This is a genomic window from Microbacterium sp. I2 (genome assembly GCF_051364985.1).
GTDB lineage: Bacteria > Actinomycetota > Actinomycetes > Actinomycetales > Microbacteriaceae > Microbacterium.
This window is the reverse complement of the sequence record NZ_JBLWIH010000022.1, coordinates 57,134-114,804: the sequence shown is the minus strand read 5'-3', so window position 1 is coordinate 114,804 and position 57,671 is coordinate 57,134. Positions and strand designations below refer to the sequence as shown.

Here is a 57,671-nt window from a genome sequence, read left to right as displayed (position 1 = left end):
GGACGATCTCCTGGTCGTTCGTGCCGATCGACAGAGCCTGCCCCGAAGCGAACTTCTGGATCGCCTGGTCGTCGTCCTGCGTCACCGCCTCGGGGTCGAGCAGCCCTTCCTCGACGAGCGAGGCGTAGAACTCGATCAGGTCGCGGTACTCGTCGGTCGCACCGGTGTACTCGAACTCACCGTCCTTATGGGTGAGCCCCTCGCCGAAGCCCCATCCGGCCTGCGTCCCGAAGTTGGGAGCCACGAAGGTGAGTGTGCCCTCGAGCGGGCCGTTGGCCGACCAGCGGTCCGTCATGGGGTAGAGGTCGGGGTAGGCCTCCTTGACCGTGCGCAGCTGCTCGCGGAACTCATCGAACGTCTCGGGCTCGAGGCTGAGGCCGAGCTCTTCCCAGATGTCGCTGCGCACCGCGAACGAGTACTCGGCGCGAGGCTCTTCGCGGAAACCGGGGAACAGGTAGAACTTGCCGTCTTCCTGGCGGAGCTGGTCGAGGTCGGCCTCCATGTCCCACTTCTCGACCTTGTCCATGAAGTTGGGCATGTATTGCACGAAGTCGCTCGCCGGCAGGATCGCGCCGCCCGAGACGAACGACACCTCCTGGCCCGGGTAGGTGACCGAGATGATGTCGGGCGCGTCGCCGGCGCCGATGACGAGCGACTTGCGCTGGTCCCACTCCGACAGCGGAGCGCTGACGAAGTCGAAGGTCACCTTCTGGTTCGCCTCCAGCTCCTGCAGCATCAGCCAGTCCTCGTCGAGGGGATAGTTCGGGTGATCGCGGTAGAAGAGTCCGAACTCGACGGGCTCCGTGGCGGTGAACGTGTCGCCGACCCCGTAGTCCTCCATCGCGCCGACGTCCTTGCCGGTGAAGTCGAACTCCGTCGCCTCGCCTTCGGTCTCTCCGCTCGGAGAGTCGCAGCCGCTGAGGACGAGGGCGCCCGCCGCGAGCAGCGCACCGGCGAGCATCACGCCGCGTCGCGTGCGGCCGATCGCTCGGATCTGCTGTGCCATCAGATTTCCTTTCTTAGGGGGGTCGAGAGGGTGCGTCCCGGGGGCCGGCCGGTCACTGCTTGACCGAGCCGAGCATCACGCCGGAGACGAAGTACTTCTGGATGAAGGGGTAGAGGCAGATGATCGGCAGCACCGTGAGGAGCATCGTGACCGCCTTGACGTTCGAGGCGACCTGCGCCGAGTCGCCCGATCCGCTCCCGGCGCCGAGCGCCTCTGTGCCGGTGGCTGCCGCCAGCAGATTCCTCAGATACACCGTCACCGGGTACAGCTGCGCGTCGTCCATATAGAGGAACGCCGCGAACCAGGAGTTCCAGAACGAGACCGCGTAGAAGAGCACCATCGTCGCGATCACCGCCTTGCTCAGCGGCAGCACGATCTTCCACAGGATGCCGTACGTGGTCAGACCGTCGATCGCGGCCGCCTCTTCGAGGTCCGTCGGGAAGTTCTCGAAGAACGCCTTCATCACCAGCAGGTTGAACACGCTGATCGCGTTCGGGATGACGATCGCCCAGATGGTGTTCTTGAAGCCGAGCGTGTTGATCAGGATGTAGTTGGGGATCAGCCCGCCGTTGAAGAACATCGTGAAGACCGCGACCCCGATGAAGAAGGCCCGCCCCTTGAGGTGCCGCTTCGACAGCGCGTAGGCGAAGGTCGTGGTCAGCACCATCGCGATCGCGGTCGCCACGACCGTGTAGACGACGGTGTTGCCGTAGTTGCGCCAGAACAGCGGGTCGCCCATCACGTAGCTGAACGTCGTGACGTTGAAGCCCTGCGGGATCAGGTTGACCTGGCCCGAGCGGATGTACGCCTCGGAGCTGAACGCCTGCGCGACCACGTTGAGGAACGGATAGAGCGTGACGAAGCAGATCACCACGATGAGCGCCGCATTGATCGCGCGGAACACCGTGTAGCTGCGGGAGTCTCGGATGCCGCCCTGCATCGCGGGCCGGAAGATGCGGTCCGCAGCCTTCCGGGGAACGGTGCGCATGCTCTCGGTCACCACAGGCTCGTCCCCACGACTCGGCGCGAGATCGCGTTCGCGCTCAGGATCAGGGTCAGGCCGATGACCGCCTCGAAGAGGCCGATCGCGGTCGCGTAGGAGAAGTTGCTGGAGATGATGCCCACCCGGTAGAGGTATGTCGAGATGACGTCGGCGGTCGGATACAGGAGCGGGTTGTACAGCAGCAGGATCTTCTCGAACCCGACCGCCATGAACGTCCCGATGTTGAGGATCAGCAGCACGACCATCGTGGGACGGATGCCGGGAAGCGTGACGTGCCAGATCTGCCGCCATCTGCTGGCGCCGTCGATGCGCGCCGCCTCGTAGAGCTGCGGGTCGATCGTGGTGAGCGCGGCGAGATAGAGGATCGTGCCCCAGCCGACGGTCTGCCAGATCTCGGAGCTCACGTAGATCGTGGGGAACCACTGCGGCAGCTGCATGAACGGGATGGCCTCGCCGCCGAAGGACTCGATCCCCTGATTGATCGAGCCGCGCAGAGCGGTCAGCTGCAGGACCATGCCCGCGACGATCACGATCGACATGAAGTGCGGCAGGTACGAGATCGACTGCACGAGGCGCTTGAAGCGGTACGAGCGCAGCTCGTTGAACATCAGCGCCAGGATGATCGGCAGCGGGAAGACGATCACGAGCGCGAGACCGCCCAGCACCAGGGTGTTGGTGAACGCCCGCCAGAACGTCGGGTCGTTGATGAAGAGCTCCACGTACCGCAGGCCGACCCACTCGTCGCCGAACATGCTGCCGCCCGGCCGGAACCGGCGGAACGCGATCACGTTGCCGGCCATCGGGACGTAGCGGAAGATCAGGAGGAAGACCAGCGGCAGGATGAGCAGGGTGTAGAGCCGCCAGTCACGGCGAAGCGCCTTACGCCAGGTCAGCTTGGTCGTCGACCGCTCTCTGAGCGGGCGCCGCGGCCGGCGGCCGCCGGGCCCCGCCCGCCGCTCCTCGTCCTTTTCCGTGCGCAGTTCCACCGCCTCTGCGGTGACGACGCTGTTGTCGATGGACATGCGCTCCCTTGCGTTCTGATGCCTCTGATCCGGCTCGATTTTGGCGCCGAAACTTTCGCCTCGGCCCTCGATACGGGTTGACGCTAACTCGCCGTTGCGCGAATGTCAACGTTTTCATTGTATCGTTTGAGGCGGTGCGACGCCCACCCATGACGGCGGCGGGCATGACGGCATCGAACGGATGGTGAACTGCGTGGCCCGCTTCGACCTCGCCCCCGCGGCGCTCGAGACGTACCGCCCCGACGTCGACGAGCCCTCGGATTTCGACGCGTTCTGGCAGTCGACGATCGCCGGCGCGCGTGAGGTCGACAGCGCCGTCGGGCGCGTCCCCGAGCGTTCCCCGCTTGCGCTCGTCGACGTGGACGACGTCACGTTCCCGGGCTTCGCCGGCGACCCGGTCCGCGCCTGGCTGGTCCTGCCGCGGCACGTGCCGCGGCCGCTGCCCGCGGTGGTCGAATTCGTCGGATACGGCCGTGGCCGCGGGCTCGCGCTGGAGCGCCTGCACTGGCCTGCCGCGGGCTTCGCACAGCTCATCGTCGACACGCGAGGTCAGGGCGGTCAGTGGGGAACCGGTGGCGACACCCCCGACCCGCACGGTGCCGGGCCGGCGGCATCCGGATTCCTCACCCGCGGCATCGAGGACCCCGCCGCGTACTACTACCGTCGGGTGTTCACCGATGCCGTCCGCGCCGTGGACGCGATCCGCTCGTTCCCCGAGGTGGACCCCGACCGGGTGGCCGTCACCGGCAACAGTCAGGGCGGGGCGATCGCGATCGCCGCTGCAGGGCTGTCGCAGGGGCTCATCGGCGCCCTGCCCTCCGCCCCGATCCTGTGTCACGTGCGCCGCGGAATCGGCCTGACCGACGCCGATCCCCACTCCGAAGTGACGCGGTACCTCTCCGTGCATCGCGGCGCGGAGCGGCAGGTCTTCGAGACCCTGTCGTACTTCGACGGGGTCAACTTCGCCAAGCGCGCGACCGTACCCGCCCTGTTCGGCGCCGGGCACATGGACACGATCTCGCCGCCGTCGACCGTGTACGCCGCGGCCAACCACTGGGCGGGCGGCGCCGAGACGGCCGCCTATCCGTGGAACGGTCACGAAGGCGGCGAAGGCCGCCACCAGCTGCGGCAGCTGGAGTGGCTCACCGATCGCGCACAGGGAACGGTGCCGTCGTGAGCCTGCAGACCCTTCCTCGCCTGACACGCGCCGAGCTGACCCGCGCCGGACACGCGGCTGCTGCACCGCCGGTACGCATCGTGCACCTCGGGGCCGGCGCCTTCCACCGGTCCCACCAGGCCTGGTTCACCGCCCACGCGACGGATGCCGCGGACTGGGGCATCGCGGCGTTCACCGGCCGGCGCGACACGGTCGCGCGGCAGCTCGGCCCCCAGGACGGTCTGTTCACCCTCGTCGAACGGGGTCCCGGCACCGACCGCTTCGAGGTGATCCCGGCGATCGCCGAGGTGCGGCCGGCCTCGGACGCCGCCCGGTTCACGGCTCTCATGACCGCCGCCGCGACGGCGGTGGTCACACTCACCGTCACCGAGGCCGGCTACCACCAGCGCGCCGACGGAGCGCTGGATCTGCAGCATCCGGCCGTCCTCGACGACATCCGCGCCCTGCGCGGCGACCACCTCGCCGACACGCGCACGCCGACGGGCCGGCTGCTGGCGGGCCTGTCCGCACGAGCACGCGCCGGGGCGCCGCCGCTGACCGTCGTGCCGTGCGACAACGTGCCGGCCAACGGCGAGCGCCTGCGGGGCGCGATCCTCGCCCTTGCGCAGCACACCGGTCACGAAGGAGCGGTCGCGGGCACGGCGTTCGTCACGACGAGCGTCGACCGCATCACGCCCCACACGACCGACGAGGATCGTCGCGCCGTCGCCGACGCGACCGGCTGGCGCGACGAGGGCGTCGTCGTCGCCGAGCCCTTCGCCGACTGGACGCTGTGCGGAGACTTCGCCGGCGAGCGGCCGGCATGGGAGAGCGCCGGCGCGCGGTTCGTCCCCGACATCGAGCCGTACGAGCGACGCAAGCTGCTGCTGCTCAACGGCGGACACCTCGTCCTGGCGTTCGGGGGGCTGCTGCGGGGGCACGCGACCGTCGCCCAGGCGATGGCCGACGACCGGTGCCGCCGCGACCTCGACACGTTCTGGGACGAAGCCGCCCGCGCCGCCGGGTCGGTCGACACGCGCGACTATCGCGCTGCCCTCGTGCGCCGCTTCGAGAACGGCCGAATCGAGCACCGCCTGACGCAGATCGCCGTCGACACCGTGACGAAGATCCGCATGCGCATCCTGCCGGTCCTCGCCCACGAGCGCGCTGAGGGCAGGCCGGGTTCCGGGGCGATGGCGGTCGTGCGCGCGTGGGGCGACAGCATCCGTTCCGCCCGCATCGACGGCGAGACGGATGCCGCAGCCGCGCTGGCACGGCTGCTCGACGGCGCCGACCCCGCCCTCGCAGCCGACATCGGCACGGCGGCCTTCCACCCCTGACAGCGACGAGCCGGCGACCGATCCGCCGGCGCCCGACAACCGAGGAGAGCGATGCACATCGACAAGGCGGAAGTGATCGTCACGAGCCCGGACCGCAACTTCGTGACGCTCAGACTGACGACCGACGACGGAGTGACGGGGCTGGGCGATGCGACGCTCAACGGCCGCGAGCTCGCGGTCGTGTCGTACCTGCGCGACCACGTGGTGCCCCTGCTGATCGGGCGCGATGCCCACCGCATCGAGGACACCTGGCAGTTCCTCTACCGCAGCGCCTACTGGCGGCGCGGGCCGGTCACGATGGCCGCGATCGCCGCGGTCGACATGGCGCTGTGGGACATCAAGGGCAAGGCGGCCGGCATGCCGGTGTACCAGCTGCTCGGCGGCGCGTCCCGCAACGGCCTGCTCGCCTACGGGCATGCGTCGGGCCGTGATCTTCCCGAGTTGTTCGACAGCATCCGGTCGCACCAGGAGCAGGGCTACCGCGCCATCCGGGTGCAGACCGGGGTGCCGGGTCTGGCCTCGATCTACGGCATCGCGTCGAACGCGACCTACGAGGCCAACGCCGGCGTGCGGTACGACCACGAGCCCGCCCAGCGCGGCGCGCGTCCGGCCGAGGAGGACTGGGACACCCGGTCGTACCTGCGCCACGTCCCGACGGTGTTCGAGGCGGTGCGCGGCGAGTTCGGCCCCGAGATCCCGCTGCTGCACGACGCCCATCACCGGCTGACGCCGATCCAGGCCGCGCAGCTGGGCAAGTCGCTCGAGCCGTTCGACCTGTTCTGGCTCGAAGACGTCACACCGGCCGAGAACCAGGAAGCCCTGCGGCTGGTACGCCAGCACACCACCACGCCGCTGGCCATCGGCGAGATCTTCAACACGGTGTGGGACTACCAGCAGATCATCCGCGAGCAGCTCATCGACTACGTCCGCTCCGCCGTCACCCACACCGGCGGAATCTCGCACCTCAAGAAGGTGCTCGATTACGCGTCGCAGTATCAGATCAAGTCCGGTATGCACGGGCCGACCGACATCTCACCGGTGGGGATGGCCGCCGCCATGCACCTGGGGCTGTCGATCCACAACTTCGGCATCCAGGAGTACATGAAGCACGGCGCCAAGACGGATCAGGTGTTCCAGCAGTCCTTCACCTGGCAGGACGGATTCCTCCACCCCGGCCACCAGCCGGGCCTGGGGGTCGAGCTGAACACGGACGAAGCCGATCGGTACCCCTACGTGCAGGCGTATCTGCCGTACAACCGGCTCGCTGACGGCACGGTGCACGATTGGTGATCACGCGCTACGACCTCCGATAGTTTCGAGGATCTAGGATCGGCTCCATGGCAGACGGACAGCGGATCACGCTCGCCGAGATCGCGGCAGAGGCGGGCGTCTCGCTCGCGACGATGTCGAAGGTGCTCAACGGCCGCACCGACGTCGCCCCCGCGACGCGCGCACGTCTCGAGGAGCACCTCGCGCGCCACGGGTACAAGCGGCGCAACGTGGCGCAGCGCAGCGATTTCGTCGAGCTCGTCTTCCACGAGCTCGAGCCGAGCTGGTCGATGGAGGTCATCGAGGGCGTCGAAGAGGTCGCGCACGCCGCGGGACTGTCGGTCGTGCTCACGGTGAGCGGCGACCGCCACGCGCCCTCGGCGGACTGGATCGACGGCGTCCTGCGCCGGCGGCCGGTCGGCGTCGTGCTGGTGTTCTCCGACATCGAGCCGCGCTATCGCGAGAAGCTGCGTTCGCGCGGAATCCCCTTCGTCATCGTGGACCCGGCCGGCGACCCGTCGCCGGATGTGCCCTCGGTCGGGTCGGCGAACTGGTCGGGCGGGCTGATGGCCACACGCCACCTCATCGAGCTCGGCCACCGGCGGATCGCGGCCATCACCGGCCCCGAAGACATGATGTGCTCGCTCGCCCGCGTCGACGGTTACCGCTCGGCGATGAACGCCGCGGGGCTGCCGATCGATCCCGCGCTCATCCGCTTCGGCGACTTCCACCCGGGCGGCGGCGAGCATCGCGCGCGCGAGCTGCTGGCGCTCGCGGACCCGCCGACGGCGATCTTCGCCGGCAGTGACCTGCAGGCGCTCGGCGCCATCGCGGCCGGCGCCGCGGCGGGCCTGCGCGTACCCGACGACCTCTCGGTGGTCGGGTACGACGACATCGCTCTCTCTCGCTGGATGAGCCCGCAGCTGACGACGATCCATCAGCCGCTTCGGCGTATGGGCGAAGAAGCCACGCGGCTCGCGCTGCGCCTCGCCGACGGTGCGACCGTCGACACGCTGCGCATGGACCTCGCGACGCATCTGGTGGTGCGCGGCAGCACCGCTCCGCTCGCCTGAGACCTCGGCACTCCGTGGGGACCCGCGGTCGCAGCATCCGTCGCCGGATCAGGTGATCTCGCCGACGTAGGACGGTTTCGCCGCGAACCACCTACGCACGCGAAATCACCTGATCCCAGGTCACCGACAGAACCCGCGCCGCCGCAGCAGCATCGCCTCGAAAGTTGCGGCTGAGTTTTCGTAACATTTCCGCAACCGAGCGCTCCACGCGGGCGCTAGCGGGATTAGTTGCGAGCACCACAAATGGAGCGCAAGGAGCGCGTTGTGACTCGAGGCCGTACCCGTCTGTCTCTGACCGTTGTAGCCGCCACGGCCGCCCTGCTGGCCGGACCCCTTCTTCCTGCCGCCGCGATCGCGGCCGAGCCGATCGTCGTCCTCTCGAGCGACTTCGAGACGTCGGCAGATCCCTGGACGGGCCGTGGAGCGACCATCGCGACGACGGATGCCGCAGCTCACAGTGGCACTCAGAGTCTCGCGATCACGGGCCGCACCAGCAACTGGAACGGCGCGGCGGACGGCGGACTGTTCCAGCCCGGGTCGAGTACACGGTGTCGGCGCGGGTGCGCCTGCTCGACCCGGCGGGGGCCGCGACGGGAGTGAACCGCGGCATCAACCAGCCGGGCGCGGCGAACGAGTACCCGTGGGTGGGGTCGCGGCCCCCGGGACGAAGGGCCGGGCGGCGCTCTCCATGAGAGTGCGCGGACACCGGCCCTTCGTCGGTGCGGCGATTCAGGGCTCGGGGGTGACGATGACCTCGGCGTGCAGCGCCCGGTCGAACCCGACGTGGCGGGGCTCTCCGGTGATCCGCACCGAACGGGTCGCGACGATGTCGGCGCTGGAACGTCCGAAGCCGAGCACGATCTCGCCCGGCTCCACCACGCGGCGCCCGTCGGGTCCGGTGAAGGCGGCGAGATCCGCCGGAACCCGGAACGACACGCGCACCCGTTCGCCGGCCTCGAGCGGCACGCGCGCGTACGCGACGAGCCGCTGCACCGGGCGCACGACCGACGCGACGGGGTCGTGCAGGTACAGCTGCACGACTTCGACACCGGCCCGGTCGCTCGCGTTGCCGACATGGATCGACACCGTGACCGAGCCGTCGGTGGGCAGCTCCGTGACCGATGCGACGGGATCGGACCACACCGACAGTGCATAGCCGAGACCGTGGCCGAACGCGTACGCCGGCGACGGATCGATGTTCGATACCCCATTCGGCCGCGCCAGGGTCGAGGCGAGGTACGTCGAGGGCTGTGCGCCCGGGTCTCGGGGCACGCTCACCGGCAGCCGGCCGCTCGGGTTGACGCGGCCGCTCAGCACACCGGCGATCGCGCCGGTGCCCTCCTCCCCCGCGAAGAACGTCTGCACGATGGCGGCGGCGCGCTCGGGTGCCGAGCCGAGCGCGTACGGGCGGCCGGCCAGCAGGGTCACCACCGTCGACGTGCCCGTGGCCAGTGCACTGTCGAGCACGGCGTCGAGCAGGGCCTGCTGCGCGCCGGGCAGCGTGAGGTCGGCTGCATCGCAGCCCTCGCCACTCGTGCCGCGGCCGAACAGTCCCGCACGGTCGCCGAGGGCCAGCACCACGACATCCGCGTCGCGGACCGCGGCGAGCGCCTCGTCGAAGCCGTCCGTCTCGCCGCCGTCGATCGTCGTCCCGGCGGCGTGCACGATCTCGGCGTGCGGGAACTCGGCCGCGAGCGCCTCGCGCAGGGTGGGCAGCGAGATGCCGATGGGGAACTCCGGATGCCGCACGCCCACGTGCGACGGGAACGAATAGCATCCCAGCACGGCGTACGGGTCGTCGGCGACGGGGCCGACGACGGCGATGCGGGCGGCGGGAGCGAGCGGCAGCACGCCGTCGTTGCGGAGCAGGACGACCGCTTCTTCGGCGATGCGGCGTGCCAGCACGCGGTTGGCCGGCGGATCGAGGTCCACGCGCCCGCGGACCCCGTCGGCTGACGGGTCGGGAATGTCCGCGAGCGCGTCGGGCACCGGCGACCAGTCGGGATCGAGCAGGCCGAGCTCGGCCTTCTGGCGCAGCACGCGGCGCAGCGCCCGGTCCACGAGCGTCTCGTCGACCTCGCCGGCCTCGACCGCGCGCACGAACTCGGAGCCGAAGGTCTTCACCGTGGGCAGTTCGACGTCGATGCCCGCCGCGAGGGCTGCGGCCGCGGCATCCGTCCACGTCTCGGCGACGCCGTGCAGCTGCCGCAGGAAGGCGATCGCGAAGTAGTCGGCGACGACCGTGCCCTCGAAGCCCCACTCGTCGCGGAGCAGCGCGGTCAGCAGACGGGCGTCGGCGGCGGTCGGGATGCCGTCCAGGTCGGTGTACGAGTTCATCACCGATCGCACGCCGCTCTCGCGGATCGCCATCTCGAACGGCGGCAGCAGCACGTCGGCGAGCTCTCGCGGACCGACCGACACCGGCGCGAGATTGCGCCCGCCCTTGGAGGCGGAGTAGCCGACGAAGTGCTTGAGCGTCGCCACGACGCCCGTCGACTCGACACCCTGGATGTACGCGGTGGCGACGGTGCCCACGAGGTACGGGTCCTCGCCGATCGTCTCTTCCACCCGGCCCCACCGCGCGTCGCGCACGACGTCGAGCACCGGGGCGAGCCCCTGATGCACCCCGACCGAGCGCATGTCGGAACCGATCCGCTCGCCCATCTCGCGCACCAGCGCGGGGTCGAATGTGGCACCCCAGCTGAGCGGCACCGGGTAGGCCGTGGCGCTCCACGTCGCGAAGCCCGCGAGGCACTCCTCGTGCGCGAGGGCCGGGATGCCGAATCGGTTCGCGGCCACGATCCGCTGCTGCGCACGCTGCAGCGACAGCGCGCCCGTCGCCGGATCGACCGGCGCCGTGCCGAACGGACGGGTCAGCTGGCCGAGGCCCGACGGCAGGATCGCGTCGAGGTCGATGTGGTCGTCCATGTCGTGCTGATGCGGCGCGACGTCCTCGCCATCGTCGGATGCCCCGACCCACACGCCGTACAGCTGCGCGACCTTCTCGGCCACCGTCATCTCGGCCACGAGCGCGTCGACGCGCTCGTCGACGGGCAGCGCCGTGTCGTTCCACGGACCGCTCATGCCTGGGCCCCCGCGCCGGGAGGCTCCGGGCGACGCGCCAGCGGCGCCTGGAGGGGGCGTGGGGATCGTCGTGGCCTGATCGTTCAGGGTCATCCCTTCACCGCTCCTGTCAGTCCGCCCACGATGCGCTTCTCTGCAAGGAGGAAGAACGCCAGCGCAGGGATCATCGCCAATGAGGTGTAGGCCAGGATCGCACCGGTGTTTTGCGAGTACTGGCTGGAGAACTGCGTCACCCCGAGCGGCAGCGGCCACAGCTCCTGCGGGAGGCTGCCGGTGCTGATCACGAGCAGCGGGAGAAGGTAGCCGTTCCAGCTGGCGACGAACGCCAGGATGCCGACGGTGATGAGACCGGGCTTGGACAGCGGCAGCATGATGCGCCAGAAGAACCCGATGCGCGTGGCACCGTCGATCATCGCCGCCTCCTCGAGCTCGGCGGGGATCGCACGCAGGAATGGCACCAGGATGATGATCGTGGTGGGCAGCGCGAACGCGATGCCCGGGATGACCACGCCCAGATACGTTCCGTGCAGGCCGAGCGTACGCAGCAGCAGGGTCAGCGGCAGCGCGGCGACGGTCAGCGGGAACATGAGGCCCGCCGCGAAGAGGGTGTACAGCCCCTGACGCCCGCGGAAGTCGTAGCGTGCCAGCACGAAGGCGGCCATGAGCCCCGCCACGACGACACCGACGGTCGTGGCGACCGCCAGCACGGTACTGGCGAAGACGTTGCCCCAGAAGCGCGGAGCGCCGAGCACCTCGGTCCAGTTCTGCAGCGTCCACGGGTCGGGGAAGCCCGCCGGGTTGGCGTTGAGGTCGGCGGTGGTGCGCAGACCGCCCATGAAGACGTAGAGGACGGGTCCGACGGCGATCGCCGCGACGACGAGCGCCACGAGGTAAACGAACGGCTGGCCCCAGTCGAACCCGCGTCGAACGGGCTGGACGTCGCGCGACTCGGTGCCGCCGGTGACGATGGTGGTGGTGGCCGACATGTCAACGCACCTCTCTCTTGCGGCGGACGCCCGGCTCGCGCCCGCGGCGGGCACCGGCTCCCGTGATCGAACCCGCGAGGTCGCGGCGCAGCGCGAATCGCTGATACACGAGGGCGATGACCAGCGAGATGACGAACAGGATCACGGCGATGGCGCTGCCGTAGCCCGGCTGCCCGGCGAACTGGCCCTGCTGCACCATGTAGGTCGCCATGGACTCGGTGCCGATCCGTCTCACCGCCGGCGAGACGGTGACCCAGATCATGTCGAAGACCTGCAGCGACCCGATGATCGACAGGAAGGCCCAGATGCGGATCGTGGGGCCGAGGAGCGGCAGCGTGATGTACCGCTGGATCTGCCACCAGCTGGCACCGTCGATCGCCGCGGCCTCGGCCAGCTCGTCGGGGACGCCCTGGAGCCCGGCGAGCATGAGCAGGATCGCGAATCCGATGTACTTCCACGTCAGGATGAAGAAGATGGTCCACAGCGCGAGCGTGGGGTCGGCGAGCCAGTTCTGGGCCAGAGCACCGAGGCCGATCGACTCGAGGGTCGCATTGAGCGCGCCGGAGGGCTGCAGGATGAGGCGCCACGACAGACCCGCGATGACCTCGGCGAGCACGTACGGCACGAAGATCAGCAGCCGGAAGACGCTGCGACCGCGCAGGCGCCTGTTCAGCAGCAGCGCGATGGCGATCGCGATGGGGCCCTGCACGAGCAGCGACATGAACAGGATGAAGAACGTGTTGCCGATGGCGCGCTGGAACTCGGGTGTCGTCAGCGCGCGCACGTAATTGTCGAGGCCGATGAACCGGTCAGAGTCGGCGAGATGCGACCACTGGAACGCCGGCGGCAGGTTGTAGAGGCTGTAGACCGCCGCGAGGATCACCGGCAGGATGACGAAGCCGAGGAACAGCACGAGGGCGGGAGTGACGAAGAAGAAGATCTCGAGGCGCTTGCGCCCCTCGCCGCGCCGCTTCGGGCGCACGGGTGCAGGGCCCGGGCCCGCGGTGACCGCGGGCCCGGGGGTGGTGAGAGTGGTCATGGCCTACAGAGTCGCTGCCGCGTCCTGCATGCGCTTGACGACGTCTTCGGGCGAACCGTTGCCGGCGAACAGGTTGACGATTCCCTCGTTCATGGCGTTGCCGACGGTGGTGCCGAACGCGGTGTCGAACCAGAGCTGGACGAAGGATGCCTCGGCAAGGCCCGCCGCGACGGCCTGGAGGTTCTCGTCCTCGATCGCGTCCTGTGCCGCGGGCACCGTCGGGATGCCGGAGCCGCTCTCGGCGAAGCGTCGCTGCACGTCTTCGCTCATGATGTACGCGAGCAGGTCGGCGCACTCCGGCGGGGCCTCGGCCGCGCAGCCGAAGCCGTCGCCGCCGCCCAGCGCGGCCGTCGGGTCGCCGGCCGCCCCCTCGATGCCGGGCATCGGGAACCAACCGAGGAACGGCGGAACCTGCTCGTCGGGAGTGAGCCCGCCGATCGTGCCGACGTTCCAGTGACCCATGAGCTCCATGGCCGCCTGGCCGTTGGCGATCATCCCCGCCGAGCTGCCTGCGCCCTCCTGCGGGACCGTGCCCAGGAAGCCGTCCTGGAACGGCTCGAGGCCGATGAACTCCTGCAGCTGCTCGCCGGCCTCGACCCAGCACGGGTCGCTGAAGTCGAACTCGGTCTCTGCCGCCGCGAGCGTCTCGGGGGAGCAGGACTTGAGCGCGAACTGGTACCACCAGTGCGCGGCGGGCCAGCCAGCACCGGCGCCGACTGCGATCGGCACCACGCCGGACTCGCGGAGCGCGCCGACGGCGTCGACGAGCTCATCGAAGGTCTCGGGCACCTCGACGCCGGCCTCGTCGAACATGTCGGTGTTGTACCAGAAGCCCTCGATGCCGAACGTGAAGGGGATGGCGTAGGTCTCGCCGCCGACCTGCCACGGGCCGACGGTGGCGCCGACGCTCTCGATGGTCTCGGGGATGGCATCGTCGAGCGGCATGAGGTAGCCGTTCTCGACCTGGTCGCGCAGTTCGCCGCCCGGCCACACCTGGAAGAGGTCCGGCGGGTCGCCGGCCGCGAGCGCGTTGGGGATGAGGGTGCGCTGCAGCTCCTCGTTCTGGTAGCCGGTCTGCTCGACATTGACGCCCGGGTTGGCCTCCTCGAACTCGGTCGCCACTTCCTCCCAGACATCGGGCAGGGGGCCGTTGGTGGCGTTGTGCCACCACGTGATCGTGACGTCGCCGCCATCGCCGCCGTCGCCGCCGTCGCCTGCGGCGCATCCGGCGAGCGCTCCGGCCGCGATACCTGTGGCGGCGACTGCGGCGAAGACGCGCATCTTGCTGCGTGTGTTCATCTTCGAACCTCTCGAAAGTTTCGACGTCAACGTCGAAAGTGATGTGGACTCGGCAAGAGTACGACGGAACCAGATTTGAGGTCAAGGCCAACAAATACCGATTCGGCAACGGCCCAGCCCCTACAGTGAGGATCGTGAGTGATCCGACACCGGCGGAGGGCGTCCGACAGCGCAATCTCGCTCGCCTCCTGCGCCTGGTCCACCTGGAAGGACCGCTCTCGCGCGCAGCGCTCACGGAGTCGACCGGATTGAACCGCTCGACCATCGCCGACCTCGTCGCCGAGCTCGCCCGCGAAGGGCTCGTGGTCGAGCGCGCGCCCGACCCGTCGCGCCGTGTCGGCCGCCCCTCCCCGGTCGTCGCCGCCGATCCGCGCGTCGTCGCCGTCGCGGCCAACCCCGAGGTCGACGCGCTCACGATCTCGGCCGTAGGCCTTGACCGCGGCATCCGTCTGCGCGAACGCATCGAGGTCGACCACCTGCTCACCCCCGACGAGACGGCGCAGCTCATCGCCGACCGCATCGCTCTCTGGCGCGACGGTGCGCTGGCCGCGTCACGCGTGGTCGCCGTGGGCGTCGCTGTTCCGGGTCTCGTGCGCGCCGCGGACGGGCTCGTGCGCAACGCTCCGCACCTGCGCTGGACCGAAGCGCCCGTGCGCGACCTCGTCGCGGACGCGACGGGGCTGCCGACCGCGGTCGACAACGACGCGACGCTCGGAGCACTGGCCGAGCATCTTTTCGGCGCCGCGCGCGGCATCGACCACGTGGTCTACCTCAACGGCGGCGCGAGCGGCATCGGCGGCGGGCTCATCGTGCACGGGATGCCGGTGGCAGGAGCCGGCGGTTACGCGGGCGAGTTCGGCCAGAACCGGCCGGGCATCGCCTCCGACGCCGACCGCCGCGCCGATCACGGCGTGCTGGAGGACGAGGTGAGCCGCGCGCGCCTGCTCGCCGCGGTGGGCCTGCCGTCCGCCGACGAGCCGACGCTGGCCAGTGCGGTCGCCGGGGCCGGTGCCACCGCGGCCGACGAGGTCGCGCGGCAGCGCCGCATCCTGTCCACCGCCCTGTCGAACGCCGTCAACGTGCTCAATCCGTCGGTGGTCGTGCTGGGCGGCTTCCTCGCGACGATCGCCGAGGTCGACATCCCCGGGCTCACCGCGCTGGTGCGCGAGCAGGCGATGGCTGCCAACGGCGACGACCTCGAGATCCGCGTCGCCTCGCTCGCGGAGGACCGTCTGTTGATCGGCGCGGCGGAAGCCGCCTTCGCCGAGCTGCTGCGCGACCCCACCTCCTGACGACAGGCCACGGGCCGACTTCTGGAAACGGTCGCTTCGACAGGCACTGAACCCCGCGCGCGGGCTGCCGCCGACCCGGCGATGCGGTCGCCTCGACAGGTCAACCGGTCTTCAGCCGGAGGTGTGCAGGTTCACATGTCCTGTGCACCGCCGGTTGACCTGTCGGCGAGCACGCATCCCACGGCGGGGACGCGCCCTCGGTTCAGCCCCGCCAGTCCGCGGCAGGGGTGAGCGGCACGAGATCCGGGCGCGGAACGGTGGTCGTGAGCGTCTCGCGCACGCCCGATGCCGCCGAGGCCTGCAGCAGCGTCATGATCTCGAGCACGTGCAGCGCCATGTCGCCGCTCGCGCGCCCGTCGCCCGCGACGAAGTCGATCAGCCCGACGCCGCGGCCGGCGTCGACGTAACCGGCCGACGGCTCAAGGGTCTGCCACTCGCCGCTGCCGCGCGCTGCGGCAGGATGCAGGCGCACGTCACCGGCGAACTGGTTGGGGTCGGGGACGATCAGCGATCCCTCCACGCCGTGGACCTCGATCGGCGCGGTCGTGGAGGCGACCCCGTCGAAGCTCATGGTCACCGTGGAGAGGGCGCCGGATTCGTGATGCAGGATGCCGGTGAGATGCGTGTCGACCTCGACGACGATGCTCTCCCCCGCGCGCGGTCCCGACGCGATCACGCGCGTGGCACGCGAGCGCGACGCGGCGCCCGAGACCGAGGTGACGGCGCCGAGCAGCTGCACCAGAGACGTGACGTAGTAGGGGCCCATGTCCAGCAGCGGCCCGCCGCCCTGGAGGTAGTAGAAGTCGGGTTGCGGATGCCACGACTCGTGCCCCGCCGAGATCCAGGTGGCCGCCGCCGACACCGGCCGGCCGATGAGTCCCGCGTCGATCGCGGCGCGGGCCGTCTGCACTCCGGTGCCCAGCACCGTGTCGGGCGCGGATCCCAGGCGCGTGCCGGCGGTGGCCGCGGCATCCGTCATGCGACGCGCGTCGTCCAGCGTCGCCGCGAGCGGCTTCTCGCCGTACACGTCCTTGCCGCTGGCGATCGCGGCGAGGGCGATCTCGGCGTGCGCTCCGGGGACGGTGAGGTTGAGCACCGTCCGGATGCCGGGGTCGGCGAGCAGCTCGGCGGGACTCAGGGCGCGGCATCCCGGGATCGCTTCGGCCGCGGCGGTGGCGCGCTGGGGATCGAGGTCGGCGACGGCGGCGATGCGCACCGCGTCGGCGCCCCGCAGCGTGTCGAGGTACTGCTTCGAGATGACGCCGAGGCCGACGATGCCTACCGGGTGCGAGCTGCCCACAGCATTCCCCTCTCGATGATCGTGCGCACGTTCGCGTCCTGCAGCACGTCGGGGCTGTGACCCGGCGTGGCCACGAAGACGCGGCCACGGCCCCAGTTGCGCGTCCACACGGCGGGCGAGACGATCGGCCGGTGCCACGGGTGGTACGGCTGCACCGGGTGGGTCGTGGTGGCGAGCACATCGTTCAGGTCGTCGTGCAGCACCCAGTACTGCTCGGTGTGCAGCGTGAAGTCGTCGAGGCCGGCCAGGATCTCGTGGCTCCGGCCGAGGTCGGTGAGTGCGACCGTGTAGTCGAGGTAGTTGTCGGACTGGTCGCCGTGCACCTCATCGGGGTGCTTCGAGGGATGCGTGGCGAACTGGCCGCCGACGAGCTGCAGATAATCCGAGCTCGCGCGGTACGAGTCCGCGATTCCGCCGTGCCAGCCCGCGAGACCCGTGCCGGCCGCGACCGCATCGCGAAGGCCGCGGACGGCCTCCTGCGAGATCTGCGACATCGTGACGCACTGCACGATCAGATCGGTCGCGGCCATGCGGTCGGCCTCGGCGTAGACCGCTGGATCCGTCTCGATCGCGACGTCGAAGCCGCTCTCGCGCAGGAAAGGCACGAACACCTCGGTCGCCTCGACCGGGTGGTGGCCGTCCCATCCGCCGCGGACGACGAGTGCCGTGCGGGTCATGCGGCAGGCCCCGCGGGTGTCGTTGCCGTGACGACGATCGCGCACGTGCGCCCCGTCGCGGTCGTCTCGGGCTGCGAGAGGGATGTCTTCGACGTCATTGCCAGGCCTTTCCAGGCTTCGACGATGCCACGGGCACTCGTGAGCGTCGAGTCGTTTGCGCAAAACCTCCGCCTTGCGCGAGGGTGTCCTCATGGCACCATCCCCGCGCCCCTCGCCGAGATTCCATCGGACGGCCGAGGCGGCGCGTGGCACCCACCGTCTCGGCCGCCGTATGGATTCTCGCGGCGATGGTGGAGGGCGACGCGCGCGTGGGTGACGGGATGCCGTCACGTGTGACGCTCGCGGACGTCGCCGCGCACGCGGGGGTCAGCGTCGCGACGGCCTCGCGGGCACTGTCGGGCCGCGGGGATCTCGCCCCGGCGACGCGGCGACGCGTCCTCGCGTCGGCGCGCACGCTGGGATTCGCGCGCGACCCTGCCGCGGGCGGGCGGCCGCCGGGCTCGGCCCGCCTTCTCGATCTCGTGCTCGGGGGATTCCACAACGCCTACTCCGACGAGGTCACGGCGGGTGCCCGCAGCGCCGCCGCGGCGGCAGGGTACGACCTCGTGCTCACCGAAGAGCGTGACGCCCCGGACGACGACTGGCCGATGCGCATCCGCCGGCGCGGGTCGGCGGGCGTCGTCCTGGGCCTCATCGCTCCCACCGGATCGCAGCTGGCGACGCTGACGGATGCCGAGATCCCGGTCGTGCTGATGGATCCGCAGGCCGAGACATCGCGGGGTCTCACGCGCGTGCAGACCACCGACCGGGAGGGCGCCGAAGCCGCGGCGGCGCACCTGGCCGAACGCGGCGCGACGCGGTTCGCGATCGTGGTCGGCGTACCGGCGTACCGCTACGGGCGCGCGCGGCTCGAGGGCTTCCGCGCCGGACTGAGCGCGGTGCGGCCCGGGGCCGAGGCCGCGGTCGTCACGGCGGATTGGGGTGCGGTCGCCGCGCGAGAGGGCCTCGTGCCCCTGATGCGGGACCTCGGCGCCGGTGAACGCTTGGGCGTGTTCGCCAGTACCGACGAGATGGCGTCGGGAGCATTCGCCGCTGCGGCCGCCACCGGTCTCAGCATCCCGGACGACGTCCTCGTGGTCGGCTTCGACGATCTGCGCGGCGCGCGCTGGCTCACCCCGCCGCTCACGACCGTGCGGCAGCCGATCCGCGAGATGGCGGCCGCGGCGGTGACGGCCCTCGCCGACGCCGCCGCCGGCGCACCCCTGCCGCCGTCGCCGATCGTGCTGCCGACCCGTCTGATCGAACGCGGCTCGACCTGATCGTCCGGACGGACCGGTGCCGGTGGCATCCGAACCGGACGAACCGTCCCCCCACCGCGCGGGGGTCACGCGAGTAGCGTGGGACCACGTCAGACGGAAGGCCAGCCATGTCGACAGCGACCGAACGCCCCACCCGCACCGAGCGCCCCGCCAGGACTGAAGCAGAGCTGCAGCAGATGGCCAAAGACCACCTGTGGATGCACTTCGCCCGGCAGTCGGTGATGTCCGAGGGTCCCGGCGTGCCGATCATCGTGAAGGGCGAGGGCCACCACATCTGGGACTCCCAGGGCAAGCGCTACATCGACGGGCTCGCCGGCCTCTTCGTCGTGGCGGCCGGGCACGGCCGCAAACGGCTCGCCGAGGTCGCCGCGAAGCAGGCGGAGGAGCTCGCGTTCTTCCCGATCTGGTCGTATGCGCACCCGGCCGCCATCGAGCTCGCCGACCGCCTCGCCGACTACGCGCCGGGCGACCTCAACAAGGTCTTCTTCTCCACCGGGGGCGGCGAGGCCGTCGAGACGGCGTTCAAGCTCGCGAAGTACTACTGGAAGCTGCAGGGCAGGCCCACCAAGCACAAGGTGATCTCTCGCGCCGTCGCCTATCACGGCACGCCCCAGGGGGCACTCGCGATCACCGGCATCCCGGCAATGAAGGAGATGTTCGAGCCGGTCACGCCTGGCGGGTTCCGCGTGCCCAACACCAACTTCTACCGCGCCGCCGACATGGGCGCCCCCACCGGCAGCCTCGAGGAGTTCGGGGTGTGGGCCGCCGACCGCATCGAGGAGATGATCCAGTTCGAGGGCCCCGAGACCGTGGCGGCGGTCTTCCTCGAGCCGGTGCAGAACTCGGGCGGATGCTTCCCCCCGCCGCCCGGCTACTTCCAGCGCGTGCGCGAGATCTGCGACAAGTACGACGTGCTGCTCGTGTCGGACGAGGTCATCTGCGCGTTCGGCCGCATCGGGCACATGTTCGCGTGCGACGCGTACGGCTATCAGCCCGACATGATCACGTTCGCGAAGGCGGTCACGAGCGGCTACTCGCCTCTGGGAGGAACCATCGTGTCGGACCGCATCTACGAGCCCTTCGCGCACGGCGACACCGCGTTCTACCACGGCTACACGTTCGGTGGTCACCCGGTCTCAGCAGCCGTCGCGCTCGAGAACCTCGACATCTTCGAGGAGGAGGGGCTGCCCGAGCACGTGCGCGAGAACTCGCCGATCTTCCGCCGGACGCTCGAGAAGCTCACCGACCTGCCGATCGTCGGCGACGTGCGCGGCGACGGCTACTTCTTCGGGATCGAACTCGTCAAAGACAAGGCGACGAAGGAGACCTTCGACGACGACGAGTCCGAGCGGCTGCTGCGCGGGTTCCTGTCCAAGGCGCTGTTCGACGCCGGACTGTACTGCCGCGCCGACGATCGCGGCGACCCCGTCATCCAGCTCGCGCCGCCGCTCACGATCGGGCCGAGCGAGTTCGACGAGATCGAGCAGATCCTGCGCGGAGTGCTCGCCGAGGCGTGGACGCGGCTGTGAGCCGAGGCACCTCGACGAGCCGACCGGAGGCCACCACGGCCGATGGATGCAAACCGGGTCGCGGGGATTAGGGTAGGGCCGTGGGCACCATCTACTACGGCGGCTCTGCCATGCCGATCGATATCGAGGACCGCGCTCTCGCGCACCTGAAGGTCGTCATCGCGACCAAGCTGCGGCGCGACGAGAGCTTCACCGTCTCGTGGCGCCATCCCGATGATCAGCCCCGCGGCCGGAGCACGATCTGGCTGCACCCGTCGATTCCGCTGCGGTTCGTCTTCGACGATCCCGAGCCCGCAGAGCTCAGCCGGGAATGGATCGAAGAGCTCGCCAACTCGGCGAACTCGACGGGCGGCATCATGCTCGTCGCCCATCACTTCGACACCGGCGAAGTGCACACGCTGCCCCGCGAGGGCGAGGGCGAGGGCACGGGTCAGTCGAAGTCCGACGCCGACGTCGCCCTCGGTGTCGTCGAGGTCGAGCGGCTCGAGATCGACACGCTGACGGTCTCGGGCGACGAGATCAACGGCGGCACGCTCACGAACGCCTGAGGACAGGCCCGGTCGGCGAACCGGCCCGTGGGGGCACGGCTCGCCACGGCGTCAGCCGACCTCTGGTTCGCTGTCGTCCGCGGGTTCGGGAAGGATCGTCAGTCCGACCGGCCCACTGGCGGCCAGCATGAGCTCTTCGACCCACGCGCGGTTGATGCGGGGTTGGCGGCTGCCGAAGAAGTGGAACTGCAGCGGGACCGCCGGAGCGATCCAGAAGCTGCGACGGCCGCTGCCGTCGCCCACCTCGACGTCGAACATGAATGGCTCCGACCGCCGGAGCTTGTTCATCATGACGATGCGAAGGTGCGCGAGGGTGCGGTCGTCGATGTCGATCGAGTTGCCGCTGGTGTCGTAGATGAACCTGCCCATGCCAGGAGCTTAGTGGGCCGACCGCGGCGCGAACGCAGCGACGAAGAGTGCTTTCGCGCGCGCCCCGACTGCGGGGCGCTGGGAAGCCTCGGTGCGGGCCAGTTCGGTGGCCAGCATCCCGGCCGCCATCGTCACGTCTTCGGCGTCGATGTGCGCGCCGATCCGGCCCGCAGAGCGGTCGCGCTCGACCACCTCGGTGACCAGCGCCGTGAACCGCGCCCCGAGCGCGGCGACGCGTGGATCGCTCATGTCCGCCGTGATCAGCTCGATGAACGCGGTCGACACGACCGCCTGCTCGACGACGCGGTCGAGCAGATCGTCGATGGTGCGCTCCGGGGGTGCCACGTACTCCTCGAGCTCGCGGACGTTGTCTTCGAACACCGCCGCGGCGAGCGCCGTGCGATCGGGGAAGTGCCGGTACAGGCTGCCCTGTCCGACGCCGGCGCGTTTGGCGACGGCACTGAACGGCGAATTCAAGCCGCCCTCGGCGTAGACCTCGCGCGCCGCGGTGATCAGCGCACGTCGGTTCTCGGCCGCCGCGGCAGGGCCGCGGTTGGGGCGAGAGGGGGATTTCGCCCGGGAGGACGCGGTGCTCGACACGGGTGTAGCCTATTACCGGACACAGTTGTCCGGTAGAAAGGACGCACCATGAGCACCAGCATCCCGTCGCTGAACGGCGACTCCTCGATCGCAACCTGGCTCGACCACCCGGTCGGGGGTGCGATCCTGCGGGAGCTCCTGGCGCAGGGCGGCCAGACCGCCGACGCGTTCGCGCCTGTCCGCACCCTGCCCCTGAAGCGCCTCGTCGAGCTGAGCCGCGGCGCCTTCACACAGCAGACGCTCGACGAGGTCGTGCGTCGCGCCGACGCCGGCGAGGTGCCCGTGGGCGCACCAGCCGTGGCAGCGGCGCCGGCGCAGGCCGCGGCATCCGCTCCCGCCGTTCCCCTGCGAGAGTGGACCGAGCGCATCGACCGGGGCCGCTTCACCGGACGCACGGTGATCGTCACCGGCGCCGGCTCCGGCATTGGGCGTGCGACGGCGTCGCGCGTCGCGCGCGAGGGCGGCCGGGTCATCGCCGTCGACGTGAGCCAGGAGCGCCTCGACGACCTGGTCGCGTCCCACGGCGAAGCCGACCTCGTGCCGCTCGTCGCCGACATCACCGACGAGGAAGGCGTCGCGCGCATCGTGGCCGCCGCGGGCGGGACGATCGATGCGCTGGCCAACATCGCCGGGATCATGGACGACATGACCCCGGTGGCGGAGGTGACGGATGCCGTGTGGCAGCGTGTCTTCCGCGTCAACGTCGACGGCACCATGAAGCTCATGCGCGCGGTGATCCCGGCCATGCTGGCGCAGGGCGGCGGCTCCATCGTGAACACCGCCTCGGAGGCCGCGCTGCGCGGGTCGGCCGCGGGCGCCGCGTACACCGCCTCGAAGCACGCGGTCGTGGGCCTGACGAAGTCGAGCGCGTTCATGTACGGTCCGAGCGGCATCCGCGTCAATGCCGTGGCTCCCGGGCCCACGATCACGAACATCGAGGCGTCCTTCGCCTCGCCGCTCGGGGCTGAGCGGGTGCGCACCGGCATGGCCGTCATGCCGCCGCCGGTCGACGCCGATGCCCTGGCCGCCTCGATCACCTTCCTGCTCAGCGACGACGGCGTCAACGTCAACGGCGTGGTCCTCGCCAGCGACGGCGGGTGGTCGGCCGCCTGAGCCGCTCCCGCACCCAGACCCGCGACGCCCCGACGGACCCGAACCGCCGGGGCGTCGTGCTGCGCCGGTGGTGCTGCGCCAGTGGCCTGCCGCAGTCGTACTGGGCCACTCGGACGTGCGCGTCAGAAAGGCCAGATCAGCGGCACGTAGAGCACCGACATCGCGAGGAAGAAGAGTGCCAGCGGCAGACCGAGCCGCCAGTAGTCGCCGAAGCGATAGCCGGCCGGCTCCATCACCATGAGGTTCGCCGGCGTCGCGATCGGCGTGAGGAACGCCGCCGCGCCGATCACCGTGAGCGCCATCATGAACGGCTGCACCGACAGCTCTAGCGAGTGCGCGACGGCGATCGCGATCGGCGCCACGATGAGGACGGTCGCGGTGTTGCTGATCAGCTGGCCGAGCACGAGCGCCAGCGTGCACAGCGCGAGCAGGGCGACGTGGGGGCCTGCGTCGCCCAGGGCCGACAGCATCCATCCCGCCACCAGGTCGGCGGTGCCGGTCGCGATGAACGCGGTCGACAGCGGGATCATGCCCGCGATGAGCACCACCGTGGTCCACGAGATCGACTGGTAGGCCTGCGTCACGGTCACCGTACGCGTCACGACGAGCGCGCATGCGGCGAGGAGCGCTGCGACGGCGGGAGGAACGAGTCCCGTCGCCAGGAGCAGGATCATGACGACCAGGATGCCGATCGCGCGCTTGGCGCCCCGGCCCAGCGGGATCGACCGGCGCAGACGCTGCGGATCGTCCACCACCAGCACCCCGGGCTCGTTCGATCGCCGCGAGAGATCGTCCCACGCCCCCTGCAGGAGGAGGGCGTCGCCGGCCTGGACGAGGAACTCGGTGCCCTTGAGCAGCTGGTCGCCGCGCCGCGCCGCCAGCACCACGAGGTCGCCGTCGGGAGTCGTCATGCCGGCGCAGACGTGCGTGCCGATGAGCGGCGAGCGGGGCGCCACGACGACCTCGGTGACACCCGTGACCGGGCCGAGGATCGTGCCCGTGTCGAGCGAGAGCGAGTACTGCTGGCGCAGCAGGTGCGCGTGCCGCACCAGGTCCAGCGGCATGCGGGCGGCGGGCCGCTCGGGAACGAGACGGCCGCCGAGCAGCAGGATGACGATGGTTCCCGCGACGACGGGGATGCCGACGAGGGCGAACTCGAAGAACCCGAAGGGCCGGCCTCCCGCGGCCGCGGCGAAGTCCGACACGAGGATGTTCACCGGCGTTCCCGTCAGCAGCAGCAGCGAGCCCGCCGACGCCGCGAAGGCGAGCGGCATCAGCAGCTTCGACGACGCGATCCCGGCGCGCGCCGCGACGACGACCACGAGCGGCAGCAGCGCGGCGACCGCGCCGTTGATGCTGATGAGCGCGGTGAGGCCGGCCACGAGCAGGGCGACCACGAGCAGCAGCCGGCGGCGGGTCGCGCCGGCACGGCCGATCACCATCTGCCCGGCCCACGCCGTCACCCCCGTCGCGTCGAGCGACTCGCTCACCACGAAGAGCGCCGCGATGAAGAGCACCGTGGGGTCGCCGAAGCCGGCGAGGGCCTCGGGGAGCGTCAGCACGCCCGTGAAGAACAGGGCCAGCGCCACCCCGATCGCGACCACCGCGATCGGCACGCGGTTGCTGACGAAGGCGATGACCGCGAGAAGCAGGATGACGAGCGTGGCGACGACGGGGTCCACGGTGCCCAGCGTAACCACTGGCACCGCGCACGCCGCGAGGCGTCCGGCGCCGGTGCGGCCAGGTCTCCGGCGCCGCAGCGCGACGGGTCTCAGCCGCGCCGTGCGTCCCGGCCTCGGCCGCGCAGTGCGTCCCGGCCTCAGCCGCGCAGTGCGGCCAGGCCCGCGACGTCGTAAGCGAGCTCGACGGCGTCGAAGATCGCGGCGTCGATCGTGCGCGGCGCGAACGCGTCGCCGATGGTCACGACGCGCGGCGCGATGGCAGGGGCGACGGATGCCGGGGGTCCGGCGATCCCGGTGGCGACAGCATCCGTCACGCCCGTGATGCCGACCGAGGCACGCGGCTCGATCGCCACCACCGCGTCGAGGTCGCCGAGGATCGTGGTCTCGCCGCCGAGGGTGTCGGCGACCGTGACGACACCGGGCTCCATCGTGCGGACGCGGTGCGCGGCGCGGCGTCGGAACCCGGGATGCGCGCCCAGTCGCTCGAGCAGCAGCGGACGGTCGTACCCGGCCCCGATGTGCGGGAACGCCGTCTCGAACGGGGTCACGAGCTCGAGTTCGTCGACGTGCGCAAGCAGCGTCAGCACGATGCCGGTGGCATAGGCCGTGCCGTCGGCGTCGACCACCGCGATGCGTCGGCCGAGCGAATGTGGATCGGATGCCGCAGTGACCGCGTCGATCGTTCCCTGGGCGGGCAGTCCCCCGTCGTAGGCGCCGCCGAGGGCGAGAGAGGTCGTCGCGGGGGCGACGGCGCCGGTCGCCAGCACGATGCCGTCCGCGTGCTCTGCGCGGAGCGACTGCGCGGTGGCCTCGACACCGAACCGCACGTCGACCCCGGCCTGCGCGAGATCACGCACGAGATCCTCGACGAGCAGCCCGATGCTCTCGCGGCCCGGGACCCGGCGCGCGAGCCGCAGCTGCCCGCCCGGCTCGGTCTCGCGCTCGAGCAGGGTGACCGAGTGGCCGTCCGTCGCGAGCTCGACGGCCGCGCGCATGCCGGCCGGTCCCGCGCCGACGACGATCCAGCGCTGCGGGCGTGCCACGCGCGGCCTCTCGCCACGCTCGAGCTCACGCCCCGCGAGCGGGTTGACGGTGCACGACATCGGCAGCCCGCGGCTGCCGCGGCCGAGGCATCCCTGATTCAGGCGGATGCAATGACGGATGCCGCTCCCTGCGCCGCCCGCGGTGCCGGCGCCCTCGGCGCGGCCGCCCGCGGCACCGGCGCCCCCGGCGCGAGCGCCCTCCGTGCGACCGAGGAGCTTGAGGCCGAGGTCGGGGTCTGCGATCTGCGCACGCGTCAGCGCGACCATATCGGCGATGCCGTCGCGGACGACCTCCTCGGCCTCTTCGACCGACAGGGCGGCTCCGACGCCGAACACGGCGATGTCGGGGTTGGCCTCCTTCACCGCAGCGACGTCGTCGCGCAGCCACGCGAACGGCATCGGTGACGACGGGAAGACGTAGTGCACGTTGTGGTAGCCGCCCGCGGCGAGATCGAGGAAGTCGATGCGCGCCTCGGCCCGCAGCAGCGCGATGATCTCGCGCATGGCCGCACCGTCCAGCCCGTCGGGATGGAACTCGTTCGCGACGATCCGGATGCCGACGGTGAAGTCGTCGCCGACGCGCGCACGCACCGCGCGCAGCACCTCGCGCGGGAACCGGGTGCGGCTCTCGAGGTCGCCGCCGTAGCCGTCCGCGCGCGCGTTGTACAGCGGCGAGAGGAATTGGTGCAGCAGGTAGCCGTGCGCCATGTGGATCTCGACGCCATCGAAGCCCGCCTCACGGGCGTGCGCGGCCGAGGTCGCCCAGCCCTCGACGAAGGCGGCGATGTCGACCCCATCCATCTCACGGGTGGCCTGAGCGGTCGACGGCGAGAGTATGCGCGACGGGGCATACACCGCGCGGGGACCGTCGGGTCCGTCGGGCTGAGCCTGCGCGCCGTGATGGTTCAGCTGCACCAGGACCTTCGCGCCGGCGTCGTGCACGGCATCCGTCATCTTCTTCGCCGCCGGCACCGACTCGGCCCGGAAGGCGTCCTGGAAGCCGCGGATCGATCCGGACGGGTGCACGAAGTGGTTGCCCGCCACGAAGAGCCCGCAGCCGCCGCGCGCCCGGCGCACGTAGTACGCGGTCTCGCGATCGGACTCGACGCGGTCGGAGTACTGCTTGGAGTGCGCCGTCTGCATGATGCGGTTCGGCACCGTCATCGTGCCGATCCGCAACGACTGCGCCAGCGGGGACGATGTGCCGGTGCTCGCGGTCATGTCCCGAGCCTACGGCCGGCACAGATCAGAGGCGGGCGAGGGCCTCGTCGAGGTCGGCGATGAGGTCGGCTGCGGTCTCGACGCCGACCGAGAGGCGCACCACCTCGGGCGGGACGGCCAGCTCGGTGCCGCGCACCGACGCGTGCGTCATCTCGTCGGGATAGTTCATGAGCGACTCGACGCCGCCCAGAGACTCTGCGAGCTGGAACAGCCGCGTCGACTCGGCGAAGCGGCGAGCGGATGCCGCATCCGCGAGCGCGACCGACACGATGCCCCCGAACCCGCTCATCTGCGCGGCCGCGAGCTCGTGACCGGGGTGCGAGGCCAAGCCCGGGTAGTAGACGCGCGTGACGGCGGCGTGACTTTCCAGGAAGGATGCCACGGCCTGCGCGTTCTCGCTGTGCCGTTGCATTCGCAGCGCGAGCGTCTTGATGCCGCGGGTCGTCAGCCACGCGTCCAACGGGCCCGACACCGCACCGACCGCGAACTGGAGGAACTTCACCTGCTCGAACAGCGCGTCGTCGTTCAGCACGAGGGCGCCCCCGACGACGTCGGAGTGCCCGCCGAGGTACTTCGTCGTCGAGTGCACCACGACATCGGCGCCGAGTGCGAGCGGCTGCTGCAGCGCGGGCGACGCGAACGTGTTGTCGACGACGACGAGCGCGCCGGCCTCGTGGCCGAGCCGAGCCAGACCGGCGATGTCGGTGATGCGCAGCAGCGGGTTGCTGGGCGTCTCGACCCACACGATCCGGGCGGGGCGCTCCTCGAGTGCGGCGCGCACGGCGTCGAGGTCGCTCATGTCGACCACGCGGACCCCGATCCCCCACCCGCCGAGCACGCGCGCGATGAGCCGGTACGTTCCGCCGTACACGTCGTTGCCCAGCAGCACCTCGTCGCCCGGCTTCAGTGCGGTGCGCAGCAGCGCGTCCTCCGCGGCGAGGCCTGACGCGAACGACAGGGCATGCGCGCCACCCTCGAGCGCGGCGAGCTGCGTCTCGAGCGCGGTCCGCGTCGGGTTGCCGCTGCGCCCGTACTCGTACCCCTCGCGCAGCCCGCCGATGCCGTCCTGCGCGTACGTGGTCGAGAAGTGGACGGGCGGGATGACCGCGCCCGTCGTGGGGTCGAACGCCTGGCCGGCGTGCACCGCGCGTGTCTCGAAGCCGCGGTCGGTGGTGGGCTCGGTCATTCGGGTGCTCCTTCGGTGGTGGTGACGGATGCTGCGGCCCCGGCACTGCCGGGCGGCGGAGGTGTCGCGGGGTCGAACCCGTGGTCGCGCATCCACGCGTCGTCGTAGAAGCGGTTGAGGTAGCCGCGGCCGTGGTCGGGCAGCAGCACCACGACGACGGCGTCTGCGGGAACCTCGCGCGCCTCGCGCAGCGCGGCGACGACGGCCATGCCGCTCGAGCCGCCGACGAGCAGCCCCTCCTCGCGGGCGAGGCGGCGGGTCATCGTGAACGACTCGGCGTCGGGGATGCGGTGGATGTCGTCGGGGACCGACGGGTCGTACGATCCGGGCCAAAAGTCTTCGCCGACACCCTCGACGAGGTAGCCGTGGATCGGCCCGCCCGAGTAGATCGAGCCCTCGGGATCGGCGCCGATCACGCGCACGGCGCCGTCCGACACCTCGTGCAGGTACCGGCCGGTGCCGGTGATGGTGCCGCCCGTGCCGATGCCGGCGACGAAGTGCGTGACGCGGCCGTCGGTGTCGCGCCAGATCTCGGGCCCGGTGGTCTCGTAGTGGCTGAGGGGTCCGTTGGGGTTGGCGAACTGGTTCGGCTTGAAGGCGCCCGGGATCTCGCTCACCAGCCGGTCGGACACGCTGTAGTACGAGCGTGGATCCTCCGGTGGCACGCTCGTGTCGGTGACCACGACCTCGGCGCCGTAGGCCCGCAGCACGTCGACCTTGGCGCCCTCGAACTTGTCGGGCACCACGAAGATCATGCGGTAGCCGCGCTCGAGTGCGACAAGTGCGAGCCCCACACCGGTGTTGCCGCTGGTCGGTTCGACGATCGTGCCACCCGGTTTGAGCTGCCCGTCGCGTTCGGCGGCGTCGATGATGCGACGGGCGATGCGGTCTTTCGCGGAGCCGCCGGGATTGAAGTACTCGACCTTGGCGAGCACCGTCGCGGCGATGCCGTCGGTGACGCGGGTCAGCTGGACGAGAGGGGTGTTGCCGACGAGGTCGGCCACGCTCTTGGCGTAACGCACGGATGGGTCCTGACGTGTTGCCGCGCTCGTGCGCGGGTGGATCTGACGGGGGTCGCGAGAGAGAGGTGAAGCGGACGCTTCAACAACAAGGGCGACAACACCGACAGGTCAACACGCGGGCCAGTCTAGACGGGCGCGGCGAAGACGTCGAGAACGGATGCCGCGATCCCCGACAGGTCAACCGGCCTTCCACAGGGACGTTGGCCGCGTGAAACCTCCTGTAGGGGCCTGGTTGACCTGTTGGCGAGGTCGGTCGACAGGAGATTCCGGCCGCGGCCTCACGCCACCCGCATGGGCCGCTGCTCACGCGCGTCGACGACACACGGTGGGCAGTCGTTGCGGGCCGCCCGCAGCGCTTGCTCGAGGACGGCGATCGTCGTGACGCCGCCCCGGCCGGGCGCTCCGGCGAAAACCGGCAGTCGCAGCAGGTCGTAGAGGAACGCCCGCCGCAGCCCGAAGAACCGTTCGAGATCGTCCATCGCCACCAGGCGCGGCAGCGCTGCGGTGAGCTCGCGCACCATGTCGTCGGCCGCTTCATGCTGCAGCATCCACGATCGACGGCGAAGGTGACGGCGGAACTCGCGCTCGGGAACGAACCAGCGCCGGCCGAGCTGATAACCGGGCAGCTCGCCATTCGCTAGCCTGCGGTGCAGTGACGTCGAGCTCAGCCCGGCCACCCGCGCCGCCGCTGACACGCTCAGGAAGGGCGAGGGTCCGGCGCTGCGACGGGTGGGAATCTCAGGGGTCACACCCTGCATGACGCAGGGCGCGGCGTTTCATGACGCCGCCTCCTGCAGATCGCCGGTCTCGAGCGGCAGTGGTTGGGCGAACGATCCGCGCAGACCGCCGTCGAGAACTCATACATCGGAGGGCGCGCGGATCGCGTCACGATCCACCCGGCGCGTGCCGCCGCGACCGAGTGCGATCAGCCTCGCAGCGCGAGGGCGAAGGGCAGGACGGCGGATGCTCCGGCCCGGCGCAGTTCGCGGGCGGCGACGGCCAGCGTCCACCGGCTGTCGACCGCGTCGTCGACGAGCAGCACCGGCCCGGCGGGAACGGCGAGCCCCTCAGCGGAGAGTCGTCCCCATACTCCGGCGAGCCGGAACGCGCTGTTGCCGCCGGGCTGCCCAGTCGGGCCGCCGTCGACGAGGTCCAGCGCCCCGAGGTACGGCAGGCGGCCGACCTCCGAGATGCCCCGGGCGAGGGAATCCACCAGCTGCGGCCGCGAGCGCGACGGCATCGCGACGACCGCCACCGGACGCTCGGCCCAGCCCCATTCGGCGAGCACGCGCACACACGCCGACAGCAGGTTGGGCGGCAGCGCCTGGTCTGCGGTGCCGGCGGCGAACAGCTCGCGCAGCGTCCCGCCCCAGCCGAGGTCGGTCAGGCGGGCGAGCGCACGTCCTTCGGCCGCCTGCTCCTCCGCCGGGATGCGGCCCTTGACGGGCACGCCGAGCCGGTCGGCGCCGGTGGGCCATTGCCGCCTCGGCTCGATCGGCACTCCGACGCGGTCGAGGGCGGTGGCGGCAGCATCCTTCGCCTCCGCACCCACCGCCGACGGATACCAGGCGCCCGCGCAGTTGTCGCACCGGCCGCACGGCGCGGCGGAGTCGTCGTCGAGCGAGCGCTGCAGGAACTCCATGCGGCACGCCGAGGTCTCTTCGTACTCGATCATGTGCTGCTGCTCGGCGACCCGCTCGGCCGCGATGCGGCGATAGCGCTCCTCGTCATAGCTCCACGGTGAGCCGGTCGCGATCCAGCCGCCCTGCACGCGAGCGACCGCGCCGTCGACGTCGAGCACCTTCAAGAGCAGCTCGAGCGGTGTGCGCCGGATGTCGACCGTCGCCTCGAGCGCCGGCGTCGACATCGGGCCGGACGACGCCGAGAGTGCCGTGAGGACCCGCTCGGCACGGTCGCGGTCGGGCATCGACGCTGTCGCGAAGTAGTGCCAGATGTCGCGGTCCTCGGCTCCCGGGAGCAGCAGGACGTCGGCGGATGCCGTGGCGCGGCCCGCGCGACCGACCTGCTGGTAGTACGACACCGGGGACGACGGTGCACCGAGATGCACGACGAAGCCGAGGTCGGGCTTGTCGAAGCCCATGCCGAGCGCACTCGTGGCGACGAGGGCCTTGACGCGGTTGTCTTTCAGCAGAGCCTCGGACTCTTCGCGCTCGTCGGTGTCGGTCTGCCCCGTGTAGGCGCGGACGTCGTAGCCGTGCTCCCGCAGCAGCCGGGCCGTGTCGTTCGCCGCCGCGACAGTGAGCGTGTAGATGATTCCCGAGCCCGGGAGCTCGCGCAGGTGACTGAGCAGCCACGCCAGTCGACTCGGCGCGTTCGGAAGGCGCAGGACCCCCAACCGCAGGGACGTGCGCGCAAGGGGTCCGCGGATCGTCAGCACGTCCGCTCCCCCGGCACCCAGCTGCTCGGCGACGTCGGCCACGACGCGGCTGTTGGCGGTGGCGGTGGTGGCGAGGACGGGCACGCCCTCCGGCATCCGTCCGATCAGATCACGGAGCCGCCGGTAGTCGGGGCGGAAGTCGTGGCCCCAGTCGCTGATGCAGTGCGCCTCGTCGACGACGAGCAGGCCGATTCGCGGCACCAGCTGCGGCAGCTGCTCGTCGCGGAACGACGGATTGTTGAGCCGCTCGGGCGAGACCAGCAGCACGTCGACCTCGTCGGCGTCGAGCTGGGCGATCACGTCGCGCCACTCGTGGGCGTTGGTGGAGTTGATGGCGACCGCCCGCACGCCGGCCCGCGCCGCGGCGGCGATCTGGTCGCGCATCAGTGCCAGGAGTGGCGACACCAGCACCGTCGGACCCGCGCCGCGCCGCCGCAGCAGCAGCGTCGCCACGAAATACACCGCGGACTTGCCCCACCCGGTGCGCTGCACCACGAGCGCGCGGCGCCGCTCGTCGACGAGGGCTTCGATCGCCTCGAACTGACCGTCGTGGAAGTCGGCGTCGTCTCGCCCGACGAGAGCTCGCAGGACGTCGAGCGCCTCGGCGCGGGTCGTGGTCGTCGCTGTCACGCCCTCCACCCTGCCTCATCCCCCTGACAGCAGGTGGCGGATGCTCGATTCTGTGCATGCCCTTCCGGTGTCGGTCTGTTCCCCGAGCCTGGGGAGGAGCGCGTGTTAGCGTGATCGAGTCGAGAGGGGGGTGCCACGTGACCGAGTCGATCGGCGTGATGCTGCGCCTCCTGGCCGAGTTCTTCGCGATGGTGGTGCGTCCCATCGCGGAGGTCATCGCGACCGTCGCCGCGCCAGGGGCAGGCGCCCTCACGGTGGCCGCAGCCACGACCGCCGCGGCCGCGCTCACGGCGCTCGCGCTGCTGGCCGTCGCTCTGACGCTGTTCGTCGGCCCTGCCCGCTCGGGCACCGCCACGCCGCACCCGCGGCGCGCGATCGCCGACTTCACCCGCCTCACCGAGACCCACCCGGATGCCCCGGGTCACTCTCGTCCGCGCGCACCGGGATCCGCGGCTTCGGCCGCGTAGCCCGACCCCACGCCGTCCCCCGCTCGTGTGAGCGCGGTCCGCCGTGTCCGCCGGTGCCGTCGTGGCCACACGCCACGACCCGCCACCGACGAACGGACACCTCCTTGGACCTCTACGCCTTCCCGCCCATCGCCGCGATCCTCGACGCGGCCTACGCCGGCCTCATGGCCCTGACCTCCCTGATCGAACCGCTCGCGGGATCGGCCGCCGCCGCAGCATCCGTCATCCTGCTGACCCTCCTCGTGCGCGCCGCGCTCATTCCCGCGGGCATCGCGCAGGCGAAGGCCGAGCAGACGCGCAGTCGTCTGGCGCCCAGGCTCAAGGCGCTGCAGCAGCGCCACAAGCGCGATCGCGAACGGCTTCAGCGCGAGACGATGAAGCTCTACGCCGACGAGAAGGCATCGCCGCTGGCCGGCTGCCTGCCGATGCTGGCGCAGGCTCCGGTGATCGCGATCGTCTACACGCTGTTCCTGCACACGTCCATCGCGGGGCACGCCAACGCCCTGCTCACCGAGCAACTGCTCGGCGTTCCGCTGGGCGCGAGCCTGGTCGGTGTCGTCGCCACCGGCGCGGCTGCACCGGCGACGCTCGCGGTGTTCGCGGGGGTCATCGTCGTGATCGTCGTGGTGGCGGAGATCACACGGCGTGCATTCCGGCCGCCCGTCGACGCTGGACCGGATGCCTCGCCGCTGGCAGGCGCGGGCATGGCCCGGGTCGCGGGGGCCCTGCAGTTCACGACAGCCGTGTTCGCGATGTTCGTGCCACTCGCCGCCGCGCTCTACCTCGCGACGACGGTCGCGTGGACGCTGGCCCAGCGCGTCGTGCTGCGCCGGATCTACCCGCTCGCTCCGGCGTGACCGGCGGCGCGCCGTGCACGGAGTCGGAGGTTCTGCCCGCCTCGGCGCGGGATGCACAGGTTGAGCTTGAGAAACCACAGGGAGGTTGAGACACCCCGCCTCCCGTGACTTCTCAACCTGCGCCTGGTTTCTCAACCTGCGCGTGGTTTCTCAACCCAGGCGACACACGACGGGACGGCGGGGGCAGGGTCGTGCGGGAGGATGGACGGATGCGCAGTCTCCAGTCCCTGACGGCCGACGGCCTCGCGTTCGTCGCGGATCGGCACCTCGCGACCCTGTCGACGATGGCGCGCGACGGGTCGATCCACGTCGTCGCGGTCGGGTTCACCGTCGAGGACGGCGTCGTGCGCGTGATCACCTCGGGCGAGAGCCAGAAGGTGCGCAACGTCGAGCGGGACGCGCGGGCGACGGTGGCGCAGGTCGCCGGCGCGCGCTGGCTGAGCATCGCCGGGCACGCCTCGATCGAGCGCGACCCCGAGGCCGTCGCCCACGCCGAGGCGCTCTACACCGCGCGCTACCGCCCGCCCCGTGTGAATCCACGGCGCGTGGTGATCCGGATCGAACCGACGCACGTCATGGCCTCGGCCGGCCTGCTCTCCTGAGCCCGCACGCCGCCGGGACGCGCCCCAAGCCCCGCACGCCACTGTCAAGCCCGTACCGCCCGCCGGCACGCACTGGCAGAGTCGTCAGCAGCGACGCCGACGGACGGAGGGCCGGGGTGCAACGGACGTTCGGGATCGAGGAGGAGTTCGTCCTGCTCGATCCGCACACCCTCACCGCGGTGGATCGGGCGCCGGAGGCCATCGCGGCGCTGAGCGGTGCGCGCGGCGCAGTCGGCAAGGAGTTCTTCCCGTCGCAGATCGAGTTCGCTTCTCCGATCTTCACGTCGGCGGCCGACGCGCTGGACGCGGTGTGGGCGTTCCGGCGCTCGCTGGCGGCCTGGGCGGGAGCGGCGGGGCTCGTCGCCGCCGGCACGGGCACACCGTTTCGCACCGGCCCCCGCCCCGAGATCAGCGCCGACGTCCGGTACGCCCACATCGCGGACGACATCGCGGGGGTCACGCCGGATCATCAGATCAACGGGCTGCACGTGCATGTCGGCATCCCCGACGCCGAATCGGGCGTGCACGCCTCGAACATGCTCCGGGTGTGGCTGCCGACGCTCCTCGCGCTTTCGTCGAACTCGCCGTACTGGCACGGCGAAGACACCGGCTTCGACAGCTGGCGCGCCATCCACAGCCGCCGCTGGACCACCTACGGCGTCCCGCCCTTCTTCCACGACGCCGCCGAGCACGAGGCGGTGCGACGGGCGCTGCGGGGTATCGGGGCGACGTCCGATCCGGGCACGATCAACTGGAAACGTGCGCCTGTCGGCCCGCTATCCGACCGTCGAGGTGCGCGTGTTCGATGCGCAGCTCGATCCTCGCTCGAGCGTGGCGCTGGCGGCGATCACACGTGCCCTCGTGGCATCCGCCGATCTCACGACGACAGCCGAGGCGCGAGACCGGCCGCCGGACGCGATGGATGTGACGGATGCCGCGCTCTGGCATGCGGCGCGCTTCGGGGTGGGCGCGACCCTCGTCCATCCGTTCTCGGGACGGGTTCTCGCCGCGCGCGATGTGCTGCACGTGCTGGACGACCGCATCCGGCCGCACCTGACCGATCGCACCGAGCGGGACCTGGTCGATGAGCTCATACGGCGATCGATCCGCGACGGCTCCGGCGCGACGCGTCAGCGCCGTGCGGGCGCGTCCGGGCTGGGCGGGCTTGCGCGGCTGTATCGCCACGAGCTCGCCGATGCCGGGGCCGTCACCGGGCTTTCAGCCTGACCCTGGCTTTCGAGTCGCGCACTTGGCGCCGATTCAGGGCTGCGAGTTGCCAAGTGCGCGATTCGAACGGGCGCCGGGCGCCGACAGCAGAACTTCGAGAAGCGCGAGCGCGGCGTCCTGCGGCGCGTCAGGGTCGAGCAGCCATTGGGTCTGCAGGCCGTCGGATGCCGCGATCACGAGTGCTGCGACGGCGAGGGGGTCGACGTCGGGGCGGATGCGGCCTGCCCGCTGGTTGCGACGGACGCGCTCGGCGAGGTCGGCGCGGGTGCGCGAGAAGCGCTCCGTCGCGAACTCCCTGGCCGCCGGATGGCCTACTTCGAGCGCCGTCGCGACCAAGGTCGAGTACAGCTGCACGAGTCCCTGCACCTCGCGGTTGGACTCCGTCCAGTCGCGCATCAGCTCGATGGGCGTGGCCTCGGGGTCGTCATGGTCGTCGGCGCCGCCGCGGGCCTCGGACGCGCGGTACACCGCGACGAGCAGCTCCTCGAGAGAGCCGAAGTAGTGCCGCAGCGCGGCGTGCGTGACGCCGACCTCCTCGGCGATCGCGCGCAGGCTCGTCCGATCCGAGCCGCGTCGCGCGAAGACCTCGATGGCGCGGTCGAGGATCTCCTGCCGGCGTGCCACCCCTTTCGCGTAGGACCCGCGCGGGGTGGGGACGAGCTCATCGGGCATGCCGTCATCCTAACCATGCAAAACCTCCACATGGAGGTTTTGCGTGCTACGTTGTCGGAGCGCGGATGAGATGCCGCGCGTCACCGACGACCCGAAGGAGCGCGACCGATGCCGGTCCAGACATCCATTCAGCTGTTCACCGTCAACGCGGCTCTCGAGGCCGACCTCGACGGAACCCTCGCCGCCGTCGCGGCACGCGGGTTCACGGCGGTGGAGCCGTACGACTTCGTGCGGCGCGCCGAGCCCCTCGCGGCCGCTCTCTCCTCCCGCGGACTGGTGGCGCCGACCGGGCACGCGTTCCTGGCATCGACCTCGTTCGTGAACCCCGACGGCAGCGGCACCACCCTCCCGGTGCCGGCGCCCGACGTCGTCTTCGACGCGGCGCAGACTCTGGGCATGACCACCGTCATCGACCCCTACACCGAGCCCGCCCGCTGGGAGCGCGTCGAGCAGATCGAAGAGACCGCGCGGCTGCTCAACGCCGCCGCCGAGATCGGCGCCGGACGCGGCATCCGTGTCGGCTACCACAATCACGCCCACGAGCTCGAGGTCACGTTCGACGGCAAGACCGGTCTCGAAGTGCTGGCCGACCTGCTCGACCCGCGCGTCGTGCTCGAGGTCGACCTGTACTGGGTCGCACGCGCGGGCGTCGACCCGGTGTCGCTGCTGCGCACCCTCGGCGACCGCGTGATCGCTGTCCACGTCAAGGACGGCACCCTCGACCCCGAGGCGATCGCGGCCTACCCACCCGCTGACCAGGTACCGGCCGGGCAGGGTGTCGTGCCGCTGCGCGAGGCCCTGGCCGCGGCATCCGCCCTCGAAGTCGCCATCGTCGAGTTCGACCACTTCCCCGGTGACCTGTACGACGCGATCGAGCAGAGCCGGACCTTCCTGGATGGGCTCGACCTCGACGGCGAGAAGGCGGCCGCCTGATGGCCGCGCCCGTCGGCGTCGGTCTCATCGGCGCGGGGAACATCAGCGATCAGTACCTCCGCAATCTGACGAGTTTTCCCGACGTGCGCGTGCTCGCGGTCGGCGATCTGCTCGAGGACCGCGCCCGCGCGCAGGCGGCCACGTACGACGTGCCGCGCGCCGGGGGTGTCGACGTCGTGCTCGGCGACCCCGACATCGACATCGTCGTGAACCTCACGATCCCGGCGGTGCACGTCGAGGTGTCCGAGGCCATCCTCGCCGCCGGCAAGCACGTGTGGACCGAGAAGCCGATCGGCATCGACCGCGACGAGTCGCAGCGCCTGCTTTCGAAGGCGGATGCCGCGGGCCTGCGCGTCGGCGTCGCGCCCGACACCGTGCTGGGCCCGGGCGTGCAGACGGCGAAGCGAGCCATCGCTCGTGGCGACATCGGTCGCCCTCTGTTCGCGCAGACGACGTTCCAGTGGCAGGGTCCCGAGCTCTTCCACCCGAACCCGGGGTTCCTGTACGCCAAGGGCGGCGGACCGCTGCTGGACATGGGTCCGTACTACGTCTCGGCACTCGTGCATGTCTTCGGACCGGTCGCCGCGGTTGCGGCGCTCGGGCTGCAGGGCGCGCCGACGCGGCGCGTGCAGGTCGGCGAGCTCGCGGGACAGGAGTTCGCGGTCGAGATCCCCTCGACCCTGTCGGTGCTCATGGACTTCGAGCACGGCGCACAGGCGCAGAGCCTCTACAGCACCGACTCGCCTCTGTACCGGCACGGCATCGTCGAGATCACCGGCACCGAGGGCACCCTCGTGATCCCCGATCCCAACACCTTCGGCGGGCCGATCACGATCACACGGCCGCTGACGAAGATGGTCGTGCCGCCCGAGCCCGTGGTGCAGGACGTGTTCGACGTGCCACAGGAGGGCGTGCTCGTCGGGCGAGGCCTCGGCGTGCTCGACATGGCGCGCGCGATCCGCGACGACCGCTCACACGTCGCGACCGGCCGGTTCGGCTATCACGTGCTCGACACGCTGCTCGCGATCGAGGAGGCTGCCGAGACCCGCACCTTCGTGAACGTCGAGAGCACGATCGACGAGGTCGGGGCCCTCCCCGCCGACTTCGATCCGCACGCCGCGACCCTCTGACGCCGGATTCCCGGATCCGGAAACCGGACATCGTGCGTGTTTCCGGAGCGCAGGGCCGCCCGCGCTCCGAAACAGCGCGAGAGTCCGGTTTCCGGATTCACCGAACTGACTCACCCACCAGAAACGATCGTTTCTGGTGGGTGAGTCAGTTCGGTGAATCCGGAAACCGGACATCGTGCGTGTTTCCGGAGCGCAGGGCCGCCCGCGCTCCGAAACAGCGCGAGAGTCCGGTTTCCGGATTCACCGAACTGACTCACCCACCAGAAACGATCGTTTCTGGTGGGTGCCCGGACCGCACTCGCATGAGGCCCGCCGCTACCGTCCCCCGAAAACGGCGTCCGGCAGACAGTTTCAGCGTGGTGGACATGGATGGGATCCCTTGTTTACGTCGGGATGGTCAACCGTCACGCTGGACGCTGAGGACCACAGAGGGATTCTGGGCCCGGTCGTCGGTTTCGTTCAACGACTCTGTGGGCGCGGAAGAGTCGGGGCCGCGGAAGAGCACGAAGATCATGAGGACGATCATGACGGCGACGCCGACCCACATCGCTTGCTGCCACCCGGCGATGAATGCGTCGTTCGCGGCGGCGAGAATCTGCTCCGCATGAGCCCCGGCCCTCTGGCTGATCGCGGTGGCGTTGGCGATGCCTTCGCGCGCTGTCGCCGCGAGCTCTTCGGGCACACCTGTAAGACGTCCGGTGATTGCGCCCTGGTAACCGGCCACCAGTACACCGCCCAGCAGAGCAATGCCCAAGGCTGCTCCGAGCTCTCGGGAGAGGTCGTTCAGGGCCGAGGCGACGCCCTGCTGCTCGCGAGGAAGGGATGAGGTGATCGCTTCGGTGGAGGGCGTCATCGCCAGGCCCGCACCGAGCCCCATCGCGATGAGTCCAGGGAGCACACTGAGGTATCCGCCGGCGGCGGAGACGAGCCCGGCCATGAGCGCGAGCCCTGCGGTGGCGATGGTGAGTCCGGCGACCATGGAGGCCCGGGCACCGATGCGTGCTGCCAGACGAGGGGCGAGTCCGGAGGCGAGCATCATCAGCAACGCCATGGGCATCATGGCGAGGGTGGAGAGCAGTCCGCTCCATCCGAGGACCACCTGGAAGAAGGGGTAGAGCACCAGGGAGATCCCGCCTTGCACGCCGAACAACACGAGCAGGAGCGTGGTGCCTGAAGAGAGGCCTCGGGTGCGGAAGTGCCGAATATCCAGGAGCGGGTACGGGGTGCGCAGCTCCCACAGGATGAAGCCGGCGGTAGCGAGCGCTGCCGCGATGAGCGGGATCAAGACGATCGGGTCGGCCCAGCCAAGAGACGGTGCTTCGTGCAGGGCGAAGGTGAATCCGACGGTCGCGATGATCGAGGTCAGCGCGCCCGGAGCGTCGAACCGGCCCGGCGCTTTCTCGCGGGAGTTCGGAACCGCGCGAGCACCGATGAGCATTGCCGCGACGGTGAGGATGATGGGCAGCGCGAACAGCCATCTCCAGGACGCGATATCGACCAGCAGGGCGGAGAGGTACATCCCCAGGATGCCGCCTCCTCCTGCGACCGCGGTCCACATCCCGATCGCCCGGGATCGTTCCTTGTCCGGGAACGAGGAGGTGATCACCGACAGAGTGACGGGCATGATCAGTGCCGCACCGATGCCGCTGAGCAGGCGCGCCGCGATCATGACCTCCATCACCGGGGCGACGGCGCCGGTGATGTTCGCGATCCCGAACACCGTCAGCCCCACGATGAGAACTGGCTTGCGACCCAGCCGGTCACCCAGTGCTCCCAGGGGCAGGAGGAGGGCCGCGAGGGTGAGGGTATAGGTGTTGATGATCCACAGCACCTGCCCCTGGGAAGCGTCGAAGGTCGTTGCCAGCTGCGGCTGAGCGACGTTGAGGCCGGTGACGGAGGCGACGACGGCCATCAATGCGATACAGATGGCCCACAGGATGGCGCGTCGGCGTCGTGGATCGCCGATGACAGCGGCATCTTCTGGGCCGGCGTGAGTGGCGTGAGTCATAGCGGGATGTGTTTCCTTTCAGGAACGGTTCTGTCCGGTGCTGATTGCAGGCAGGTTGACGCAGCGCCGAGGGTGAAAGACCTCGGCGCGCGAAGCGGGAAAGACGAGTCAGGTGAGTCGGTGGGCGCGCACGATCACGTCGCGCAATTTCACCGGGGAACCACTGGGGTAGACGGTGCGGGTGTTCTCATAGGCTGAGTCGATCCGCCATTCCGGAGTGCGGAACAGGTGGGTGATCCCCTCCAGCGTCGCCGTCGCCCCCTCGGGATGGTCGTGTCCGTGGTGGGCGTCGTGATGCTGACCGTGGAGATGTCCCACGATGAGGAGCGTTCCGCCAGGGGCGACCCAGGAGGCGATACGCCGGTACAACGGGAGTTGCCCGATCTGCGTGTGGGCGTAGTTGGTCACCACGAGATCCCACGTCCGCCTCGGCTCCCACCGCGACAAGTCGATCTCTACCCAGTCGATGTGCTCGCCCGCACCAGCGCTCACAGCACGAGCCTGCGCCTCCGCCAGTGCGGTCGCGGAGATATCGGCAGCCGTGACGGCCCAGCCTTGCTCGGCCAGCCAGAGCGATTCGATTCCGATCCCGCAGCCCGCATCCAGCACCGTGCCGACGTGCAGATGCGCGGTCTCGGCTGTCAGATAGGGGTTGACGGGGAGTGCGCGATCGCGGCCGGAGGTGCCAAGGCTCCACTGGCCCTCCCAATACTCCTTGTCGAACTCGGTCATCAGGCGGGCACCGCGTCGCGGTCCGCGGCACAGCCCTCTGAACCGCCATCGATGATCGCGATGTCGGATACGTGGTCGTGTGGGGTCCTCATTGCACTGCGCTCCCGCTCGTCTGTGATGTCGAACCAGGATCACCCGAACCGGCAACTTTGGCAAACATCCTTGCCAAATGGCAAACTCATGACATGAGCGAGAACACGGAGCACACCCTCGACACGGTGGGGCCCCGCTTGAAACACCTTCGACTGCGCCGCGACATCACCCTCACCACACTCGCTGTGGAGACCGGGATCTCCACGAGCACCCTCTCCCGGCTGGAGGCAGGACTACGGCGGCCAACTCTGGAACAGCTCCTGCCGTTGGCCCGCTACTACGGCGTCACCCTCGATTCTCTTGTCGACGCGCCTCGCACAGCCAACCCGCGAATCGATCTCCGCCCCATGTCCTGCGCCGACGGGTCGATCATCATCCCGCTCACCCGCCGCCCCGGAGGAATCCAGGCATACAAGTTCGTCCTCCCCACGGGCAGCGACGATGCGGCTCCAGACCTGCGATCCCATGAAGGGTTCGACTGGGCCTATGTGCTGAACGGCACTCTCCGCCTGGTGCTCGGCGACCAGGACATGCTCTTGCAGGCCGGCCACGCAGCCGAGTTCGACACTCGCACCCCGCACTGGTTCGGAGCGACCAGCGCCGGACCGGTCGAATACCTGAGCCTCGTCGGACGACAAGGCCAGCGCGCCCATGTACGCACGTCTGTCGGCGACCAATAGCACGAAGTCCCTCACGGTCTCTCGCGCCGCTCGTTCCCAGTCCACGTGCTCCAGGCTGAGATGCCGAAGCCCCCTCAGGACGAGCGCTGCGCGAGCGCGGCGCGCGCCGCCTCGACCGCTTCCGGCGTCGCGGGGTACCCGTGCTCCGCGCCCGGGAAGACCCTCGACCGCACCTCCGCGGCATAGGCGGCGACACCGCCCACCATCGCGTCGCCCACCTCGGCGTAGCGCTTGACGAACGCCGGAGCCCTGCCCTCGGTGATGCCGAGCACGTCGTGCATGACCAACACCTGGCCGTCGGCGCGACCGGCTCCGATTCCGATCACCGGGATCCGCAGTTCGGGCAGCACCACGTCGGCGACCTCGCCCGGCACCGCCTCGATCACGAGGACGCTCGCCCCCGCCTCCTGCACGGCCAGCGCCTCGCGCACGAGCCGCTCCGCGGATTCGGCGGTGCGGCCCTGCGCACGCATCCCGCCGAGCGCCGTCGCCGTCTGTGGGGTGAGGCCGATGTGCGCGACCACCGGGATGCCGGACGCGACGACCGCACGGATGCGCGAGAGCCGTGAAGGTCCGCCGCCCTCGAGCTTGACGGCATCCGCTCCCGCCTCCTTCACGAAGCGGACCGCGGTGTGCACCGCCTGCTCGTCCGAGACCTCGGTCGAGCCGAACGGCAGATCGCACACGACGAACGCTGAGCGAACCCCGCGACGCACCGCGGCGGCGAGCACGAGCATCTCGTCGACGGTGACCGCGACGGTCGAGTCGTAGCCCAGCACGACCTGCGCACCCGAGTCGCCGACGAGCACCATATCGACCTCGGCCTGCTCGGCTGTTCGCGCGGTCGGGTAGTCGTAGGCCGTCACCATGACGATCGGCTCGCGGGCGGCCTTCATCTCGGCCAGGCGCCGGAAGGTGATCTGGGGACGCATCATGGGCCTCCGGGGGTGAGAAGCGTGTTGTCGATCAGGCGCGTGCGGCCGACGCGGGCGGCGATCGCCACGAGCGCGTGTCCGTCGACGACCGCGACCGGCTCGAACGTCATCGGGTCGACGATCGCGATGTACTCCAGCTCGATGAGCGCTTCGGCGAGGACGTCCAGTGCGCGGCCACGCAAGACCTCGGGATCCCGGATGCCGGAGGCCGCGGCATGCGTCACCTCCTGCAGTGCGCGGGGAATGGCCAGGGCGCGCGCACGCTCGTCGGCACCGAGCCGGGCGTTGCGGCTGGAACGGGCCAGGCCGTCGTCGTCCCGCGAGGTCGGGCAGACCACGAGCTGCACGGGGATGTCGAGGTCGGCGACAAGGCGCCGCAGCACGCCCACCTGCTGCGCGTCCTTCGCGCCGAAGTACGCGGCGTCTGGGAGCACCGCGAGCAGCAGCTTGGTGACCACGGTCGCGACGCCGTCGAAGTGCGCGCGGCCCCGCTGCGCGCCCTCGAGCGTCTCGGCGACCGGGCCGGTGACGCTCACCGTCGTGGCGAAGCCGGCGGGGTACATCTCGCCGGCCGACGGGGCGAAGACGACGTCCACGCCCTCGGCCGCCGCCAGAGCGAGGTCGGCCTCCTCGGTGCGGGGATAGGCGGCCAGGTCGGCCTGCTCATCGAACTGCGTGGGGTTGACGAAGATCGACATGACCACGGTGTCACTGTCGGTCCGGGCCGCCCGCAGCAATGAGGCGTGGCCTTCATGCAGCGCACCCATCGTCGCGACGAAACCGATGCCGCCGGCGCGTGACTCACGCAAGGCGGCGCGCAGGTCTGCGACGGTGCGCACGACGATCACGAGGCGACCTCTCGCCGGCCGGCGAGTGCGCGCGTGGCATCGGTGAGGACGTCGAACAGCGCCACGCGCTCCGGCAGCCGCTCGGCCACGGCCGCGCGCTGTCGGGCGACGGTGTCGTCGTCGCCACGCGCGATCGGCCCGGTGAGCGCTCGCGCAGGACCGTGGTCGCTCCAGTTCTGCACGGTGGCGAGAACCAGCGGCATCAGCGCCTCGCGGTCGACGCCGGCGGTGGCGGCGAGGTCTTCGGCGAACGCCTCGAGCGTCACGAGGAAGTTCGACGCGATCGAGGCGGCCGCATGGTAGGCGGCGCGATCGGCTTCCGCGACCCGGAACGGGTGCATACCCAGCGTCGTCGCGAGCGCCTCGGCCGTGGTCAGGGCGTGCGGCGTCGATCCGGCGATCGCGGCCGGGACGCCCGAGAACGAGGTCTCGGGCCCCGTGATCGCGAGGAGCGGGTGGATGCTGAACGCCTCGTGGGGAGCGAGTGGCTCGAGCGACGTCGCCCCCGAGAAATGCCCCACCGAGCCCCCGGTGGCCAAGGCCGCAGCTGCCGCGCGGATCTCGGCATCCGGCACCGCCAGCAGCATGATGGCGGCATCGGACGCCGTCGCACCGCGACCGAGCGGACCCTCCACCTCGGCGCCGGCGGCCCGCAGCCCTGCGGCGATCGCGGTGCCGACCCTGCCGGCGCCGACGACCGCGATCGGCCCGTCGAGCACCGCACCGGCGGGAGTGAGGGGACGGTCGGGCATCGTCGTCGCCTCCCGTCGTACGCGGCCCGGGCTGGACCACGTACAAAAATACCCCGCGCTCCGGGCGCGGGGTCACGGCATCTCCTGCCACTACCAGGATAACGGCACAGGGGGGCCTTGCGGCAAGGGCCCCTCGGGGGCGCATACTTGTCGGTCGCGACGCGTCACCGTCGCGCCTGCGCCCCGGGAGTCGATGCCATGAACCCTGCCCTCATCAGTCCTTTCCAGCTTCCCGCCCGCCTCGCCGCCAAGGCCGATCCCGCACTGATCGCCGACGACGAGCTGCACTTCACCGCCGTCTCCGAGAGCCTCGAGCGCTCGATCGCGGAACTCTCCGACCGCCTCGAGTCCGTGCGCCGGCTGCCGGGCGGCGGCGGACAGGCCGCCCTCGAACGCGATCTCGAGATCCACCGGCTGTCGGCTCGCCTGCGGGCCCTGCGCCGCTTCACCCTCGACGCGTGCCTGGGCCGCATCGTGCCCGCCGACGGCGAACCGGTCTACATCGGACGATTCGGCCTCACTGACAGCACGGGCCGTCGCCTGCTCGTGGACTGGCGCACGCCCGCGGCCGAGCCCTTCTTCGGCGCGACGCATGCCCAGCCGATGGGTCTCATCAGTCGGCGGCGGTACCGGTGGACCGGCGGGCGCGTCACCGACTACTGGGACGAGGTCTTCACGCCCGAGGGGCTCGAACAGAGCACCCGCCATCACAGCGCCGCGCTCGACGACCAGTCCGCGTTCATCGCGAGCCTCGGGGCGAGCCGGTCCCCGCACATGCGCGATGTGCTCGGCACCATCCAGGCCGACCAGGACGCCATCATCCGCGCCGGGTCGCGCGGCGCCCTCGTCGTCGACGGCGGTCCGGGAACCGGCAAGACCGTCGTCGCACTCCACCGCGCGGCCTACCTCGTGTACTCCGACCCCCACTTGGGCGAAGGCCGCGGCGGCGTGCTCTTCGTCGGCCCGAGCCCCGCCTACCTGTCGTACGTGGCCGACGTGCTGCCGAGCCTCGGCGAGGAGAGCGTGCAGACGTGCACGCTGCGCGACCTCGTCGCCGAGGGCCGGGCGGCCTTGACCGAGCCCGAGCCCGAGGTGGCGCGACTCAAGGCCGACGCCCGCCTCGTCGATGCGATCGAGCCCGCCGTCGCGCTGTACGAGGAGCCGCCCGTCAACGGCCTCCTCGTCGAGACGCCGTGGGCCGACCTGTGGCTCAGCCCGGACGACTGGGCCGAGGCCTTCGAGTCCCCCGAGCCCGGGACACCGCACAACGAGGCGCGCGACCAGGTGTGGGAGACGGTGCTCGACATCCTCGGCGACCAGGTCGACGCCGAGGAGGTGCCGCTGCACCAGCTGCGGCGTGCGCTCGCGCACCACGAGCAGCTCGTCGCCACCTTCAACCGGGCGTGGCCGCTGGTGGAGGCATCCGTCGTCGTCTCGGACCTGTGGTCGGTGCCGGCCTACCTGCGCCGGTGCGCACCGTGGCTGTCGGCAGAGCAGGTCCAGAGCCTGCAGCGACCCGCGGACTCGCCGTGGACCACCGCGGACCTGCCGCTCCTCGACGCCGCGCGGCGCCGGCTGGGCGACCCGGGGGAATCACGGCGGCGCCGCGAGCGCGAAGCCACCCTTGCGACCGAGCGCGAGTACATGGGCCAGGTGATCGAGCGCCTCAAAGAGTCAGGCGACGAGCTGCTGCAGTGGATGGACGGCGACGATCTGCGCAACAGCCTCGTCGACGAAGCGGTGCTGCCCGGCGCCGACCCCGACCAGCTGGCCGGCCCCTTCGCCCACGTGATCGTCGACGAGGCGCAGGAGCTGACCGATGCGGAATGGCGGATGCTGCTGGCCCGGTGCCCGTCGCGCAGCTTCACGATCGTCGGCGACCGGGCGCAGGCAAGGCACGGTTTCGGTGAGACGTGGCAGGAGCGCCTCGAGCACGCCGGCCTCACCGACGTATCGCTCGCATCGCTGACGATCAACTACCGGACGCCCAGTGAAGTGATGGCCGAGGCCGAGCCCGTGATCCGGGCGGCGATCCCCGACGCGAATGTGCCGACGTCTGTCCGCTCGAGCGGCATTCCGGTCCTGCACGCGGCGACCGGGGAGCGGGACGCGATCCTCGACGAATGGCTCGCAGCGCAAGACGAGGGCATCGCGTGCGTCATCGGCGACGCGACGTTCGAGGGACGTGAGCGGGTGCGGTCCCTGACGCCGGAACTGGCGAAGGGCCTCGAGTTCGACCTCGTGGTGCTCGTCGACCCCGGACGGCTCGGCGTCGGCATCGAGGGCGCAGTGGATCGATACGTGGCCATGACACGTGCGACCCAGCGGCTGGTCGTGCTGGAGGGATAGGCGATCGCTAGCGTGTTCGCGTCGGCGAGACAACCCCGAGGTCAATCGCTCCGAAAGGGCGTAGACCTGTATCTGTGAAACGGGTCATCTATGCGGGAAGCGATTTTCTGACCGGGGATGCGATCGCCGCGGCACTGATGCGGTTCAGCGAGGCCCTGGCCGATGTCGGGCAGGCGGAGACGATTGCGATCCCCGCTCTCGGCGAGAACGGCGAGGAGAGCCGGGTCGAAGTGCTCGTCGGGCCGGCGAGCCAGATCATGGCGCAGGACGTGGACACGGAGCCGGCGGATCTGATCGTTCCGGAGGCCGTGGAGGCGCTCGAGGCGAGGATCCGCGCTCTCACGCCGCATGCCATCATCGCCGATGAGTGGCCCGAGCGGTCGGACTGGGACGGCAAGACGACGGACGTCATCTAAGAGGCTCGTGGACCCCGATCTCCGGGCCGCTCACGCGTGCTGCGGGATCGTGTAGGCGATGTGCACCTTGGATATCTCGCCGTCGAACGCGAACGGCATCTTGTCGACGTACGCACGCGAGACGGCGCCGCCGTACGCCCGGCCGATGTCGAGGCAGTCGTTGGCCGAGAACAGCAGCGGCGCGCTCACGGGGACGACGCCCGAGCCGACCTCTTCACCGTTGACGCGCAGCGTCACGCTCAGCGGTCCACCTGGCCGCGGCTCGACGTAGGCCGTCTCGATCTCGATCGTCGCTTCCCCCGCGGCCAGCGGTGCGGATGCCGCGATCGTGGTGCGCTGCACAAGGAACAGGTTGTACTCGTAGGTGAGCACCCCGTCGACCACGAAGCAGGTGAGACCACCGCCCGCGCCGCCGAGCTTGTAGAGGACGCCGTTCGCACCCTCACCCACGTTCGCCGTGATCGTGACGACGTTCGGCTTGTTGCCGAGCGCGGGCGCGCAGAACTCGGGCACGCGCACCGTGTCGCCGCCCATCTCCCACTGCGTGTACGGCACCGAGATGCGGTACTCCGGGTGGTAGACGGGTACCCACAGGCCGGCGCCCACCGGGAGCACCTCGTTCCTGGCGGCCTCGATCGCGAAGAGCTCCTTCAGCTCGGCGAGTTTTGCGGGGTTCTCGTTCGCGATGTCGTGCGCCTGACTCCAATCCTCGTCGAGGTGGTACAGCTCCCACGTGTCCTGGTCGGGTGTCCAGGTCGCGATACCGGGGGGCGCCCCCGGCACCCACGGCAGGCGCGGGCCGGTCGAGGACGCGATCCATCCGTCCGAGTAGATCGAGCGGCTCGCCATGATCTCGAAGTACTGCGTGCGGTGACGTCCGTCGGCGGAGGGATCGTCCACCGCATACGCGAGGCTCGTGCCGTCGATCGGATCCTGGTGGATGCCGTTCACGCTCTCGGGGTGCGAGATCCCGAGCACCTCGTAGATCGTCGGCGCGAGATCGATGACGTGGTGGAACTGCGTGCGGGGCTTCATTTCGGGCGCGATGCGCTCGGGCCACCGCATGAACATCGGGTTTCGTGTTCCGCCCAGGTGGGAGGCCATGAGCTTCATGCCCTGGTACGGCGTCGAGCCTGCCCACGCCCACGCCGCGTGGTACTGGTTGTCGGTCGCGGGAGTACCCAGCGCATCCAGCCCGCCGAGCTCCTCGAGGGCGGCCAGATGCTGCTCGATCGTGGTGGGGATCATGTTCTGCGCGAGCAGCTCGCTGATCGTGCCGTTCTGGCCCTCTCCGGAGGACCCGTTGTCACCCCAGATGTACACGACGAGCGTGTCGTCGGCGTAGCCGAGCTCTTCGAGAGCGTCGACGAGGCGCCCCGCCTGCACGTCGGCATGCTCGCCGAAGCCGGCGCACACCTCCATGAGCCTTGCCTGGAACGGCTTCTGGTCGTCGGGGATGTCGTCCCAGCCCTGCAGATTGTCGGGACGCGGAGTGAGCACCGCGTTGTCGGGAACCCAGCCTGCTGCCTTCGCACCCTCGAGTGCGCGCTCCCGATAGACGTCCCAGCCGTCATCGAAGGCGCCCTTGTACTTGTCGGACCACTCCTTCATGATGTGGTGCGGTCCGTGGATGGCGCCGGTCGCCCAGTACATGAAGAACGGCTTGTCGGGTGAGAGCGCCTTGTGGTTGCGCAGCCAGCCGATCGCGTCGTCGGCGATATCCTCGCTCAGGTGGTAGCCCTCTTCGGGCGTCTTCGGCGGGAGCACGCTCGTCGTGTTGCGGACGAGGTTGGGCTCGTACTGCGACGCCTCCCCGGCGAGGAACCCGTAGAAGTACTCGAAGCCGTAGCCGGTGGGCCAGCGGTCGTACGGCCCGGCGATCGTGGTCTCTTCGGCGGGGGTGTTGTGCCACTTGCCCCAGGCACCGGTCGAGTAGCCGTAATTGCGCAGCACCTCGGCGATGGTGGCGCTGCTCTTCGGGATGTGGCCCGAGTAGCCGTCCCAGTCGTTGGCGAGCTCGGCGATCTGGCCGTTGCCGACCCGGTGGTGGTTGCGGCCGGTCAGCAGGGCTGCCCGCGTGGGAGAGCACATCGCCGTGGTGTGGAACCGGTTGAACCCGATGCCTTCTTCGCGGATGCGGCCGAGCGTCGGGGTGTTGACCATCCCGCCGAGCGGCGCCGGCAATGCGGGACCGGCATCATCGATCAGGATGACGAGGATGTTGGGCGCGCCCTCGCCGAGGTGACGCTGCGGCGGCAGGGGCGAGTACGTCGACTCCGCGAGGGTCCGCCCGGCGATGCTGCCTGACGGCTTCGGCGGAAACGGGAGCGTCCGCGCCGGAGGCAGCGGTGCTCCGACGATGGAGGTGCGCGCGTCATCCGTCATGTCATTCCCCTTCGTCGCGTGGCTCGCCCGGCAGCCGGCTCGCCGTCTGGTCGCAACCATAGCGACGGGGGTGCGCGCGTCGCATCACTCGAAACGCGTGAAGGCGATCGGCCGGATCATGCGATCTGCATGGTGTGCCCGCAGCGCCGGAGCTGTGGACTGGACGGCACGCGAACATCGGCGAAGGGAGGCAGCGGTGGACGACATCGACCGGCTCCGGCTGTACTGCATCGACGCGCCGGAGCTCGTGGCCGATGCCGGAGACCTCTGGCAGGACACCCTCGACGAGCGCACTGCGGCGCTCGTCCGCATCGGCGCACTCATCGCGGCCGCGGCACCGGCGGCCTCGATGCGGTCCGCCGTCGAGGACGCCGTGTCGGCGGGGGTGTCGCTGCGTGAGATCGTGGCGGTGCTCGACGGCATGGTCGAGCTGGTCGGACTCCCGCGTGCGGTCGCCGCCGCGCCGCGGATCGCCGCGGCACTCGGCTATGCGGACGATCTCCTGCCGGATGCCCGGTGATGAGAGGTCGCTGCGGCGGGCTCACCCACCCAGCAGTCCGAGGACCCTCGCCCGCTCTACCGCGCCGTTGCGGGTGGTGACGGCGAGCTTGCGATAGATCGACCCCACCTCCGAGCTCACGGTGTTGCGGGAGATGAACAGGCGCTGGCCGATCTCGGCGATCGTCAGGTGCGTCTGCAGATAGGGCAGCAGCCTGAGCTCGGCCGGGGTCAGCGGCACGGACCCGCCAGCCGCCGGCTCCGCGTCGAGAGCGGTGCGCAGTTCGTCCACCTGGCCGGTCACCACACCCACGTCGGGGCGCTTGCGCAGCAGATCGTCGATCTCGCGGACGAGATGCCGTGCCGCCGACCGGTCGCCGACGGCCACGTGCGCCTTGGCGAGCTGGATGCGCGCCCGGATCGACAAGTGCGACAGCAGGTGGGTGCAGCCGATGCGCGATCGCATGGCCCGTGCGAGCAGCCGCTCGCCGTTCTCGCGATCGCCGCCGTGCAGGGCGACACGTGCGGCCACGGCGAGCGCGAGTGTCGTCGTGGGGTAGCCGTCCATGTGGCTGTCGTCGATCACGACCACACCACGGTCGGCGTGTCCGGCGGCGACGCCCCACTCGCCCGCCTCGATGGCGAGCAGCGCCAGCTCGGGCTCGCTCAGGATGATCGTGTCGGAGTTGCCCATGATCGTCGCGAGGTCGATCGCCTCCTCGAACGCCGTCTTCGCCGCGACGACGTCGTCGATCAGGAGGCAGGCGACCCCCCACAGGTGGAGCGCCTGGTCACGCCATGGACTCGTGGCCGGTTCGTGGCGGAGCGCGAACGCGGCATCGGTCACCACCTGGGCATGCCCCTGCTCGCACATCGATGCCCGCACCATCGCGCGGGCCGATTCGAACGGCACCTGATATTCCCCGGGAAGCGAGCCGGTATCGAAGGCGTCGAGACTGCGCGCCCAGCGCTCCCCCGCCGGGACGTCGCCCAGGAGCACCGCGGCCCATGTCACGATCACCAGCAGCGACGGGTGGGCGCGCACGCGGTCGTCTCCCAGCTCCGACACCCACCGCGTGATGGTTCCGATCTGGCCCCTCTGATACATCGGCAGGCCGAGGTCGGCGATGCGGTCTGCGGCGCGCTCGAGCTCTCCGGCGCGCAGCAGGTGCTCCACGGCCTGTGCCGGGGCGTCGTTGTCGTCGTGCCACCCCGCCGCGCGCCGGTGCAACTCTGCGACCGCGCCCGCGCCCTCGACACGCTCGAGCTCGGTCAGCAGGAACTCCCGGAACAGCGCGTGAAGGCGATACCAGTTGCGCCGACGGTCCACGGCGACGAGGAACAGGTTGGCGGCTTCGACCTCGCGCAGGCGGCCGCGCGCATCCTCGATGCCCAGCACCGCGTTGCAGGATGGGGCCGAGAGCTGCTCGAGCACGGCCGTTCGACGCAGGAAGGCCTGCATGTCCTCGGGGAGGCGCATGACGCACTCGCGATACAGGTAGTCCGCCAGGTAGCGATCGTCACCGGTGATGGATGCCGCGTCCCCGCCGCTTCGGGCGACCAGTGCGCACAGGAACAGACCGGTCGGCCATCCCTCGCACCGCTCGACGATGGACTCGAGATCGGCGTCTTCGACATCGACCGCTCCGGCCTCGTCGAAGATCGTCCGAGCGGCGGAGTGATCCAGCGACAGCTCCGCCGTCGTGATCTCCTCCGCGTCCCCCACGGCGCGCAGCCGTCCGATGAGGGGCAGTTCACGACGACTGGCGATCACGACCTGAGACCCTTCGGGCAGCCGTGCGAGCAGGATCTCCAGCGCGTCCTGACAGCCCGGAGAGTCCGCCCAGTGCAGATCGTCGATGAAGAGGACGAAGCTCCGGGGCGCCGCCGCGAGCGCACCGGCCAGCAGTGGCGCCGATCGCCCGAGCGCGGACGCGCCGACCCCGCGCATGTCGGCGATGACGGCATCGATGGCGGGGGCGAGCGCGGCCGACGCCGCGGCGATCACGGACAGGAACGATGCCGGATCGTCGTCGGCGCGGTCCAGCGACACCCACGCCACGTTCCGCGTCTCGATCGCCGCCCACTCGGCGAGCAGCGTCGACTTGCCGTAGCCGGCGGGAGCAGTCACCGACACGACGCGTGCAGGGCTCGCGCGCACTCTGTCGATCAGCCGCCGTCTGCTGACGGTGCCTTGGCGGAGCGGAGGGGTGTGCATCTTGCTGCTGAGCAGCATGGACTGCAAGCCGGGCTCCCCGCGGACCGGCTCGCGGAGAGTCTCCGCCATGTCGCGATCCTAGGGGTGCGGCAGACCCGCCGACAACCGCCAAGGCATCGGGGGCACGCGGCTAGCTCGAGGGCTCGGGCGATGTGCCGGTGCCGCCGGCATCGCTGGACTCGGCCTGCCAAGAGGCCCACAGCGCCGCGTACTCGCCGCCCAGCGCGACCAGCTCGTCGTGCGGACCGGCCTCGACGATGCGGCCGTCGCGCATCACGATGATGCGGTCGGCGTCGCGGGCGGTGTGCAGGCGGTGCGCGATCGCGATCACGGTGCGCCCCTCGAGCACACGGTCCAGGGACTGCTCGAGGCCGCGAGCGGCGCGGGGGTCGAGCAGCGAGGTCGCCTCGTCGAGCACGAGCGTGTGCGGGTCGAGCAGCACCAGACGGGCGAGCGCGACCTGCTGCGCCTGGGCGGGCGTGAGCACCACGCCGCCTGATCCGACGACGGTCTCGAGACCGTGCGGCATGGCACGCATCCACCGGATCGCACCCACCACCTGCAGCGCCTCCTCGAGCTCGCTGTCGCGGGCGTCGGGAGCGGCCAGTCGCAGGTTTTCCGCGAGCGTGCCGACGAACACGTGATGCTCCTGCGTGACGAGCGCGACGTGGTGTCGCAGCACCGGCAGCGGAATGCGCATGACGTCGGCCCGGCCGAGCGTCACCTCCCCCGCCGTGGGCGACGTGATGCCGGTGAGCAGCCGCGCGAGCGTGGACTTGCCCGAGCCGGACGGCCCCACGATGGCGACGCGTTCGCCGATCTGCGGCACGAGATCGACATCGCGCAGCACGTCGACCCCCTCCCGATACGAGAAGCGGATGCCGCGGGCGGCGAGCTGCTCGTCGTCCGGGGTCTCGTCGGCCTCCGGCCGATCGCTGGGCACCTCGCCGACTCCGACGATGCGGGCCAGCGCCGTCGTGCCCACCTGGAGCCGGTCCATCCAGTTGACGAGCTCCTCGACGGGTCCCGTGAGCTGCATCGCGTAGAGGGCGATCGTCGTGACGTCGCCGGCCGATGCCAGCGCTTGCCCCATCAGAAACGCGCCCCACAGCAGCACCGCGATGACGGGGATGAGGAACCCGAGAGTCGTGAGCGGGTACCACACGCTGCGCAGGCCCAGGGTGTAGCGCTCGGCCGCGTTGCGGGCGGCGAGCGCGCGATCGATCTTGAGCCGCTGCACCGGCGCCAGGTCGAGCGCGTCGATCGTGCGTGCACCCTCGACCGTCTCGTTGATCACGCCGACCAGCCGGCCATACGTCGCCAGCTGACGCCGGTAGCCGGGACCGGAGCGCTTGAGGTACCACCGGCTGCTCAGCGCGATGAGCGGCACTCCGGCGAGGACGCCGAGCGCGACGAGCGGGTTGATGATGAATGCCGCGCCCAGGGTGAGGATGACCGTCATGCCGGTGACGAGGATGCGGGGGATGCCGAAGCGCACGGTCTGCGCGACGGCATCCACGTCGCTGGTGGTGCGTGAGAGGAGGTCGCCGGTTCCGGCGCGTTCGACGACGCCGAGCGGCAGCGACGTCACGGTGCCGAGGAACTCCTCGCGCAGCCGTGCGAACACCGACTCCCCGAGCCGCAGCGACCACAGCTGCGCGAACCGGGTCACGAGCGCCTGGGCGAGCACGGCACCGGCCAGCAGCAGGAACATGCCGTCGATCGTGGACATGCCGGCGTCGCCGCCCGACAGCGCATCGATGATGCGGCCGATGACCCACGGTCCGACGAGGCCGGCCAGCGCGGCGACGGCGTGCAACGAGATGACGAGCAGCAACTCGCCGCGGTGACGGCGGATCAGGACGCGGGCGACGCCCCGGACCTTGTCGCCGGCGGCGACCGGAAGCGTGGTGTCGCTCATTCGCCCGCCTCCTCACGCGCGGTGGGAATCGCCCCGGTCTCGGTCGCCCTGGTCCATAGCGCCTCGATGGAACCCGTCCACGCGGCCTCCAGCTCTTCGCCGGCCGGCGGCTCGACGTCGCTGGTGGTCCGCGCGACGATGCGCCGATACCGCGCACCCACAGGGTCCTCGCGGCGGAGCAGCTCGCTGTGGGTGCCCGACCCGACGACGCGGCCGCCGCGCATCACGTGGATCACGTCCATGCGGTCCAGCAGCAGCGGGCTCGCGCTCACGACGACCGTCGTGCGGCCCGCCCGCGCACGGTGCAGCCGCGCGGCGATCGTCGCCTCGGTGTTGGCGTCGAGCGCGCTCGTGGGCTCGATGAGGACCAGCACCTCGGCATCCGTCAGCAGAGCCCGTGCGAGACTCAGCCGCTGCCGCTGGCCGCCCGACAGGACGCTCGCGCGCTCGGGCACGTCCTCCTCGAGGCCGGCGGGCAGCGCCTGCACCGCATCGTCGGCGGCGGCCACACCGAGCGCCTGGTCGATCTTCGCGCGACGGGCCGTCGGCGACGGAGCGCGGTGCGGGGCGCGAACGCTCTGCGTGTCGAGCCCGTCGCGCAGCCGACCCGTGAACAGGTGGGGCGTGGCGTCGCTGACGACGATGCGGCGCCTCACCTCGCGCACCGGGACGGTGGTGTGGTCGACTCCGCCCCACAGCACCGGCGCGATGGTGTGCTGGCTGTCGTCGAAACGCCCGAGCCTGGTCGCAACCTCGGCTGCGGCATCCGGGTCCTCGTCGACGAGCGCGGTGAAGCGACCGGGGGCGATCACGGCGCCCGACGCGACGTCGAGGATCTCGGCGCTCCCTTCGGGAGCGGACTGCGGGCGCACCGGGTCTTTGACCGCACGTTGCACGCGCAGCACCTCGAGCACGCGGCCGGTCGCGACGAACCCCCGCGCGAACGCCTGGCTGGCCTCGACCGTGGTGCGCAGCGGAACGATGAGGAACACGGAGTAGCCGTAGAACGTCACGAGCTCGCCAGGGCTGATCTCACCCGTGAGCACGAGCCGCGCGCCGAACCACACCACCGCTGCGACGAACAGTCCGGGCAGCAGGATCTGCAGTGCGTCCAGCCACGAGCCCAGCCGCGCCACGTCGATCGCGCGGCGGCGCAGGTCCGCCGAGCGCCGCACGTAGCGCTCGACGAACTGCTCCTCGCCGCCGATGCCGCGGAGCACCCGCAACCCCACGACGGTGTCGGCCGCGAGTTCGGTGAGCGCACCCTGCTCGCGGCGCCACGCCGCCTGCCGCCGCGCGAGCGGCCGCACGAACAGCGACAGCACGGCCACGAGCACCGGCATCCCGACCAGCACGAAGAGCCCTAGTGCGGGAGAGGTGAGCATCGTGATGAGCCCGACGGCGACGTAGGCCACGACGCCGCCCGAGAAGCGGGCCGTCACGTCGAACATCTCGCCTACGCGCAACGCGTCGTTCGCGACGGTCGAGGCGACCTCGCCGGCCGAGCTGTCGCTGGCGATGGCCGCCCCCGCCTCTGCGCTGTGGTAGCCGATGATCCGAGAGACGCCGAGCGAGGACCGTAGCCAGTTCGACACCGCCATGCGGTGACGCAGCACGGCGAACAGCGCCTGCGCGATCGCGATGGCGCCGAGGCCTGCGCACCACGGCGCGACCCCGGCGAGGCCGTCGTCGAGCCCCGCGTCGACGGCCCGGCCGAGCAGGTACGGCCAGATCACCTGGCAGAGCATCCACAGCACGCCGAAGACCACGCCCCCGATGAGCGTCGCGGGCTGCCGCGCAGCCTGCCACAGCAGCAGGCGCAAGGGTGACCCGGTGGGAGCCTGCAGGGAGCTCACGAGAGTGGACCTTTCAGTTCTCGTTTCGTGCCGGATGTTTCGTGGCGGATGCTTCGTGGCGGATGCTGCGGCCCGCGCTGTCGGCCCGTCCTGCGTCAGCGGGGGTCGAGGATGACGTCGGCGACGCCCGCGGCAGGCACCTCGACCGACCGGATGTCGTCGCCGTGGGTGATGTGCGCGGTCACCGTGTCGCCCGAGAGGTTGCGCAGCCGCGCGCGGACGCCGTCGGGCACTGGACGCAGTTCGACGAGCAACGCATCGGCGGGCTCGACCTGCACGGGAGCGTCGGGCCTCAGCGCCGGGGCGGCCGTCGCGTGACGCGCCTGCAGCGGCTCGAGCAGGTCGCGGCCGTAGCGGCGCACGTCCTCGGCGGTCAGCGCGGTGACGGGCCGGAACCGATAGCGGAAGCGGCGGGTCACCTCCTGCCGGGCCGGGAAGTTCGTGAAGTGCAGGTTGTTCATGAGCCAGCTGTGCACGTGCCCGCGGGGCGCATCGAGCTCGGCCGCCCACTTGCCGGTCTGGTAGCCGCCCAGCTGCACGAGGGGAGCGTCGGACGATCCCCACAGCATGCCGCGGCCGCTGCCGGCCACGCCCACCGCGTGCTGGATCGAGTACCAGTCCTTGCTGGTGTCGGGCAGCTGCTCCCGCTCGGCGGCGAACACCGCCCCGGCCGTCTCGAGCAGGAACTCCGGCTCGTCGACCGCGAACGGGAACGACACGAAGACGCTCTCGGGCCCGAATCGCTCGGGCTTGGAGATGTGCACCTCGAGGACGACGTCCGCAGACTCATCGGCGATCACGAGCGTCGAGATCACGTGAGGGATGCCGGGTGCCGAGGTCTCCCAGCGGATCTCGGTCAGTCCGCCGCCGCGCGCGACGCGCACCGGTCCGGCGCCGCCCGCCACGACACGCTCGAACCGCGGACCGGGGTGGTCGGGGTGGAAGAGCTTGGGCGACGTGGTGATCATCGGATGCTGCGACCCGGCCTCCACCACCTCGTCGAACACCGCGCCCAGAGGTGCCTCGGCCGTGGCGTCCACGAGCTCGCGCCCGTCCGTCTCGTCCACGAGCGACACGACGCCCCCGCGCGACGGGTCGACGCTCACGCGATACCGCCCGGCGACGATCGGCCCGGTGACGTCCTCGAACACCAGCGGCTCGGGCACGGGCAGGGCGGCGACTCCGAAGGACCCGACCTCCGCGAGCGCCCGCGCATGGCGGGTGCCGGCGACCTCGACGTCGACGAGCTCGCGGCGGTGGGACTCGGTGGGGTTGACCACGACGATGGCCCCGCCGTCCGTCGCACCGGCGGCGACGGCATCCGGATCCTCGCCCTGCGCGTAGGCGTAGCGGAACCATCCTTCGATCGCGAGGTCGCGTGCGTGGTCGAACGCGTCGTACGCGAAAGCCGACTTGGCGTTGTGATGGGAGTGGGTGAACGTCGAGTGCGGCTTGGAGTACGTCTCCCAGCTGCCCCAGGTGTGCTCGCCGTACAGCAGCAGCTGCTCGTCGACATGCGCGAGGTCTTCGGCGATCTCGGCGTCCGAGCGCAGCCGCACCGGGCCGCGACGGTAGCCGAGCACGTCGAATCCCGCCTCGTGCTGCGACCCGGCGAGCGCGGCCAGTGACAGCGAACTCTGCGCGGCCCGCGCGAACGTGCGCGCCTCACGGTACACCGCGACCTCGCGCGCGGTCGAGCCGTGCCCGTGCGACCACCAGTCCGCCCACTCGCCGCGCACCGTCGGCAGGTCGAACCCGCCGGCTTCGGCCTCGAGCTCGTCCAGCGCCTCGTCGATCGTCGCGGTGCGCATCGGCAGTTCCGGATGCCGCGCGTTCCAGTGTCGGACGATGTCGAGGAACAGCGGCGTCGGCCAGCGGTTGTCGTT

The 57,671-nt window shown here is 70.7% G+C and carries 47 protein-coding genes and 2 pseudogenes (2 of these 49 running past the window's edge); 21 read left to right on the top strand and 28 right to left on the bottom strand.

Annotation, left to right across the window (positions count from 1 at the left end; all coding sequences use genetic code 11):
• The 3 genes in view from ACLKM7_RS16080 to ACLKM7_RS16070 are tightly spaced (at most 56 nt apart) and all read right to left on the bottom strand, a layout consistent with a single transcriptional unit that may run on beyond the window.
• Nucleotides 1-1,006, bottom strand: partial view of an ABC transporter substrate-binding protein gene (locus tag ACLKM7_RS16080; protein WP_436448170.1) — the 5' portion only. The gene continues 677 nt to the left of window position 1, outside the view; only the first 1,006 of its 1,683 coding nucleotides appear in the window; its start codon is at nucleotides 1,004-1,006; its stop codon lies beyond the left edge, outside the window.
• Nucleotides 1,007-1,058: 52 nt separating this feature from the next.
• Nucleotides 1,059-1,946, bottom strand: a complete 888-nt coding sequence (locus tag ACLKM7_RS16075; protein WP_436448418.1) for a carbohydrate ABC transporter permease — start codon at nucleotides 1,944-1,946, stop codon at nucleotides 1,059-1,061.
• 56 nt (nucleotides 1,947-2,002) lie between these two features.
• Nucleotides 2,003-3,031, bottom strand: a complete 1,029-nt coding sequence (locus ACLKM7_RS16070) for an ABC transporter permease (RefSeq protein WP_436448169.1) — start codon at nucleotides 3,029-3,031, stop codon at nucleotides 2,003-2,005.
• Nucleotides 3,032-3,224: 193 nt separating this feature from the next.
• Between ACLKM7_RS16070 and ACLKM7_RS16065 the strand changes: the two genes are divergently transcribed.
• From ACLKM7_RS16065 to ACLKM7_RS16045, 5 genes are all read left to right on the top strand, one after another.
• Nucleotides 3,225-4,208 carry an acetylxylan esterase gene (locus tag ACLKM7_RS16065; RefSeq protein WP_436448168.1) on the top strand — a complete coding sequence of 328 codons (984 nt, stop codon included), beginning with the start codon at nucleotides 3,225-3,227 and terminating at the stop codon, nucleotides 4,206-4,208.
• Nucleotides 4,205-5,527, top strand: a complete 1,323-nt coding sequence (locus ACLKM7_RS16060; protein WP_436448167.1) for a mannitol dehydrogenase family protein — start codon at nucleotides 4,205-4,207, stop codon at nucleotides 5,525-5,527. The genes ACLKM7_RS16065 and ACLKM7_RS16060 overlap by 4 nt, the downstream gene beginning before the upstream one ends.
• A 51-nt stretch (nucleotides 5,528-5,578) precedes the next feature.
• Nucleotides 5,579-6,817: a D-mannonate dehydratase ManD gene (manD, locus tag ACLKM7_RS16055; RefSeq protein ID WP_436448166.1), complete on the top strand. Its 1,239-nt coding sequence runs from the start codon at nucleotides 5,579-5,581 to the stop codon at nucleotides 6,815-6,817.
• Between the two features lie 47 nt (nucleotides 6,818-6,864).
• Nucleotides 6,865-7,869 (top strand): LacI family DNA-binding transcriptional regulator, encoded by a 1,005-nt coding sequence (locus ACLKM7_RS16050; protein WP_436448165.1) that lies wholly within the window; start codon nucleotides 6,865-6,867, stop codon nucleotides 7,867-7,869.
• A 264-nt stretch (nucleotides 7,870-8,133) separates the two neighbouring features.
• A complete protein-coding gene (locus tag ACLKM7_RS16045; protein ID WP_436448164.1) occupies nucleotides 8,134-8,469 on the top strand; it encodes a carbohydrate binding domain-containing protein in 336 nt (111 codons plus the stop codon).
• 129 nt (nucleotides 8,470-8,598) lie between these two features.
• On the opposite strand, the gene ACLKM7_RS16040 is transcribed toward ACLKM7_RS16045, so the two are convergent.
• From ACLKM7_RS16040 to ACLKM7_RS16025, 4 genes are all read right to left on the bottom strand, one after another.
• Nucleotides 8,599-10,953, bottom strand: coding sequence for a glycoside hydrolase family 3 N-terminal domain-containing protein (locus ACLKM7_RS16040; protein WP_436448163.1), 2,355 nt, complete (start codon nucleotides 10,951-10,953; stop codon nucleotides 8,599-8,601).
• Nucleotides 10,954-11,042: 89 nt separating this feature from the next.
• Nucleotides 11,043-11,939, bottom strand: coding sequence for a carbohydrate ABC transporter permease (locus ACLKM7_RS16035; protein WP_436448162.1), 897 nt, complete (start codon nucleotides 11,937-11,939; stop codon nucleotides 11,043-11,045).
• A gap of 1 nt (nucleotide 11,940) precedes the next feature.
• Nucleotides 11,941-12,978, bottom strand: coding sequence for a carbohydrate ABC transporter permease (locus ACLKM7_RS16030; RefSeq protein WP_436448161.1), 1,038 nt, complete (start codon nucleotides 12,976-12,978; stop codon nucleotides 11,941-11,943).
• Between the two features lie 3 nt (nucleotides 12,979-12,981).
• Nucleotides 12,982-14,277 (bottom strand): ABC transporter substrate-binding protein, encoded by a 1,296-nt coding sequence (locus ACLKM7_RS16025; protein ID WP_436448160.1) that lies wholly within the window; start codon nucleotides 14,275-14,277, stop codon nucleotides 12,982-12,984.
• Nucleotides 14,278-14,411: 134 nt separating this feature from the next.
• Here ACLKM7_RS16025 and ACLKM7_RS16020 point away from each other — a divergent pair, with 134 nt between their 5' ends.
• Complete coding sequence (locus ACLKM7_RS16020; protein WP_436448159.1) at nucleotides 14,412-15,569, top strand: ROK family protein; 1,158 nt, start codon at nucleotides 14,412-14,414, stop codon at nucleotides 15,567-15,569.
• A gap of 202 nt (nucleotides 15,570-15,771) precedes the next feature.
• Here the strand turns inward: ACLKM7_RS16020 and ACLKM7_RS16015 are convergent, their stop codons facing one another.
• Together ACLKM7_RS16015 and ACLKM7_RS16010 are read right to left on the bottom strand one after the other, a co-directional pair.
• On the bottom strand, nucleotides 15,772-16,869 hold the full coding sequence (locus ACLKM7_RS16015; RefSeq protein ID WP_436448158.1) for a Gfo/Idh/MocA family protein: 1,098 nt from the start codon (nucleotides 16,867-16,869) through the stop codon (nucleotides 15,772-15,774).
• Nucleotides 16,848-17,546: a ThuA domain-containing protein gene (locus ACLKM7_RS16010; protein WP_436448157.1), complete on the bottom strand. Its 699-nt coding sequence runs from the start codon at nucleotides 17,544-17,546 to the stop codon at nucleotides 16,848-16,850. The genes ACLKM7_RS16015 and ACLKM7_RS16010 overlap by 22 nt, the downstream gene beginning before the upstream one ends.
• Before the next feature lie 245 nt (nucleotides 17,547-17,791).
• Here ACLKM7_RS16010 and ACLKM7_RS16005 point away from each other — a divergent pair, with 245 nt between their 5' ends.
• The 3 genes and pseudogenes from ACLKM7_RS16005 to ACLKM7_RS15995 form a co-directional block, all read left to right on the top strand.
• Entirely contained in the window at nucleotides 17,792-18,865 is a 1,074-nt protein-coding gene (locus ACLKM7_RS16005) for a LacI family DNA-binding transcriptional regulator (RefSeq protein WP_436448156.1), read from the top strand.
• A gap of 107 nt (nucleotides 18,866-18,972) precedes the next feature.
• Nucleotides 18,973-20,394 (top strand): aspartate aminotransferase family protein, encoded by a 1,422-nt coding sequence (locus ACLKM7_RS16000; RefSeq protein WP_436448155.1) that lies wholly within the window; start codon nucleotides 18,973-18,975, stop codon nucleotides 20,392-20,394.
• An 80-nt stretch (nucleotides 20,395-20,474) separates the two neighbouring features.
• Nucleotides 20,475-20,774: pseudogene (locus tag ACLKM7_RS15995) on the top strand (DUF7882 family protein); the annotation flags it as partial.
• 219 nt (nucleotides 20,775-20,993) lie between these two features.
• On the opposite strand, the gene ACLKM7_RS15990 reads toward ACLKM7_RS15995, so the two are convergent.
• Together ACLKM7_RS15990 and ACLKM7_RS15985 are read right to left on the bottom strand one after the other, a co-directional pair.
• Nucleotides 20,994-21,311, bottom strand: coding sequence for a DUF7882 family protein (locus tag ACLKM7_RS15990; RefSeq protein WP_436448154.1), 318 nt, complete (start codon nucleotides 21,309-21,311; stop codon nucleotides 20,994-20,996).
• Nucleotides 21,312-21,320: 9 nt separating this feature from the next.
• Complete coding sequence (locus ACLKM7_RS15985; protein ID WP_436448153.1) at nucleotides 21,321-21,911, bottom strand: TetR family transcriptional regulator; 591 nt, start codon at nucleotides 21,909-21,911, stop codon at nucleotides 21,321-21,323.
• Between the two features lie 48 nt (nucleotides 21,912-21,959).
• On the opposite strand from ACLKM7_RS15985, the gene ACLKM7_RS15980 reads away from it, so the two are divergent.
• Nucleotides 21,960-23,024 (top strand): SDR family NAD(P)-dependent oxidoreductase, encoded by a 1,065-nt coding sequence (locus ACLKM7_RS15980; protein ID WP_436448152.1) that lies wholly within the window; start codon nucleotides 21,960-21,962, stop codon nucleotides 23,022-23,024.
• A 122-nt stretch (nucleotides 23,025-23,146) separates the two neighbouring features.
• On the opposite strand, the gene ACLKM7_RS15975 is transcribed toward ACLKM7_RS15980, so the two are convergent.
• From ACLKM7_RS15975 to ACLKM7_RS15950, 6 genes are all read right to left on the bottom strand, one after another.
• Nucleotides 23,147-24,706 carry an SLC13 family permease gene (locus ACLKM7_RS15975; RefSeq protein ID WP_436448151.1) on the bottom strand — a complete coding sequence of 520 codons (1,560 nt, stop codon included), beginning with the start codon at nucleotides 24,704-24,706 and terminating at the stop codon, nucleotides 23,147-23,149.
• 137 nt (nucleotides 24,707-24,843) lie between these two features.
• Entirely contained in the window at nucleotides 24,844-26,970 is a 2,127-nt protein-coding gene (locus tag ACLKM7_RS15970; protein ID WP_436448150.1) for an NAD(P)-binding protein, read from the bottom strand.
• A 25-nt stretch (nucleotides 26,971-26,995) separates the two neighbouring features.
• Nucleotides 26,996-28,156 carry a cystathionine gamma-synthase gene (locus ACLKM7_RS15965; protein ID WP_436448149.1) on the bottom strand — a complete coding sequence of 387 codons (1,161 nt, stop codon included), beginning with the start codon at nucleotides 28,154-28,156 and terminating at the stop codon, nucleotides 26,996-26,998.
• Nucleotides 28,153-29,178: a pyridoxal-phosphate dependent enzyme gene (locus tag ACLKM7_RS15960; RefSeq protein ID WP_436448148.1), complete on the bottom strand. Its 1,026-nt coding sequence runs from the start codon at nucleotides 29,176-29,178 to the stop codon at nucleotides 28,153-28,155. The genes ACLKM7_RS15965 and ACLKM7_RS15960 overlap by 4 nt, the downstream gene beginning before the upstream one ends.
• A gap of 278 nt (nucleotides 29,179-29,456) precedes the next feature.
• Nucleotides 29,457-29,927, bottom strand: a complete 471-nt coding sequence (locus ACLKM7_RS15955) for a helix-turn-helix domain-containing protein (RefSeq protein ID WP_436448147.1) — start codon at nucleotides 29,925-29,927, stop codon at nucleotides 29,457-29,459.
• 176 nt (nucleotides 29,928-30,103) lie between these two features.
• Nucleotides 30,104-32,206 (bottom strand): RecQ family ATP-dependent DNA helicase, encoded by a 2,103-nt coding sequence (locus tag ACLKM7_RS15950; RefSeq protein WP_436448146.1) that lies wholly within the window; start codon nucleotides 32,204-32,206, stop codon nucleotides 30,104-30,106.
• Nucleotides 32,207-32,343: 137 nt separating this feature from the next.
• On the opposite strand from ACLKM7_RS15950, the gene ACLKM7_RS15945 reads away from it, so the two are divergent.
• The 5 genes and pseudogenes from ACLKM7_RS15945 (at nucleotide 32,344) to ACLKM7_RS15925 (ending at nucleotide 35,359) form a co-directional block, all read left to right on the top strand.
• Entirely contained in the window at nucleotides 32,344-32,673 is a 330-nt protein-coding gene (locus ACLKM7_RS15945) for a DUF6412 domain-containing protein (RefSeq protein WP_436448145.1), read from the top strand.
• 104 nt (nucleotides 32,674-32,777) lie between these two features.
• Nucleotides 32,778-33,530: a YidC/Oxa1 family membrane protein insertase gene (locus ACLKM7_RS15940; RefSeq protein WP_436448144.1), complete on the top strand. Its 753-nt coding sequence runs from the start codon at nucleotides 32,778-32,780 to the stop codon at nucleotides 33,528-33,530.
• 209 nt (nucleotides 33,531-33,739) lie between these two features.
• Nucleotides 33,740-34,132, top strand: a complete 393-nt coding sequence (locus ACLKM7_RS15935; protein ID WP_436448143.1) for a PPOX class F420-dependent oxidoreductase — start codon at nucleotides 33,740-33,742, stop codon at nucleotides 34,130-34,132.
• A gap of 116 nt (nucleotides 34,133-34,248) precedes the next feature.
• A pseudogene (locus ACLKM7_RS15930) lies at nucleotides 34,249-34,854 on the top strand (carboxylate-amine ligase); the annotation flags it as partial.
• A 37-nt stretch (nucleotides 34,855-34,891) separates the two neighbouring features.
• On the top strand, nucleotides 34,892-35,359 hold the full coding sequence (locus ACLKM7_RS15925; RefSeq protein WP_436448427.1) for a hypothetical protein: 468 nt from the start codon (nucleotides 34,892-34,894) through the stop codon (nucleotides 35,357-35,359).
• Between the two features lie 33 nt (nucleotides 35,360-35,392).
• Here the strand turns inward: ACLKM7_RS15925 and ACLKM7_RS15920 are convergent, their stop codons facing one another.
• Nucleotides 35,393-36,031, bottom strand: a complete 639-nt coding sequence (locus ACLKM7_RS15920; protein ID WP_436448142.1) for a TetR/AcrR family transcriptional regulator — start codon at nucleotides 36,029-36,031, stop codon at nucleotides 35,393-35,395.
• A 108-nt stretch (nucleotides 36,032-36,139) separates the two neighbouring features.
• Here ACLKM7_RS15920 and ACLKM7_RS15915 point away from each other — a divergent pair, with 108 nt between their 5' ends.
• Both ACLKM7_RS15915 and ACLKM7_RS15910 read left to right on the top strand, forming a co-directional pair.
• Nucleotides 36,140-36,964, top strand: a complete 825-nt coding sequence (locus ACLKM7_RS15915; RefSeq protein ID WP_436448141.1) for a sugar phosphate isomerase/epimerase family protein — start codon at nucleotides 36,140-36,142, stop codon at nucleotides 36,962-36,964.
• On the top strand, nucleotides 36,964-38,094 hold the full coding sequence (locus ACLKM7_RS15910; protein WP_436448140.1) for a Gfo/Idh/MocA family protein: 1,131 nt from the start codon (nucleotides 36,964-36,966) through the stop codon (nucleotides 38,092-38,094). Before ACLKM7_RS15915 ends, ACLKM7_RS15910 begins: the two co-directional genes overlap by 1 nt.
• A gap of 397 nt (nucleotides 38,095-38,491) precedes the next feature.
• Here ACLKM7_RS15910 and ACLKM7_RS15905 read toward each other — a convergent pair whose 3' ends face one another.
• Together ACLKM7_RS15905 and ACLKM7_RS15900 are read right to left on the bottom strand one after the other, a co-directional pair.
• Nucleotides 38,492-40,102 carry an MFS transporter gene (locus ACLKM7_RS15905; protein ID WP_436448139.1) on the bottom strand — a complete coding sequence of 537 codons (1,611 nt, stop codon included), beginning with the start codon at nucleotides 40,100-40,102 and terminating at the stop codon, nucleotides 38,492-38,494.
• A 108-nt stretch (nucleotides 40,103-40,210) separates the two neighbouring features.
• On the bottom strand, nucleotides 40,211-40,834 hold the full coding sequence (locus ACLKM7_RS15900; protein WP_436448138.1) for a class I SAM-dependent methyltransferase: 624 nt from the start codon (nucleotides 40,832-40,834) through the stop codon (nucleotides 40,211-40,213).
• A 185-nt stretch (nucleotides 40,835-41,019) separates the two neighbouring features.
• Here ACLKM7_RS15900 and ACLKM7_RS15895 point away from each other — a divergent pair, with 185 nt between their 5' ends.
• Nucleotides 41,020-41,607, top strand: coding sequence for a helix-turn-helix domain-containing protein (locus ACLKM7_RS15895; protein WP_436448137.1), 588 nt, complete (start codon nucleotides 41,020-41,022; stop codon nucleotides 41,605-41,607).
• Between the two features lie 74 nt (nucleotides 41,608-41,681).
• Here ACLKM7_RS15895 and panB read toward each other — a convergent pair whose 3' ends face one another.
• Genes panB through ACLKM7_RS15880 form a run of 3 tightly spaced genes read right to left on the bottom strand, consistent with a single transcriptional unit; the run spans nucleotide 41,682 to nucleotide 44,142 of the window.
• Nucleotides 41,682-42,542, bottom strand: a complete 861-nt coding sequence (gene panB, locus ACLKM7_RS15890; RefSeq protein WP_436448136.1) for a 3-methyl-2-oxobutanoate hydroxymethyltransferase — start codon at nucleotides 42,540-42,542, stop codon at nucleotides 41,682-41,684.
• Nucleotides 42,539-43,390: a pantoate--beta-alanine ligase gene (gene panC, locus ACLKM7_RS15885; protein ID WP_436448135.1), complete on the bottom strand. Its 852-nt coding sequence runs from the start codon at nucleotides 43,388-43,390 to the stop codon at nucleotides 42,539-42,541. Before panC ends, panB begins: the two co-directional genes overlap by 4 nt.
• Entirely contained in the window at nucleotides 43,387-44,142 is a 756-nt protein-coding gene (locus tag ACLKM7_RS15880) for a DUF2520 domain-containing protein (protein ID WP_436448134.1), read from the bottom strand. Before ACLKM7_RS15880 ends, panC begins: the two co-directional genes overlap by 4 nt.
• A 198-nt stretch (nucleotides 44,143-44,340) precedes the next feature.
• Here ACLKM7_RS15880 and helR point away from each other — a divergent pair, with 198 nt between their 5' ends.
• Together helR and ACLKM7_RS15870 are read left to right on the top strand one after the other, a co-directional pair.
• Nucleotides 44,341-46,491, top strand: coding sequence for an RNA polymerase recycling motor ATPase HelR (gene helR / locus ACLKM7_RS15875; RefSeq protein ID WP_436448133.1), 2,151 nt, complete (start codon nucleotides 44,341-44,343; stop codon nucleotides 46,489-46,491).
• Nucleotides 46,492-46,565: 74 nt separating this feature from the next.
• Entirely contained in the window at nucleotides 46,566-46,907 is a 342-nt protein-coding gene (locus tag ACLKM7_RS15870) for a hypothetical protein (protein WP_436448132.1), read from the top strand.
• Between the two features lie 30 nt (nucleotides 46,908-46,937).
• Here the strand turns inward: ACLKM7_RS15870 and ACLKM7_RS15865 are convergent, their stop codons facing one another.
• Entirely contained in the window at nucleotides 46,938-49,292 is a 2,355-nt protein-coding gene (locus ACLKM7_RS15865) for an arylsulfatase (protein WP_436448131.1), read from the bottom strand.
• 196 nt (nucleotides 49,293-49,488) lie between these two features.
• Here ACLKM7_RS15865 and ACLKM7_RS15860 point away from each other — a divergent pair, with 196 nt between their 5' ends.
• The gene (locus ACLKM7_RS15860; protein ID WP_436448130.1) at nucleotides 49,489-49,812 is read left to right on the top strand and encodes a carboxymuconolactone decarboxylase family protein; all 324 of its coding nucleotides are present in this window, start codon (nucleotides 49,489-49,491) and stop codon (nucleotides 49,810-49,812) included.
• 21 nt (nucleotides 49,813-49,833) lie between these two features.
• Here the strand turns inward: ACLKM7_RS15860 and ACLKM7_RS15855 are convergent, their stop codons facing one another.
• The 4 genes from ACLKM7_RS15855 to ACLKM7_RS15840 form a co-directional block, all read right to left on the bottom strand.
• Nucleotides 49,834-52,077 carry an AAA family ATPase gene (locus tag ACLKM7_RS15855; protein ID WP_436448129.1) on the bottom strand — a complete coding sequence of 748 codons (2,244 nt, stop codon included), beginning with the start codon at nucleotides 52,075-52,077 and terminating at the stop codon, nucleotides 49,834-49,836.
• 61 nt (nucleotides 52,078-52,138) lie between these two features.
• Complete coding sequence (locus ACLKM7_RS15850; RefSeq protein ID WP_436448128.1) at nucleotides 52,139-53,929, bottom strand: ABC transporter ATP-binding protein; 1,791 nt, start codon at nucleotides 53,927-53,929, stop codon at nucleotides 52,139-52,141.
• The gene (locus tag ACLKM7_RS15845; RefSeq protein WP_436448127.1) at nucleotides 53,926-55,785 is read right to left on the bottom strand and encodes an ABC transporter ATP-binding protein; all 1,860 of its coding nucleotides are present in this window, start codon (nucleotides 55,783-55,785) and stop codon (nucleotides 53,926-53,928) included. Before ACLKM7_RS15845 ends, ACLKM7_RS15850 begins: the two co-directional genes overlap by 4 nt.
• Before the next feature lie 95 nt (nucleotides 55,786-55,880).
• Nucleotides 55,881-57,671, bottom strand: partial view of a hypothetical protein gene (locus tag ACLKM7_RS15840; protein ID WP_436448126.1) — the 3' portion only. 681 nt of this gene lie beyond the right edge of the window; 1,791 of the gene's 2,472 nt are visible here — the last part of the coding sequence; its start codon lies beyond the right edge, outside the window — the gene reads right to left on this strand; its stop codon occupies nucleotides 55,881-55,883.

Coding starts and splice junctions, on each gene's coding strand:
- ACLKM7_RS15980 (WP_436448152.1), top strand. CDS start 21,960: ATGAGCACCAGCATCCCGTCGCTGAACGGCGACTCCTCGATCGCAACC.
- ACLKM7_RS16010 (WP_436448157.1), bottom strand. CDS start 17,546: ATGACCCGCACGGCACTCGTCGTCCGCGGCGGATGGGACGGCCACCAC.
- ACLKM7_RS16075 (WP_436448418.1), bottom strand. CDS start 1,946: ATGCAGGGCGGCATCCGAGACTCCCGCAGCTACACGGTGTTCCGCGCG.
- ACLKM7_RS16040 (WP_436448163.1), bottom strand. CDS start 10,953: ATGAGCGGTCCGTGGAACGACACGGCGCTGCCCGTCGACGAGCGCGTC.
- ACLKM7_RS16030 (WP_436448161.1), bottom strand. CDS start 12,978: ATGACCACTCTCACCACCCCCGGGCCCGCGGTCACCGCGGGCCCGGGC.
- ACLKM7_RS15910 (WP_436448140.1), top strand. CDS start 36,964: ATGGCCGCGCCCGTCGGCGTCGGTCTCATCGGCGCGGGGAACATCAGC.
- ACLKM7_RS15895 (WP_436448137.1), top strand. CDS start 41,020: ATGAGCGAGAACACGGAGCACACCCTCGACACGGTGGGGCCCCGCTTG.
- ACLKM7_RS15965 (WP_436448149.1), bottom strand. CDS start 28,156: ATGACCGAGCCCACCACCGACCGCGGCTTCGAGACACGCGCGGTGCAC.
- ACLKM7_RS15900 (WP_436448138.1), bottom strand. CDS start 40,834: ATGACCGAGTTCGACAAGGAGTATTGGGAGGGCCAGTGGAGCCTTGGC.
- panB (WP_436448136.1), bottom strand. CDS start 42,542: ATGATGCGTCCCCAGATCACCTTCCGGCGCCTGGCCGAGATGAAGGCC.
- ACLKM7_RS15915 (WP_436448141.1), top strand. CDS start 36,140: ATGCCGGTCCAGACATCCATTCAGCTGTTCACCGTCAACGCGGCTCTC.
- helR (WP_436448133.1), top strand. CDS start 44,341: ATGAACCCTGCCCTCATCAGTCCTTTCCAGCTTCCCGCCCGCCTCGCC.
- ACLKM7_RS15990 (WP_436448154.1), bottom strand. CDS start 21,311: ATGGGCAGGTTCATCTACGACACCAGCGGCAACTCGATCGACATCGAC.
- ACLKM7_RS15865 (WP_436448131.1), bottom strand. CDS start 49,292: ATGACGGATGACGCGCGCACCTCCATCGTCGGAGCACCGCTGCCTCCG.
- ACLKM7_RS16000 (WP_436448155.1), top strand. CDS start 18,973: ATGTCGACAGCGACCGAACGCCCCACCCGCACCGAGCGCCCCGCCAGG.
- ACLKM7_RS15905 (WP_436448139.1), bottom strand. CDS start 40,102: ATGACTCACGCCACTCACGCCGGCCCAGAAGATGCCGCTGTCATCGGC.
- ACLKM7_RS15920 (WP_436448142.1), bottom strand. CDS start 36,031: ATGCCCGATGAGCTCGTCCCCACCCCGCGCGGGTCCTACGCGAAAGGG.
- ACLKM7_RS15880 (WP_436448134.1), bottom strand. CDS start 44,142: ATGCCCGACCGTCCCCTCACTCCCGCCGGTGCGGTGCTCGACGGGCCG.
- ACLKM7_RS15970 (WP_436448150.1), bottom strand. CDS start 26,970: ATGACCGCGAGCACCGGCACATCGTCCCCGCTGGCGCAGTCGTTGCGG.
- ACLKM7_RS15850 (WP_436448128.1), bottom strand. CDS start 53,929: ATGAGCGACACCACGCTTCCGGTCGCCGCCGGCGACAAGGTCCGGGGC.
- ACLKM7_RS16070 (WP_436448169.1), bottom strand. CDS start 3,031: ATGTCCATCGACAACAGCGTCGTCACCGCAGAGGCGGTGGAACTGCGC.
- ACLKM7_RS16050 (WP_436448165.1), top strand. CDS start 6,865: ATGGCAGACGGACAGCGGATCACGCTCGCCGAGATCGCGGCAGAGGCG.
- ACLKM7_RS15855 (WP_436448129.1), bottom strand. CDS start 52,077: ATGGCGGAGACTCTCCGCGAGCCGGTCCGCGGGGAGCCCGGCTTGCAG.
- ACLKM7_RS16025 (WP_436448160.1), bottom strand. CDS start 14,277: ATGAACACACGCAGCAAGATGCGCGTCTTCGCCGCAGTCGCCGCCACA.
- ACLKM7_RS15935 (WP_436448143.1), top strand. CDS start 33,740: ATGCGCAGTCTCCAGTCCCTGACGGCCGACGGCCTCGCGTTCGTCGCG.
- manD (WP_436448166.1), top strand. CDS start 5,579: ATGCACATCGACAAGGCGGAAGTGATCGTCACGAGCCCGGACCGCAAC.
- ACLKM7_RS16035 (WP_436448162.1), bottom strand. CDS start 11,939: ATGTCGGCCACCACCACCATCGTCACCGGCGGCACCGAGTCGCGCGAC.